Annotated in this window: 57 protein-coding genes and 1 pseudogene (2 of these 58 only partly in view); 36 read left to right on the forward strand and 22 right to left on the reverse strand. The window is 63.4% G+C overall.

The window, feature by feature from the left end; all coding sequences use genetic code 11:
- A protein-coding gene (locus tag X742_RS163510) for an ABC transporter substrate-binding protein (protein WP_023770660.1) crosses the window boundary here: on the reverse strand, positions 1-550 show its 5' portion. The gene continues 689 nt to the left of window position 1, outside the view; only the first 550 of its 1239 coding nucleotides appear in the window; the start codon lies at positions 548-550; its stop codon lies beyond the left edge, outside the window.
- Between the two features lie 400 nt (positions 551-950).
- On the opposite strand from X742_RS163510, the gene X742_RS163505 reads away from it, so the two are divergent.
- Complete coding sequence (locus X742_RS163505) at positions 951-2000, forward strand: LacI family transcriptional regulator (RefSeq protein ID WP_023770661.1); 1050 nt, start codon at positions 951-953, stop codon at positions 1998-2000.
- Here the strand turns inward: X742_RS163505 and X742_RS163500 are convergent.
- Entirely contained in the window at positions 1982-2854 is an 873-nt protein-coding gene (locus X742_RS163500) for an NAD(P)H-dependent oxidoreductase (protein WP_023770662.1), read from the reverse strand. The two genes, X742_RS163505 and X742_RS163500, sit on opposite strands and share 19 nt — an antisense overlap.
- Before the next feature lie 95 nt (positions 2855-2949).
- Between X742_RS163500 and X742_RS163495 the strand changes: the two genes are divergently transcribed.
- Positions 2950-3882 (forward strand): LysR family transcriptional regulator, encoded by a 933-nt coding sequence (locus X742_RS163495; RefSeq protein ID WP_023770663.1) that lies wholly within the window; start codon positions 2950-2952, stop codon positions 3880-3882.
- A gap of 50 nt (positions 3883-3932) precedes the next feature.
- Here the strand turns inward: X742_RS163495 and X742_RS163490 are convergent, their stop codons facing one another.
- The 6 genes from X742_RS163490 to X742_RS163465 all read right to left on the reverse strand — a co-directional run bounded on the left by X742_RS163490 (position 3933) and on the right by X742_RS163465 (position 9586).
- Positions 3933-5213, reverse strand: a complete 1281-nt coding sequence (locus tag X742_RS163490) for an NAD(P)-binding domain-containing protein (RefSeq protein ID WP_023770664.1) — start codon at positions 5211-5213, stop codon at positions 3933-3935.
- Positions 5214-5329: 116 nt separating this feature from the next.
- Positions 5330-6964 (reverse strand): copper resistance CopC/CopD family protein, encoded by a 1635-nt coding sequence (locus X742_RS163485; RefSeq protein WP_023770665.1) that lies wholly within the window; start codon positions 6962-6964, stop codon positions 5330-5332.
- Positions 6965-7016: 52 nt separating this feature from the next.
- Complete coding sequence (locus tag X742_RS163480) at positions 7017-7520, reverse strand: YcnI family protein (RefSeq protein WP_023770666.1); 504 nt, start codon at positions 7518-7520, stop codon at positions 7017-7019.
- 50 nt (positions 7521-7570) lie between these two features.
- Positions 7571-8113, reverse strand: a complete 543-nt coding sequence (locus X742_RS163475) for a copper chaperone PCu(A)C (RefSeq protein ID WP_023770667.1) — start codon at positions 8111-8113, stop codon at positions 7571-7573.
- Between the two features lie 95 nt (positions 8114-8208).
- Positions 8209-8565: a hypothetical protein gene (locus tag X742_RS163470; RefSeq protein WP_023770668.1), complete on the reverse strand. Its 357-nt coding sequence runs from the start codon at positions 8563-8565 to the stop codon at positions 8209-8211.
- A gap of 118 nt (positions 8566-8683) precedes the next feature.
- Positions 8684-9586 (reverse strand): GntR family transcriptional regulator, encoded by a 903-nt coding sequence (locus X742_RS163465; protein WP_023770669.1) that lies wholly within the window; start codon positions 9584-9586, stop codon positions 8684-8686.
- Between the two features lie 206 nt (positions 9587-9792).
- Between X742_RS163465 and X742_RS163460 the strand changes: the two genes are divergently transcribed.
- The 6 genes from X742_RS163460 (at position 9793) to X742_RS163435 (ending at position 17427) form a co-directional block, all read left to right on the forward strand.
- Positions 9793-11298 carry an altronate dehydratase family protein gene (locus X742_RS163460; protein ID WP_015315665.1) on the forward strand — a complete coding sequence of 502 codons (1506 nt, stop codon included), beginning with the start codon at positions 9793-9795 and terminating at the stop codon, positions 11296-11298.
- A gap of 61 nt (positions 11299-11359) precedes the next feature.
- Positions 11360-12358: an aldo/keto reductase gene (locus X742_RS163455; protein ID WP_023770670.1), complete on the forward strand. Its 999-nt coding sequence runs from the start codon at positions 11360-11362 to the stop codon at positions 12356-12358.
- A gap of 330 nt (positions 12359-12688) precedes the next feature.
- On the forward strand, positions 12689-13681 hold the full coding sequence (locus tag X742_RS163450; protein WP_023770671.1) for an ABC transporter substrate-binding protein: 993 nt from the start codon (positions 12689-12691) through the stop codon (positions 13679-13681).
- A 149-nt stretch (positions 13682-13830) separates the two neighbouring features.
- Positions 13831-15384: a sugar ABC transporter ATP-binding protein gene (locus tag X742_RS163445; RefSeq protein WP_023770672.1), complete on the forward strand. Its 1554-nt coding sequence runs from the start codon at positions 13831-13833 to the stop codon at positions 15382-15384.
- Positions 15381-16346: an ABC transporter permease gene (locus X742_RS163440; protein ID WP_023770673.1), complete on the forward strand. Its 966-nt coding sequence runs from the start codon at positions 15381-15383 to the stop codon at positions 16344-16346. Before X742_RS163445 ends, X742_RS163440 begins: the two co-directional genes overlap by 4 nt.
- A 64-nt stretch (positions 16347-16410) precedes the next feature.
- The gene (locus X742_RS163435) at positions 16411-17427 is read left to right on the forward strand and encodes a zinc-binding alcohol dehydrogenase family protein (protein ID WP_023770674.1); all 1017 of its coding nucleotides are present in this window, start codon (positions 16411-16413) and stop codon (positions 17425-17427) included.
- A gap of 7 nt (positions 17428-17434) precedes the next feature.
- Here X742_RS163435 and phnF read toward each other — a convergent pair whose 3' ends face one another.
- Positions 17435-18184, reverse strand: a complete 750-nt coding sequence (phnF, locus tag X742_RS163430) for a phosphonate metabolism transcriptional regulator PhnF (protein WP_023770675.1) — start codon at positions 18182-18184, stop codon at positions 17435-17437.
- Positions 18185-18303: 119 nt separating this feature from the next.
- Between phnF and phnG the strand changes: the two genes are divergently transcribed.
- From phnG to phnE (X742_RS163370), 12 genes are all read left to right on the forward strand, one after another.
- Positions 18304-18765: a phosphonate C-P lyase system protein PhnG gene (gene phnG / locus X742_RS163425; protein WP_023770676.1), complete on the forward strand. Its 462-nt coding sequence runs from the start codon at positions 18304-18306 to the stop codon at positions 18763-18765.
- Positions 18765-19376 (forward strand): phosphonate C-P lyase system protein PhnH, encoded by a 612-nt coding sequence (gene phnH, locus X742_RS163420; RefSeq protein WP_023770677.1) that lies wholly within the window; start codon positions 18765-18767, stop codon positions 19374-19376. Before phnG ends, phnH begins: the two co-directional genes overlap by 1 nt.
- Position 19377: 1 nt before the next feature.
- Complete coding sequence (locus X742_RS163415) at positions 19378-20490, forward strand: carbon-phosphorus lyase complex subunit PhnI (protein ID WP_023770678.1); 1113 nt, start codon at positions 19378-19380, stop codon at positions 20488-20490.
- Positions 20487-21398: an alpha-D-ribose 1-methylphosphonate 5-phosphate C-P-lyase PhnJ gene (locus tag X742_RS163410; RefSeq protein WP_023770679.1), complete on the forward strand. Its 912-nt coding sequence runs from the start codon at positions 20487-20489 to the stop codon at positions 21396-21398. The genes X742_RS163415 and X742_RS163410 overlap by 4 nt, the downstream gene beginning before the upstream one ends.
- A complete protein-coding gene (gene phnK, locus X742_RS163405) occupies positions 21395-22171 on the forward strand; it encodes a phosphonate C-P lyase system protein PhnK (protein ID WP_015315654.1) in 777 nt (258 codons plus the stop codon). Before X742_RS163410 ends, phnK begins: the two co-directional genes overlap by 4 nt.
- Positions 22172-22217: 46 nt before the next feature.
- Complete coding sequence (phnL, locus tag X742_RS163400; RefSeq protein WP_023770680.1) at positions 22218-22925, forward strand: phosphonate C-P lyase system protein PhnL; 708 nt, start codon at positions 22218-22220, stop codon at positions 22923-22925.
- Positions 22922-23560: a DapH/DapD/GlmU-related protein gene (locus tag X742_RS163395; protein WP_023770681.1), complete on the forward strand. Its 639-nt coding sequence runs from the start codon at positions 22922-22924 to the stop codon at positions 23558-23560. The genes phnL and X742_RS163395 overlap by 4 nt, the downstream gene beginning before the upstream one ends.
- Before the next feature lie 86 nt (positions 23561-23646).
- Positions 23647-24357, forward strand: a complete 711-nt coding sequence (locus tag X742_RS163390) for a DUF1868 domain-containing protein (RefSeq protein ID WP_023770682.1) — start codon at positions 23647-23649, stop codon at positions 24355-24357.
- Positions 24358-24567: 210 nt separating this feature from the next.
- The gene (gene phnC / locus X742_RS163385) at positions 24568-25425 is read left to right on the forward strand and encodes a phosphonate ABC transporter ATP-binding protein (RefSeq protein WP_023770683.1); all 858 of its coding nucleotides are present in this window, start codon (positions 24568-24570) and stop codon (positions 25423-25425) included.
- A gap of 112 nt (positions 25426-25537) precedes the next feature.
- Positions 25538-26446 (forward strand): phosphonate ABC transporter substrate-binding protein, encoded by a 909-nt coding sequence (phnD, locus tag X742_RS163380; protein WP_023770684.1) that lies wholly within the window; start codon positions 25538-25540, stop codon positions 26444-26446.
- A 56-nt stretch (positions 26447-26502) separates the two neighbouring features.
- Complete coding sequence (gene phnE / locus X742_RS163375; protein WP_023770685.1) at positions 26503-27459, forward strand: phosphonate ABC transporter, permease protein PhnE; 957 nt, start codon at positions 26503-26505, stop codon at positions 27457-27459.
- Between the two features lie 68 nt (positions 27460-27527).
- Positions 27528-28886: a phosphonate ABC transporter, permease protein PhnE gene (gene phnE / locus X742_RS163370; RefSeq protein ID WP_245273795.1), complete on the forward strand. Its 1359-nt coding sequence runs from the start codon at positions 27528-27530 to the stop codon at positions 28884-28886.
- 77 nt (positions 28887-28963) lie between these two features.
- Here the strand turns inward: phnE (X742_RS163370) and X742_RS163365 are convergent, their stop codons facing one another.
- From X742_RS163365 to X742_RS163355, 3 genes are all read right to left on the reverse strand, one after another.
- A complete protein-coding gene (locus X742_RS163365; RefSeq protein ID WP_023770687.1) occupies positions 28964-29815 on the reverse strand; it encodes a sugar phosphate isomerase/epimerase in 852 nt (283 codons plus the stop codon).
- Between the two features lie 64 nt (positions 29816-29879).
- The gene (locus tag X742_RS163360; protein WP_023770688.1) at positions 29880-31067 is read right to left on the reverse strand and encodes a Gfo/Idh/MocA family oxidoreductase; all 1188 of its coding nucleotides are present in this window, start codon (positions 31065-31067) and stop codon (positions 29880-29882) included.
- Between the two features lie 54 nt (positions 31068-31121).
- A complete protein-coding gene (locus tag X742_RS163355; protein WP_023770689.1) occupies positions 31122-32177 on the reverse strand; it encodes a sugar phosphate isomerase/epimerase in 1056 nt (351 codons plus the stop codon).
- Between the two features lie 398 nt (positions 32178-32575).
- Between X742_RS163355 and X742_RS163350 the strand changes: the two genes are divergently transcribed.
- The 5 genes from X742_RS163350 to X742_RS163330 are packed head-to-tail and all read left to right on the forward strand — an operon-like array spanning position 32576 to position 36837.
- Complete coding sequence (locus X742_RS163350; protein ID WP_015315643.1) at positions 32576-33463, forward strand: sugar phosphate isomerase/epimerase; 888 nt, start codon at positions 32576-32578, stop codon at positions 33461-33463.
- 60 nt (positions 33464-33523) lie between these two features.
- On the forward strand, positions 33524-34693 hold the full coding sequence (locus X742_RS163345) for a mandelate racemase/muconate lactonizing enzyme family protein (protein ID WP_023770690.1): 1170 nt from the start codon (positions 33524-33526) through the stop codon (positions 34691-34693).
- Positions 34694-34695: 2 nt separating this feature from the next.
- The gene (locus tag X742_RS163340) at positions 34696-35415 is read left to right on the forward strand and encodes a FadR/GntR family transcriptional regulator (protein ID WP_023770691.1); all 720 of its coding nucleotides are present in this window, start codon (positions 34696-34698) and stop codon (positions 35413-35415) included.
- Positions 35416-35429: 14 nt separating this feature from the next.
- A complete protein-coding gene (locus X742_RS163335; protein WP_023770692.1) occupies positions 35430-36410 on the forward strand; it encodes a hydroxyacid dehydrogenase in 981 nt (326 codons plus the stop codon).
- 40 nt (positions 36411-36450) lie between these two features.
- Positions 36451-36837, forward strand: a complete 387-nt coding sequence (locus X742_RS163330) for a hypothetical protein (RefSeq protein WP_023770693.1) — start codon at positions 36451-36453, stop codon at positions 36835-36837.
- 15 nt (positions 36838-36852) lie between these two features.
- Here X742_RS163330 and X742_RS163325 read toward each other — a convergent pair whose 3' ends face one another.
- Positions 36853-38157, reverse strand: a complete 1305-nt coding sequence (locus tag X742_RS163325) for an amidase (RefSeq protein ID WP_023770694.1) — start codon at positions 38155-38157, stop codon at positions 36853-36855.
- 113 nt (positions 38158-38270) lie between these two features.
- Between X742_RS163325 and X742_RS163320 the strand changes: the two genes are divergently transcribed.
- A complete protein-coding gene (locus X742_RS163320) occupies positions 38271-38615 on the forward strand; it encodes a GFA family protein (RefSeq protein ID WP_023770695.1) in 345 nt (114 codons plus the stop codon).
- A gap of 11 nt (positions 38616-38626) precedes the next feature.
- On the opposite strand, the gene X742_RS163315 is transcribed toward X742_RS163320, so the two are convergent.
- A complete protein-coding gene (locus X742_RS163315) occupies positions 38627-39535 on the reverse strand; it encodes an SDR family oxidoreductase (protein ID WP_023770696.1) in 909 nt (302 codons plus the stop codon).
- A gap of 96 nt (positions 39536-39631) precedes the next feature.
- On the opposite strand from X742_RS163315, the gene X742_RS163310 reads away from it, so the two are divergent.
- From X742_RS163310 to X742_RS163300, 3 genes are all read left to right on the forward strand, one after another.
- Positions 39632-40210: a TetR/AcrR family transcriptional regulator gene (locus X742_RS163310; RefSeq protein ID WP_023770697.1), complete on the forward strand. Its 579-nt coding sequence runs from the start codon at positions 39632-39634 to the stop codon at positions 40208-40210.
- 214 nt (positions 40211-40424) lie between these two features.
- Positions 40425-41396, forward strand: coding sequence for an AraC family transcriptional regulator (locus X742_RS163305; RefSeq protein ID WP_023770698.1), 972 nt, complete (start codon positions 40425-40427; stop codon positions 41394-41396).
- Between the two features lie 117 nt (positions 41397-41513).
- Positions 41514-41945, forward strand: a complete 432-nt coding sequence (locus tag X742_RS163300; RefSeq protein WP_023770699.1) for a DUF4437 domain-containing protein — start codon at positions 41514-41516, stop codon at positions 41943-41945.
- Positions 41946-41952: 7 nt separating this feature from the next.
- Here the strand turns inward: X742_RS163300 and X742_RS01000000169710 are convergent.
- The 7 genes and pseudogenes from X742_RS01000000169710 to X742_RS163270 all read right to left on the reverse strand — a co-directional run bounded on the left by X742_RS01000000169710 (position 41953) and on the right by X742_RS163270 (position 48713).
- Positions 41953-43132, reverse strand: a pseudogene (locus X742_RS01000000169710) (ABC transporter ATP-binding protein).
- Positions 43132-44235, reverse strand: a complete 1104-nt coding sequence (locus tag X742_RS163295; RefSeq protein WP_023770700.1) for an ABC transporter ATP-binding protein — start codon at positions 44233-44235, stop codon at positions 43132-43134. Before X742_RS163295 ends, X742_RS01000000169710 begins: the two are co-directional and overlap by 1 nt.
- A complete protein-coding gene (locus tag X742_RS163290; RefSeq protein ID WP_023770701.1) occupies positions 44232-44423 on the reverse strand; it encodes a hypothetical protein in 192 nt (63 codons plus the stop codon). The genes X742_RS163295 and X742_RS163290 overlap by 4 nt, the downstream gene beginning before the upstream one ends.
- The gene (locus tag X742_RS163285; RefSeq protein ID WP_015315633.1) at positions 44420-45379 is read right to left on the reverse strand and encodes a carbohydrate ABC transporter permease; all 960 of its coding nucleotides are present in this window, start codon (positions 45377-45379) and stop codon (positions 44420-44422) included. The genes X742_RS163290 and X742_RS163285 overlap by 4 nt, the downstream gene beginning before the upstream one ends.
- 1 nt (position 45380) lies before the next feature.
- Positions 45381-46286, reverse strand: a complete 906-nt coding sequence (locus X742_RS163280) for a sugar ABC transporter permease (protein WP_023770702.1) — start codon at positions 46284-46286, stop codon at positions 45381-45383.
- A gap of 69 nt (positions 46287-46355) precedes the next feature.
- On the reverse strand, positions 46356-47672 hold the full coding sequence (locus tag X742_RS163275) for an ABC transporter substrate-binding protein (RefSeq protein ID WP_015315631.1): 1317 nt from the start codon (positions 47670-47672) through the stop codon (positions 46356-46358).
- A 360-nt stretch (positions 47673-48032) separates the two neighbouring features.
- Positions 48033-48713, reverse strand: coding sequence for a TetR/AcrR family transcriptional regulator (locus X742_RS163270; protein ID WP_023770703.1), 681 nt, complete (start codon positions 48711-48713; stop codon positions 48033-48035).
- A 136-nt stretch (positions 48714-48849) separates the two neighbouring features.
- Between X742_RS163270 and X742_RS163265 the strand changes: the two genes are divergently transcribed.
- Genes X742_RS163265 through X742_RS163255 form a run of 3 tightly spaced genes read left to right on the forward strand, consistent with a single transcriptional unit; the run spans position 48850 to position 51342 of the window.
- Positions 48850-50046, forward strand: a complete 1197-nt coding sequence (locus X742_RS163265; protein ID WP_023770704.1) for a Tm-1-like ATP-binding domain-containing protein — start codon at positions 48850-48852, stop codon at positions 50044-50046.
- 9 nt (positions 50047-50055) lie between these two features.
- On the forward strand, positions 50056-50922 hold the full coding sequence (locus X742_RS163260) for a phosphoenolpyruvate hydrolase family protein (RefSeq protein WP_023770705.1): 867 nt from the start codon (positions 50056-50058) through the stop codon (positions 50920-50922).
- A 3-nt stretch (positions 50923-50925) separates the two neighbouring features.
- Positions 50926-51342, forward strand: coding sequence for a cupin domain-containing protein (locus X742_RS163255; protein ID WP_023770706.1), 417 nt, complete (start codon positions 50926-50928; stop codon positions 51340-51342).
- A 192-nt stretch (positions 51343-51534) separates the two neighbouring features.
- Here X742_RS163255 and X742_RS163250 read toward each other — a convergent pair whose 3' ends face one another.
- Positions 51535-52725: a Xaa-Pro peptidase family protein gene (locus X742_RS163250; RefSeq protein ID WP_023770707.1), complete on the reverse strand. Its 1191-nt coding sequence runs from the start codon at positions 52723-52725 to the stop codon at positions 51535-51537.
- A 365-nt stretch (positions 52726-53090) separates the two neighbouring features.
- On the opposite strand from X742_RS163250, the gene X742_RS163245 reads away from it, so the two are divergent.
- The 4 genes from X742_RS163245 to X742_RS163230 form a co-directional block, all read left to right on the forward strand.
- Positions 53091-54701: an ABC transporter substrate-binding protein gene (locus X742_RS163245; RefSeq protein WP_023770708.1), complete on the forward strand. Its 1611-nt coding sequence runs from the start codon at positions 53091-53093 to the stop codon at positions 54699-54701.
- Positions 54702-54845: 144 nt separating this feature from the next.
- Positions 54846-55832 carry an ABC transporter permease gene (locus X742_RS163240; RefSeq protein WP_023770709.1) on the forward strand — a complete coding sequence of 329 codons (987 nt, stop codon included), beginning with the start codon at positions 54846-54848 and terminating at the stop codon, positions 55830-55832.
- Positions 55829-56659, forward strand: coding sequence for an ABC transporter permease (locus X742_RS163235; RefSeq protein WP_023770710.1), 831 nt, complete (start codon positions 55829-55831; stop codon positions 56657-56659). The genes X742_RS163240 and X742_RS163235 overlap by 4 nt, the downstream gene beginning before the upstream one ends.
- Positions 56656-56740, forward strand: partial view of an ABC transporter ATP-binding protein gene (locus tag X742_RS163230; protein ID WP_023770711.1) — the beginning only. Its footprint extends 767 nt past the window's final position; the window shows 85 of its 852 coding nt (coding positions 1-85); the start codon lies at positions 56656-56658; its stop codon lies beyond the right edge, outside the window. The genes X742_RS163235 and X742_RS163230 overlap by 4 nt, the downstream gene beginning before the upstream one ends.

Here is a 56740-nt window from a genome sequence, read left to right on the forward strand (position 1 = left end):
CCGCGAGCGGCACGATGCCGGCTTTCTCCAGCGCCGGAGCGGCGGCCACATACTCATTCCAGTCCTTCGGCACAGGCACGCCGGCCTTCTCGAACGCCGCGTTCGACAGCCACAGCCACTGCCAGGAATGGATGTTGACCGGCACGCAATAAATCTTGCCGTCAATGGTACAAGAGTCGAGCAGGCTCTTGGGCCGTACCACATCCGTCCACTTGCCCTTAGTGGCGACATCGGTGAGGTCGCGCATGAGGCCAGCCTGAACCAGCTCTTCTGCTTGCCTGCCGTGATTGAACTGCGTGGCCCCCATCGGATCGCCGCCGGTGATGCGGCTGATCATGATCGGCCGCGCCGTGCCGCCGGATCCGGCGATGGCGCCGTCGACCCAGTGATTGCCGGTGGCATCGAACGCCTTGGCGAGTTCGGCGACGGCCGCCGCCTCTCCGCCGGATGTCCACCAATGGGTCACTTCCAGATCGGTCGCGGCCGCCGGCCCGGCAAAGTTGAGCGCAACCGTCGTGGCAAAGGCAGCGGTCAGGAATTTGTATCGCATTTCGGCTTCCTCCCAGAAATCTGAAACGTTACAGATTTTCGATACGGCAATTGAAGCCCGTACGCAACCCCTTCCGGCAAGTGTCACTCCGACATTTTTCGAGCTACGAACAGAATCACTCGCTGTCGCGACATTGTGCGACGCAATATGCAGAAATGCTCCGCGTCCTAGGCAAAAGCAGCAAGAAACTTGCTAGGATCACGCTTCCCTCTGAATCCCAACGGTTTTTCGCCACGCGGTTGACGGGGTCTTTTTGCCTCCGCCAGCACCAGTTTTACACTGATCGTGACAGCTGTAACGTTTCAGTATATTCCTTCCACCGTAGGTGACGCGCCATGGGGAGCGGCCGCAACATTGCCGGGCTGCTCGGCTGCTGCTATGCGCCTGATGGGCGGGACGGATGGACAAAGAGCGCAAGGCCAAGGATGACGAGGCGACGGCACAGGAGCGGCCGACGCTGAAGACGCTTGCCTTCATGACCGGACTTGGCGTCACCACCGTCTCACGGGCCTTGAAGGACGCGCCCGAGATCGGCGCCGAGACCAGGCGCCGCGTCCAGCTCGTGGCCAAGCAGATCGGCTATCGGCCGAACCGCGCCGGCGTGCGCCTCAGGACCGGCAAGACCAATGTCATCAGCCTCGTGCTCAACACCGAGCACGAACTCATGAGCTTCGTCTCCGACATCATCTATGGCGTCACGGAAGTCATCGCCGACACGCCCTACCACCTGATCGTGACACCATATTCGCGCTCGCAGGATCCGCTGGATCCGGTGCGCTATCTCGTGGAGACAGGCTCCGCCGACGGCGTCATCATTTCACGCACGCAGCCGAACGATCCCCGCGCCCGCTACATGTTGGAGCGCGGCATTCCCTTCGCGACCCACGGCCGAACCGATATGGGGCTCGTGCATCCCTATCATGATTTCAACAATTACGCCTTCGCGGCCGAGGCGGTGCGCCATCTCGCCGGCCTGGGCCGCCGCCGGCTCGCTTTGGTGACGCCGCCGGTGGGTTTGAGCTACTACCGCCACACGGTCAACGGCTTTGCCGACGCTCTGAGCGAAGTGGGCGCCAGCGAGGTGCCGTTCAACACCGTTTCGATCGACCACTCGATCGAACAGATCAGAACCAGGACCGCGCAGCTGATGCGGCGAGACATCAGGCCGGACGGCATCATCAGCAGTGCCGCCGCCGCGACCCTCGCCATCGTCGCCGGCATCGAGGACGCCGGCCTCAAGCTCGGCCGCGACGTCGACGTGGTGTCGAAGCAATCGTCGGAATTGCTGCATCTGTTCAGGCATGAATTACTGGTCGTCAACGAAGACTTCCGCCTTGCCGGGTCGGAACTCGCTCGCTCGGTGCTCGGCTGGATCGGCGGCGCCGCGCCCGGCTCGCTGCAAAGCCTGAGCGAGCCGAAGGGCGTCGTGGCCTATCGACGCTCTGACTGAGCGTCTGCCTGGATCCGAGCGCGCAAATCCACGTCCGTTCCATGAAAGCAGGAACCGTTCTGGTCGGTAGCCCCGCGGTTCACGTGAAGTCCGAAGCCGGCTGCTTCCGGATCGCCTAGTTCGGCACGAAGCCGCATGCTCGGGATCAGATAATCGCCACCATTCTGCCGCCGATAGGGAATGGGCGCCGTGGTCGCCAGTGTCCGCATCCGTTCGCGCAGGCGTTCGGCGACAAGCTCGAAGCCGGCTGCATCGAGACGGTCCGCGCTGTAGATCACGAACGGCGGAAGCACGTCGTAGCCCGGATAATAGAGAATTCCATGATTGATCGGGAACAGCAGGTCGTCGATCGGTCCGTTGACGCCACGCGGGGAATAATGATCCTCCCAGCCGCCGGCTGTCACAATCAGCATCGCTCGCTTGCCCGCGAGTGTGCCCTCGCCGTACCGGTCACCCCATCGCTTGTCGCTATGTTCGCCGACGCCATAGGCGAAGCCGTAGGCGAAGACCCGATCGACCCAGCCTTTCAAAATCGCCGGCATGGTGAACCACCACAGCGGAAACTGCAGGATCAGCGCATCGGCCCAAAGCAGCTTCTCGATCTCGGTCTTGACGTCCGCAGTCAGCGCATTGGACTCGTATGCTTGTTTGGAGGCCACCACCGGCACCAGCCGCGCGTCTGGCGAAAGCTCGGGGAAGTCAGCGCGGTCGACCTCCGATTTCCAACTGTCCACATAGAGGTCGGACACCCGAACCTCGTGGCCTTGAGACTTGAGTTCCTTGACGGCGACGTCACGCAGCGTGCCGTTGAGCGACCGTGGCTCGGGATGGGCAAAGACAAGTAGGACTTTCATGATTCGTCGATCCTCCGTTGGAAACGTTGACCCTGAGATAGCCAGCGGCCGTATCATCCGCTACATGTCGGGAATGAATAATATTCTGCCGATTAATGGATAAATCAGCTGTCACGCTCGAGCGCATGCGCACCTTCGTGCGCGTTGCTGAACGAGGCAGTCTGTCGGCGGTCGCGCGAGAACTCGGGATCGGCCAATCGACAGTCACGCGCCATTTGAGGGAACTGGAGGACGCCGTCGGGGTCGCCTTGCTCAGCAGGACCACCCGGCGTGTCACGATGACCGATGAGGGCAGCCGCTATTATGCGGACAGCGTGCAGATCCTGCGCCTTGTCGAACAGGCGGGCGATGAGGTTCGCGGCACGCGCGCAGCGCCCGCGGGCACGATCCGGCTCTCCTGCACCGCAGCCATTGGGGTGCTTCATGTCAGCCGGCTTATCTTCGCGTTTCAGGACCGCTATCGCGACATCGGCGTCGATCTCAGCCTCACCGACGAACGCATCGACCTCGTCACGGAAGGCGTCGACATCGCGCTTCGTCTCGGCCCGCTCACCGACAGTTCCATGAAATTGCGGGCGCTCGGCCAATCGCGGCGACTGCTCGTGGGGGCGCCCGGCTATTTCGCTGAACGCGGCAGGCCTGAAAGTCCCGGAGACCTGGCCGATCACGAAGGTATCCGGATGTCAAACGTTGCCGGCAGCGACACCCTTGTGCTGCAAGGACCAGACGGCAACCGCCGTACAGTGCCGTTTGCAGGGCGCCTCCGGGTCGACCACGGACTTGCCGCACGCGAAGCCCTGCTCGCCGGGCGCGGCATTGCGCCCGCCCACCAATGGCTTGTCGGCGATCTCCTGGCGTCCGGCCGGCTTGAAGCGATTCTGCCGGACTATGCGCTGCCGTCGGTTCCGCTCAGCATGCTGATCGTCCCCGAACGGGCGGGCATCGCCCGGGTCCGGCTGCTGGTCGATTCTCTTGCCCAACAGATCGGCGGCATCCCCGGGATCGAGAAGCCGCATGTGGAGCGATAAGTATTCCGGCACGGCATCCACGCTAAGCCGGATGTTTCCATGAGCGTGATCTAGCCAGCCGCGCCGCTGCCCCACGGTCCGTGGAACGCGCCCTGCTCGCCGATGCACTCGAAACCATGCGCCCCGAAGAAGTCGCGCTGCGCCTGGATCAGGTTCGAGGTGCCGCGGCCCTGGCGGTAGCTGTCGAAATAGGCAAGAGCCGAAGACAGTGCAGGCACCGGCGCGCCGGCTTCGGAAGCCCTCGCCACGACCCGCCGCAGCGAGGGATGCGCCTCCTGCATCAAGCTGATGAAGGCTGGCGCCATCAGCAGGTTGGTCGAAGCGCCGCCACTGAAGGCCTCGGCCATCGTGTCGAGCATCTGCGAGCGGATGATGCAGCCGGCGCGCCAGATCTTGGCGATGGTCGGCATCGGCAGGTTCCAGTTGAACTCCTTCGAAGCGCCGCTCATCACCGCGAAGCCCTGCGCGTAGGCGGCGATCTTGCCGGCGAACAGCGCCAGTTCGAGGTCTTTCAGCAGCGCGTCCTTGTCGCCGGAAATCCTGGTCACGCCGATATTGCCATAGGCCTTTTCAGCCGCCTGCCGTTCGTCCTTGATCGACGACAGCACGCGCGCCGCCACCGCCGCTTCGATCGCGGTCGCCGGAATGCCGAGCTGCTGCGCCTCGATGACGGACCATTTGCCAGATCGGAAGAGCACACGTCNGAGGCCGTCACGCAGGATGCCGTAGATTTCGGCGATCATCTGCATGTCGGCATATTCGATGCCGTTATGGATGGTCTTGACGAAATGGCCGGCGCCGTCAGTGCCGAGCCAGGCCGCGCAAGGTTCGTCCTTGAACTTGGCGGAGATGGCGGTCAGCACCTTCTCTACGCGCTTCCAGGAGTCTTCCGTGCCGCCGACCATGATCGAGGGTCCGTGGCGCGCGCCCTCCTCGCCGCCGGAGACACCCATGCCGATGAAGGTCAAACCCGAGCCAGAGAGCTCGGAGAAGCGCCGCATCGTATCGCGGAAATTGGCATTGCCGGCATCGATGACGATATCGTTGTCGGACAGCACGCCACGCAGCGCTTCGAGCTGCTCGTCGACCGGCTTGCCGGCCAGCACCATGATGATGATCGGGCGCGGCGGCCGTATCGCGGCGGCGAGTTCCTCAAGGCTGTAGCAGGGGACGACCATGTCCCTGAGCGCACCGGAATTCTCGACGAAAGCGTCGGTGCGGGCCCTTGTGCGGTTGAAGACGGCGATGCGGTGCCCGTGCTCGGCGATGTTCAGCGCCAGGTTGGAGCCCATAGTGCCAAGGCCGATCAGGCCGATTTCGGCTTTTTCCATCGTTTCTTCCCTGCTTTCGGATCTGGTGTTTTCGAGCTTGCGCACATTGTTGCTTGAATGATTGACGGCCCTACAGGCCCGCGTCAACCGCCTCGCCCAATTGTGTAACCGGGACGTTACGGTCTGATGTCGACCGGCGCCTCGATCTTCACCATCTCGAAGTCCGAGACCAGGACGTCTATGCGCACCATCCAGCGGCCGGGTACAGGGATGACGAGGTTGTCGACACGCCAGCTGCCGTCGCCGGGCCTGGTGGCCGCGCGCCTCAGCGGTTCGATGCCGGAATCGGGCTTCGACAGCACCAGCGTCACCTCCTTGGCGTCTAGCGGTCCGAAATCGCCGGTCATGATGATCATCGAGGCGACCACCGGCCCAGCATGGCCGGGCGTGATGCTGAGGTCGGCCATCGCCTGCAGCGCGTGGATGTGCAGCGAAACAGGCTGCGCCGCCGCGATCGCCAGTGCTCGTGGCGGCGGCGTGAAGCGCCAGCCCGCGGCGACTCCGAAGATCGCCAGCACGATCAGCACTTCGACGCCGACCGAGCGGGTAAGCCTGCGTTGCACCTCGGTCGCTCCCGCCTCGGCCGAAGCGGTGAGCTTCCAGCGATTGACCGCGGCAAGGGTGAACAGGAAGACCAGCAATGCGAGCTTGACCAGCAGCAGCCGGCCATAGGCTGTGTCGGCCATCGCCGAGAGTGTCTGCACCTGGATCACGGCCAGCACGATGCCTGCCGCGGCAAGCAAGGCCACCACGGGCAGGATTGCCCATGAGAAGTGGTGCAGGAATTCGACGGCGCCCGCCGCCTGACGCTTCAGCGCGAGGCCAAGCGGCACCAAGGCGCCGGCCCAGAACGCGATGCCGACGCCATGCACGAAGACCAGCGGCCGTGTCAGCCATTGCGGCTCGGCCGCACTGGCATGGCCACTGGCGGCGAGTGCGACGCCGACGCCAGCCAGCCCGGCAAGGGCAAGCGGCCTTGCGGCCGCGCGCGGTCCGGCCAGCGACAGCAGGCCAAGTCCCAAGGCGACCAGGGCGATCAGCACCGTCCAGCCGAAGCTGGTGCCGAGCCCGGTGTCCCAGATCACCAGCTGCGCCAGATGGGAGAGCGGCGCCCCGAGCGCATCGAGACCCTGAAAGCCCAGCGACAAGGGCGCCGCCACCAGCCCGCACAAGATCGCGGCCGTGACAAAGCGCTGGCCGGCACGGCCATCCCCGGCCAGCCAGGCAAAGGCGAACGCGCCGCCAATGCCGAGGAAAAGGCCTATGTAGAGAAAAACCTTGCCGATCCAGATCGCCGACCGCAGCGGCCAGTCAATCGCCTCGGCCACGGCCGGCGGCTCGCTTGGCGCGCCGATGGAAAACAGCAGCGAGCCGCCGACCGGATGGCCGTCGGCGGAAATGACACGCCAACTCAGCACATGCGTGCCGGGTTTGAGTGCCCGCGGATTGTCGATCTCGACCGTCTGATCGCCAAGACGGAAGTCGGTCAGCGGAACCGGGGTGCCGTCGGGCGTCGTCAACGTCAGCACCAGCGGCGAGACCGGCTCGCTGAAGGTCAGCGAGAACCGCGCCGGGGCCTGCGCCAGCACCGCACCGTCGGCCGGATCGGTCTTGATCAGCGCCGCATGAGCAAGGGCCTGGCTTGTCGAGGCTATGACGATGAGCGCCATGGCCGCGGCGAGCAGCCCGCCGGCAATCCAGCCGACGAGCTTGCTGTTCGTATCGAGCATCCAGGAAGGTGTTGCGATCATGCCATGCCGTGGGGATGCGGCGCTCCGACAAGCAGAGCGCCAGGGAGAAAAGCTATTTCTTCGGCGTGAGCTTGATGCTGGGCGCCGGGTTCTCCAGCGCGTCCTCATCCTGTCCGGCCGCCGGAATCTCGATCCAGCGGGCGGCGGCATCGCCGCATTCCTGCACTACCGGGAAGTACAGCTTCTGGCCCGCGGGCAGGTCGGCCGTCAGCGTCGCGCGGAAGACGAACTCATCGTAGAATTCATCTGGCAAATTGCCGCCGCTCCAGTCGACTTCCTTGACCCCGTCGGCAACCGCCTGACCATAGAGCTGGTAGGATTTTTCATATTTGCCCTTCTTGGCCTGCAGCGTCCAGCCGGGCTTCGGCATCGGCTTCACCGCGATCACCCCTTCCGGGATCTGCACGCGCACGGCCGTCGTCGCCTTGCCGTCGCAGCCATGCGGCACGCGCAGCACAGCCTTGTAGGTCGAGCCGACTGCCGCCTCCTGGGTCTCGAGCGTGATGTGCGCGAAGGCGGCATTTGTCCCCAGCACGAGAAACGCGCCGGCCGCCAAAAAAATTTGTTCATGATGGTCCCTCTGATTTCAAACTGTGATCGGCGCGATCAATTGGCGTGGTCGTCCATGCCGCCCATTTCGCCCATGCCTTCGACGGCGAACTCGACATTGACCGTGCCGGCCTTCTCGAAGGTCAGCGTGGCGGCGAATTTTTCACCCTGCTTGGGTTGGCGCTTCAGGCCGATGAACATCAGGTGGTAGCCACCCGGCGCCAGCGCCACCTTGCCGCCTGCCGGGACTTCCAGGCCACCATCCACTGGCCGCATGGTCATGACGCCGTCCTTGACGCCCATTTGATGCAGTTCGGCCTTTTCCGAGACATCGGATGAAATCGACAGCAGCCGGTCCGGTGTACTGCCCTTGTTGACGATGGTGAAATAGCCGCCGGCCACCTTGGCGCCCGCAGGCGTGGCGCGCGACCAGGGGTGTTCGATGTCGAGATCGCCGACCTTGAATTCATGCCCCAGGACCGCCTGGGCGCCCAGGAAGACAAGCGCGAAGGCCAACGCGGCAAGGCCGAGATTGGCTTTGAAGCGAGACAGGGTTCGGCCGAACACAGTGCCCGCCGACATACGGAAAGGATGGGACATGGTTTGCTCCATGACGTGATGATCGCGCCGTCGCCGGTCGCGAATGTTTGATCTTGGATGAGTACGCTCGCGAAAGGTTCCGCGAGCAAGCAGGCTCAAGCCGCCGGTGGCGGCGCGCGCGGGTTCGATGGGGAGCGTTCGCGGGCGAAGTCGAGATGCGTGGTCGCCGGGAAGACGAAGGCGACGGTCTCGAAGGAAAGGGAGGCAAGCGCAAGCCCGGCATCGGGCGGCGGCGTATAGGCCGGCGAAAACATGCTGCAGCCGAGTGTGCAGCAGGCCGGCAGATGCGACGGGTGCTGGTCGCCGGCGGGAAGCTGGGTAGCGCCGTCCCGGGTACAGATGACGTTGCCGAAGGCATCGAGCAGCGCGGTATCAGGGCCGATGCTGAAGGCGAACGCGCCAAGTGTCGACTGGAGCAACAGCAAACAGCCCGCGACAAGCGCGACCGGCATGCTCCAGCGTCTCTCGCGGCGGTTCACCATTTGCCTCCTCAAACGATCGATGACTATCCCTACCACGGCAGCCAGAGGTCGAAAATCGGCAATTCCATGCTGCGGCAACACGGCAGGATCAGTTCTTTTGGGATGGCCGGCTTTCCGGGATGGAGGTCAGCAATGTCTGGCGCGCCGACTTCAGGTGCTTGCGGCAGGCGGCATCGACCTTGCCGAGATCGCGCGACTTGAGCGCCTCGATATAGGCAAGGTGTTCGCCGATCGCGACTTCGTTGCGCTCGCGTTCCTGCGCCTTGTTCCACTGGTAGTGGTAATGGAAGATCATGGCGATGACGTCGTAGAAATCGACGATGAAGCGGTTGCGGGAGGCACGATGGATGAGCCGGTGCAAGCGCTCGTCCAGCTCCGAGAACTCATTGAAACGCGTCGCGATCTCGCGTGCCAGAACGCGGTGTTCCCCTTCCAGCCGATCGAGATCGCTCCATACCGGACTGTCCTGCGGCAGCGCGGTGAAGGCGGCGGCCGAGCGCAATTCGAACATTTCGCGGATCTCGGTCAGTTCCAGCGCGAAGGCCCGCGTGAAGCCTTTCAGCACCCAATGGCTGTTGCGGCGTTTTTCGATCAGGCCGAAGCGCGAGAAGCGGATCAGGAACTCGCGTACGCTGGTGGTGCCGACGCCGATCTCGCGCGCCAGTTCGAGCTCGTTGATCTGCATGCCGGCCTCGGCGCCGCCGGCCAGCAGCCTGCGCATGAACGACCGTTCGATGATCTCGGCCAGCGTGTCGGTCTCTTCCTCGGGAAAGAAATCATCCGAACGTGGGTCGCGCAGCACCGTCTTGGCGCGCTTGTTCCAGGCGATCAGCCCGGTCTCTTCCATGCGCGCCAGGATGCTGCGCACGGTCGTGCGGCTGACGCCGAGCAGCGCACCCAGCTCCGGTTCCGAAGGCAGGCTGCGCGCTTCATCGAGCAGCCTCAGACAACGGTTAAAGGCGTCCTTGTAGACGTTGTTGCTCTTCGACATCCCCTGACCCGTTGCACGCCAGCGCTTGCGGCGGCCGGCTTGAAGCGCAATATGACGTTCCATCGTCTACAGTGCCACCACTTACCCAGGGCGGAACCGCCGTGAAAAAACGATTGACGCAAAACTGTTTTTTCACGATAAAAGACATTAACTCTTAACAGGCGCGTGTCAATCCGCGCATCCCAGGATCACCCAGGAAACCGCCCGTGAACGTCTCGAATACCATTCTTCTGTCCCCCGCCGACAATGTCGCCGTTGCCAATGGCCGCATCGAAATCGGCACCGCGCTGCCGGGCGGCGCGCTCGCGGCCACCGTCATCGAGCCCGGCCACAAGGTGGCGATCAAGCCGATTGCCGCGGGTGAAGCCGTGGTCAAATACGCTCAGGCGATCGGTCGCGCCACACAGGACATCGCGCCGGGCGAGCATGTCCATTCGCACAATCTGGTTTTCGAGGCCGGCCGCCTCCCCGTGGTGCCGCCAAGCGAGGCCGAGCATGCGACGGAGGCCGACCGCGCCCGGACATTCATGGGCTATCGCCGCGCCGATGGCCGCGCCGGCACCCGTAACTTCATCGGCATCATCGCCAGCGTCAATTGCTCGGCCACCGTCTGCCATTCGATCGCCGATACCGCTAACCGGACCCTTTTGCCGAAATATCCCGGGATCGATGGCTTCGTGCCCATCGTCCACGGCCAGGGCTGCGGAATGAGCGGCACCGGCGACGGCATGATGGTGCTGCACCGCACGCTTGCCGGCTATGCCCGCCACCCGAATTTCGGCGGCGTGCTGATGGTCGGGCTCGGCTGCGAGGTCAACCAGCTCACGCTTTACGGCCAGAAGGGTGCCGCCGCCGGCAAGCGCCACTTCAACATCCAGGATGCCGGCGGGTCGCGCAAATCGGTCGAAAAGGCGATGGGCGTGCTGGCCGAGATCGCCGAGGAAGTCGGCCAGTTGAAGCGCGAGCCGATCCCCGTCAGCGAGATCGTCGTCGGCCTGCAATGCGGCGGCTCCGATGGCATGTCGGGTATCACGGCCAATCCGGCGCTGGGTGCGGCCGTCGACATCCTCGCTGGCGTCGGCGGCATCGGCATCCTCTCCGAGACGACGGAAATCTATGGCGCCGAGCACCTGCTCGCCTATCGCGCCGCAAGCCCCGAGGTCGCCAAGAAGCTCGATGGTTACGTGAAATGGTGGGAGGATCACGTCGCCAAGCATGGCGCCTCGATCGACAACAATCCGTCGCCCGGCAACAAGCGCGGCGGCCTCACCACCATCCTGGAAAAGTCGCTGGGCGCGGTCGCCAAGGGCGGCCAGACGCCGCTCAACGGCGTCTTCGGCTACGCCGAGAAGGTCACCGGCAATGGGCTGGTGTTCATGGACACGCCCGGCTACGACCCGGTCTCTGCCACCGGTCAGGTCGCGGGCGGCGCCAATGTCATCGTCTTCACCACCGGCCGCGGCTCCTGCTTCGGCTGCCGGCCGACCCCCTCGATCAAGGTCGCCACCAACTCGACCATGTATCACCAGATGGAGGAGGACATGGACGTCAATTGCGGCGTCATCGCCTCCGGCGAAAAGACCATTGCCGGCATGGGCCGCGAGATCTTCGAACTGATCGTCGAGACGGCTTCGGGTCGCAAGACCAAGAGCGAGGATTTTGGCTACGGGGACAACGAATTCGTGCCCTGGCATCTCGGCGCGACGCTCTGATTTCGATTGATATCCGATAGACTGCCCGGCCGGACAGGTGGCCGGGATAGGGAGGTTGCGCATGGAAAAACGCCGCATCGGCCAGACCGCGTTGGAGGTCACCGAAGTCAGTTTCGGCGGCGCCGCGATCGGCGGCCTCTACCGGGCGTGTTCGCGCGAAGCGGCGATGGAAACGCTGCAGGGCGCCTGGGAGGCGGGCCTGCGCTATTTCGACACCGCGCCCTTCTACGGTTTCGGCCTGTCGGAACGGCGCTTCGGCGATTTCCTGCGCTACAAGCCGCGTGACTCCTATGTGCTGTCGACCAAGGTCGGCCGCCTGCTCCACCCGGTGCCCGAAGATCAGGTGCCAGACCACTCCTACGTCGATCCGCTGCCCTTCGCGCTGGACTACGACTATTCCTATGACGGCATCATGCGCTCGGTCGAGTTCAGCTATGCGCGCCTTGGGCTAAACAGGATAGACATCCTGTTTGTCCACGATATCGGCGTTTACACGCATGGGGTCGAGAAAACCAAATTGCATTTTCGCCAGTTTATGGACGGCGGCCTCAAGGCGCTCGAGGAACTGAAGCGGGCCGGCACGATTTCCGCCTACGGGCTCGGCGTCAATGAAGTCGAGATCTGCCTCGACGTGATGCGCCGCGCGCCGCTCGACTGCATCCTGCTCGCCAGCCGCTATTCCTTGCTCGACCGCAGCGCGGAAGCCGAATTGCTGCCGCTATGCCGGGCGCAACGGACCTCGCTTGTCATTGGCGGGGTTTTCAACTCGGGCATATTGGCGACCGGGCCGGTGCAGGGCGCGCATTTCGACTACCAGCCCGCCAGCCGCGATGTTCTCGACCGTGTCGATGCCATGGAAAAGATTGCCGGTGAAGGGGGCTACCCGCTGCCCGCCGCCGCGTTCCAGTTTCCTTTGCACGAACCCGCGGTTGCCACCGTGCTGACCGGTACCGCAAAATTGGCAAACCTGACGCGCAACCTCGAGCTGCTCGATATCGACGTGCCGGAGACGGAATATGCCAGGTATCGTTCCTATACGGTGGTGCAGGAACTGCATTGAAGCGCATCTTGGCGATGTGCACGGGGGCGCGACCAGCCTTCACGATGTCGCGATCCGGAGAAGAATGAACATTCCATATTGACTGATTTATGGAATTAATATTCCATAGCTTCACAGAACGGAGACGGGAGCGCCTGACCGCGACAAAGGAGAAGCCGCCGCCAGGGGAGTCATTGTCGGGAAGAACCGGCTCAAACACCGCTTGCATCGGCTGGATCGATGCACTATCAAAACGGTGCAACTGTTTTTTATTGATAAAGTTCTGTTTGGGCCACGCCTATCCGGACGGAGCTTCCGTTAACGTTCACCGGGCGACTTAGGGAGGATCCTATGAAATTCGTGACCAGCATTCTCAACCGCCGCGCCGTCATGGCCCTGGCGGCAGCATCGATGCTCACCGGCGTCATGCATACCGCACCCGTTTCGGCGGCGGATGTGACCATCCCGATCATCGTCAAGGACACCACGTCCTTCTACTGGCAGATCGTTCTGGCCGGCGCCCGCAAGGCTGGCAAGGATCTCGGCATCAACGTGCCGGAACTCGGCGCCCAGGCCGAGACCGACGTCAACGGCCAGGTCTCGATCCTCGAGAACGCCGTCGCCAGCAACCCCGCCGCGATCGTGATCGCGCCCACCGAATTCAAGGCGTTGGGCAAGCCGATCGATGAAGCGGCCGCCAAGGTCAAGGTCATCGGCATCGACTCCGGCGCCGACTCCAAGGCCTTCACCTCGTTCCTGACCACCGACAACGTGCAGGGCGGACGCGTCGCCGCGGACGGCCTTGCCGCCGCTATCGGCGCCGCCAATGGCGGCAAGGTCGAGGGTGACGTCGCCCTGATCACCAACGCTCCCGGCGCCGGCTCGCTCGAACAGCGCAAGCAGGGCTTCACCGAGCAGCTCAAGGCAAAATATCCCGGCCTGAAGCTGGTCGCCGACAAATACGCCGACGGCCAGGCCACCACCGGGCTCAACATCGCCACCGACCTGATCACCGCCAATCCGAACCTCAAGGGCATCTTCGCCTCCAACCTGATCATGGCGCAGGGCGTCGGCCAGGCCGTCGCCGAAAACAACCTTGGCGGCAAGCTGGCGCTGGTCGGCTTCGACAGCGACGAGAAGCTGATCAAGTTCCTCAACGACGGCGTCATTTCCGCCCTCGTCGTCCAGGATCCCTACCGGATGGGCTATGACGGCATCAAGACCGCGCTTGCCGCCTCGAAGGGCGAGAAGGTCGAGGCCAATGTGGACACCGGCGCCAATCTGGTGACCAAGGCCAATATGAAGGACCCCAAGATCGACGCGTTGCTCAATCCAAAGCTCTAAGCAGCCGGCGTTAAAACCGCTTCCGGGGCCAGGGCCCCGGAAGCATCCGCCGCCAAAGCGGCTTGGCGATCAGCCCGTTTGGCCTTTGCCTGAAAGACGACCGCAGCCTCGCCGAATGCCAACCGCGAGGCCAATCTGGGAGGATTGCCATGACGCCGACGGCGCAGGAACTGCATCCGGCCCCCGTGCTGGAACCCGGCAGGACCATCCTCGAACTACGCGGGCTGGAAAAACGCTACCCCGGCACCCATGCGCTGAAGCCGGTCAATCTCGCCTTCAAGTCAGGCGAAATCCACGCCATCGTCGGCGAGAACGGCGCCGGCAAATCGACCCTCATCAAACTCCTGACCGGCGTCATGCCGCGGACCTCTGGCGAGGTCCTCTGGGAAGGGCAGCCGGCAGCCCTGGCGACGCCGCATGAAGCTATGGCGCTCGGCATCAATGCCGTGCACCAGGAAGTCGTGCTGTGCCGTCACCTGACGGTTGCCGCCAACATGTTCCTCGGCGAGGAAAATTCCCGTTTCGGCATCCTGCAGCAGCGCGCCATGGTCAGGGAAGCGCAGACGATTATCGACGATCTCGGCTTCGACCTGCCGGCGCATGTCGTGCTGGGTGATCTCACCATCGGCCAGCAACAGCTGATCGCCGCTGCCCGCGCCACGGTGCGCGGCACCAAATTCCTGATCTTCGACGAACCCACGGCCTACCTCACCCGCAAGGAGGCCGACCAGCTCTTCACGCTGATCCGCCGCTTGAAGGGTGAAGGGGTGACGATCATCTACATCAGCCATCGCATGGAGGAGGTCTTCGAACTGGCCGACCGGGTTTCCGTGCTGCGCGACGGCACGCTGGTCGGCACACGCAACATCGCAGAGACCAATGATGCCGAGCTGGTCAAGATGATGATCAACCGCTCGATCGAACAGGTCTACCACAAGGAGCATTTCACGCCTGGCGCTCCGATCGTCGAAACAAGGAACCTGTCCGGCAAAGGCTTCGAGAACATCTCGATGACGGTGCGTGCCGGTGAGATCGTCGGCCTCTATGGACTGATCGGCGCCGGCCGCAGCGAGTTCGTCACCTCTCTCTATGGACGTCACAAGAAGTCGGCCGGCCAGATCCTGTGGGAAGGCAAGGACGTCCAGATCAACTCCGAGCACGACGCCATCAAGCTCGGCATGGCGCTGGCGCCGGAAAGCCGTCGCGACCAGGGCCTCTGCCTCAATTTGCCGGTCGGCCTCAACCTCAATTTGCCGATCTACAAGCGCATCTCCAGCAATCTGTTGATCTCGAACGCGAAAGAAAAGGCCGAGGCCGACCGTCAGATCGCCGGCCTCAGGATCAAGACGCCGACGCGCGGGGCGCTGGCGTCAAGCCTTTCGGGCGGCAACCAGCAGAAGATCGTCATCGGCAAATGGCTGGCGCATGGCGCCAAGCTGTTCATCTTCGACGAGCCGACGGTCGGCGTCGATGTCGGCACCAAGGCGGAGATCTATCGCCTGTTCGGGGAACTGTTGTCGAAGGGCGCCGGCATCGTCCTGATATCGTCCTATTTGCCGGAGGTCTACGAACTGGCCGACACGCTGCACGTGTTCCGGCGCGGCAAGCTGGTGGCCACGCACGGGTTCCACACCGCCAGTCACGAGGACATTCTCACGCAGGCGCTCGCCGAGAAACAAGAAAAACTGGGAGGACAGACATGAGCATCGAGGCGATCCCCGCCGAAAAACCGAAGCGCAACTACAACGTCCTGTTCGGGCTGACGCTGCTGGCGCTGCTGGTGCTGCTCTGGATCGTCCTGTCCCTGGCGACGCCAAGCTTCGCCTCGGGCAACAACATCGCCAATCTTCTGCGGCAGGGTTCGATGATCGCCATCATGGCGGTCGGCCAGACCTTCGTCATCATCACCGGCGGCATCGATCTGTCGGTCGGCGCGGTGGTCGGCTTCGCCACCGTCGTCGTCGCCCTGCTGATCAATGCCGGCGTTCCGATCGCGGTCGCCATCCTGATCACCTTGCTCGTCGGTGTCGCCATCGGCCTTTTCCATGGCTTCGGCATCGTCAAGATGGGCTTGCCGCCCTTCATCATCACGCTGGCGACGCTGACCTCGCTGCGCGGGATCGGCCTTTTGATGACCAACGGCAACTCGATCAACATCAACAGCGACAGCTTTACCGCCTTCTCGCGCAATTCCTTTGTCGGCATCCCCAATTTGTTCTGGATGGTGATCCTGGTGGGTGTGCCCGCCTATGTCTTCCTGCATCACAGCCGTTGGGGCCGCTATCTCTTTTCGGTCGGATCCAACGCCGAGGCCTCGCGCCTGTCCGGCGTCAATGTCCAGCGCACCATCTACATGGCTTATACGCTTTCCGGCCTGTGCGCGGCCTTCGTCGGCGTGCTGCTCGCCGCCCGCATCGGCATCGGCAACCCGACCCAGGCCGAGGGCTGGGAGTTGCAGGCGATCGCCTCTTCGGTCATCGGCGGCACCTCGCTGTTCGGCGCGGTCGGCTCCGTGCACGGGCCGCTGCTTGGCGCCTTCATCCTGGCCACCATCAACAACGGCGCCAACCTGCTCAACGTCAACTCGTTCTGGCAGCGCATCATCACCGGCGCGCTGATCATCATCATCGTCTACTTCGACGGACTGCGCCGCCGCGGCAAATGACGCATTCCAATCGATCGCCGGCCTGGCGCGGGCCGGCGATTTCTTGAACAGACTGGATCAAAGCATGAAAGCCGTCGTCTGCCGCTCGCCCGGCGACCTTGTTGTCGAAGACCACCCGGCTCCCGGCGCCCCGCCTCCCGGCTGGGCTCTGGTGGCGGTCAGTCATGTCGGCATCTGCGGCACCGACTACCATATCTTCGAGGGTAAGCACCCTTTCCTCGCCTATCCCCGCGTCATGGGCCATGAAGTCTCCGGCACCGTGATCGAGCGGGGCGAAGGCGTCGACCTCGCCCTTGGCGAACCGGTGATCGTCAACCCCTATCTTTCCTGCGGCAAATGCATCGCCTGCCGGCATGGCAAGCCCAATTGCTGTGTCAGGATCGAAGTGCTCGGCGTGCACCGCGACGGCGCCATGTGCGAACAGATCCTGGTGCCGGCTGAGAATCTCTATCCCACCAACGGCCTGTCGCTCGCCGACGCCGCCGCCGTCGAATTCCTGGCCATCGGGGCGCATGCCGTCCGGCGCGCCCGGGCCGAGCCTGGCGCCCGCACTCTGGTCATCGGAGCCGGGCCGATCGGGCTCGGCACCGCCATCTTCGCCCGCATTGCCGGGTTGGATGTGACACTTCTCGATATGAGCACCGAAAGACTGGTCTTCGCGGTGAGTGAACTCGGCTTTTCGATTCTCGACGGCTCGCAAGCACCCGTGTCCGATCTGGTGCGTGATGCGACCGGCAGCGAAGGCTTCGACGTGGTCTTCGACGCCACCGGCAACACGCGATCGGTGCAATCGGCCTTCGCCCACGTCGCGCATGGCGGAGCGCTGGTACTGGTCAGCGTCGTCAAGGACGACATTGCCTTTTCCGATCCCGAGTTCCACAAGCGAGAAATGACATTGATCGGCAGCCGCAATGCGTTGCGCGCCGACTTCGACCATGTCGCGGCCTCGATCCGCAATGGTGCCGTGCCGTTGTCCAAGCTTGTCACCCACCGCACCACGCTGGCCGATACGCCAGGCGATCTCGCACGCTGGGCCCACGAAAAGTCGGGCCTGATCAAGGCCGTGATCGAGATCGGATAGCCAGGCGTCACAGCGCCGACAGCTTCAACTCCACTCGCTCGGCCGGAAAACGCGACTCCGAAAACTGGATTGGCTGGCCGTCGGGCGTGACGTTGACCGCCACCGTGACCAGGACGATGGCGCCCGGCTGCAGGTCGAGATCGGCGAGATCGGCGGCGTCGGCATGGCGCGCCGAGAGCACGGTCGATTGCCTGAGATAATCGTCGATACCGAAACGTGCGAGCGAGGCGGTGATAGAACCGGTTTGCGCCATCGCCTTGTCGATCCCGACAAAGCGTCTGGCATCGAACCATCCGGCGGCGCGCGACACCGGCCGTCCGTCAGCCTCGCCGCGTGTCTCCAACCGGATCACCTCGGCGCCCCTGGCAAGGCCAAGGCCTTCGGCCACGCGCTGGCTGGCGGGCTCGACCGACGAAGCGAGCAGCACGATGTGCCGTTCCGACGTCTGCCCCTGCAGGCCAGTTGAAAAGCGTGTCCGCGCGCCAATCGGATATGACAGCCGCTTGCGCGACAGGACGAAGGTGCCGCGTCCCTGCTCGGCCCGCAGCACCGCTTCCTGCACAAGCGCCGATATGGCGCTGCGCACCGTGTGACGGTTGACGCCATAGTGTTCGGCCAGTGCCACCTCCGGCGGCAGCGCGGCATTTTCGGCGAAATCGCCGGCAGCGATCGATTGCAGGATCCTGTCGGCGATCTGGCGCCACAGTGAGACGCCGCTGCGTCGCTCGATGCTGTCGGCTTGCTGTCGTTCGCTCATGGATTGCCCCCGCTTTCCGTCAGATGTCATCCACCCGTCATGGACTCGCGCTAGGTATTAGGTATAATTTGTATAGTTGTCTATATCAATAGACAAATATAATGAAGAGGAAATTGGCGATGCGAGGACAGGAAGCCCGCGACCAGGCCGAGCGCAAGGCCGCCATGGCGACGTTGGCGCAATCGAGCGGCGAAGACATCGTCCGGCTCTGGAACGAGTCCGGCCTGCCTTCGCAAGCCGAACTTCTGCGCGGTCCCGAGACGGGCCTGGTCACGCTGCGTGGCCGCATCGGCGGCGGCGGCGCGCCCTTCAATTTCGGCGAGGCGACCGTCACGCGTGCCACTGTCCGGCTGCCATCCGGGCAGGTCGGCCATTGCTACGCGCTTGGCCGCGACAAGCAGAAGGCGAAGCTGGGAGCAATAGCCGACGCGCTCTGGCAGGACCCTGCCCGCCGCACCGAGGTCGAGACCAGGCTCATTACGCCTTTACGCTCGGCTCTCACCGCTGCCCACGAAAAACGCCGCGCCGAGACGGCGGCAACGAAGGTGGATTTCTTCACCATGGTTCGCGGAGAAGATTGATGGATATCGCTGCGCAATCGATCGAGGGCGGTTTCGCCGATCCGGTCTTCAACGCTCAGACCGTGTTTCGGGCCGTCATGGATGCCATGGCGCGGCCGGGCAGCTTCCAGCCCTTGCCGGCCCTGGCCCGCCCACCGGCTCCGCTCTCGGCGACATCGGGCGCCGTGGCACTGGCGCTATGCGACAACGACACGCCGCTCTGGCTCGACCCTGCCCTCCATGCCTCCGCCGCGATCGGGTCCTGGCTTGGTTTCCATACGGGCGCGCCGCTGGCCAACACGCCGCCCGACGCGCATTTCGCGTTTGTTGCCACGCCGGCCGAGATGATGGCGCTCGACGGTTTTTCGCAGGGCACGCAGGATTATCCCGACCGATCGACGACGCTGATCCTGCAGGTCGGCGATCTCACTTCAGGGACCCCGCTGTTGCTGGAAGGCCCGGGTATCGAAACCAGCGCCACGATCGCGCCGGCACGGATGCCGCGCCATTTCGTCGAGCAGTGGAAGCAGAATATCAGGCGCTTTCCGCGCGGCGTCGACATCGTCCTCGCCACATCTGACGGCATAGCCTGCCTGCCGCGCACGACGCGTATCAAGACGATGGAGGCGTAAGATGTATGTCGCCGTAAAAGGTGGCGAAGCCGCCATTGCCAACGCCCACAGCCTGCTTGCCGACCGCCGGCGCGGCGACCGCTCGGTGCCCGCACTTCGCCTCGACCAGATCGTCGAACAGCTGGCGCTCGGCGTCGACAGGGTGATGAGCGAAGGCTCACTCTATGACAGGGAATTGGCCGCGCTGGCCATCGTTCAGGCGCGCGGCGACATGATCGAGGCGATTTTCCTGGTGCGCGCCTACCGCACCACGCTGCCGCGCTTCGGCTATTCCAGACCGATCGACACCGGCACCATGCTGGTCGAGCGGCGTGTGTCGGCGACCTACAAGGACCTGCCCGGTGGCCAGTTGCTTGGTCCGACCTTCGACTACACGCACCGCCTGCTCGACCCCGAGCTCGCCGCCGGTGCCGATGTCGCCGAGCCCTTGCGGCGCGAGACGGAAGCGCAGGCGATGCCGCGCGTCTCGGCGATCCTCGCCCGTGAAGGCCTGATCGAACCGGATGGCCAGATGCCTGGCGATCATGTGCCCGGCGACATCACGCGCGAGCCGCTGGAATTCCCGATGGCGCGTGACATCCGCCTGCAGGCGCTGTCGCGCGGCGACGAGGGTTTTCTGCTGGCGCTCGGCTATTCCACCCAGCGCGGCTATGCCCGCAATCATCCCTTTGTCGGCGAAATCCGCATCGGCGAGGTCGAGCTGGAACTCGACGTTCCCGAACTGCCCTTCGCCGTGCCGCTCGGCACGGTGCGCGTCACCGAATGCCAGATGGTCAACCAGTTCAAGGGCTCGGCCAAGGCGCCGCCGCAATTCACCCGCGGCTACGGCCTCGTCTTCGGCCAGAGCGAGCGCAAGGCGATGGCCATGGCGCTCTGCGACCGGGCGCTGCGTGCCTCAGAACTCGGCGAGGACATCGTCGCCGCCGCCCAGGACGAGGAATTCGTCATCTCGCATTCCGACAATGTCCAGGCGACCGGCTTCGTCGAGCATCTGAAGCTGCCGCACTATGTCGACTTCCAGGCCGAACTCGACCTCGTGCGCCGCATCCGCGCCGAGTACGAAGCTCGCGAAAATCCAGCGAAGGCGGAAGAAAAAAAGGAGGCAGCGGAATGACTGCGCAACCGACAGACATCGCCACCTACAACTTCGCCTATCTCGACGAGCAGACCAAAAGGATGATCCGCCGGGCGATCCTCAAGGGCATCGCCATCCCCGGCTATCAGGTGCCGTTCGCCTCGCGCGAAATGCCGATGCCTTATGGCTGGGGCACTGGCGGCGTGCAGGTCACCGCGTCGATCATCGGCCCCGACGATGTGCTGAAGGTCATCGACCAGGGCGCCGACGACACCACCAACGCCGTGTCTATCCGTGCGTTCTTCAAGAAGGTCGCCAATGTCGCGGTCACCACCGATACCGCCAGCGCCACCATCATCCAGACACGCCACCGCATTCCCGAGCATCCGCTGACCGCGGGCCAGGTGCTGGTCTACCAGGTACCGATCCCCGAACCGCTGCGCTTCCTCGAGCCGCGCGAGACCGAAACGCGGAAAATGCATGCGTTGGAGGAATACGGCCTCATGCATGTGAAGCTCTATGAGGATATCGCCAAGCACGGCCGCATCGCCACCACTTATGCCTATCCGGTCAAGGTCGAGGGCCGTTATGTCATGGACCCGTCGCCGACGCCGAAATTCGACAATCCCAAGATGCACCGCTCGCCGGCCCTGCAGCTGTTCGGCGCCGGCCGCGAAAAGCGCATCTATGCGGTGCCGCCCTTCACCGATGTCGTCAGCCTCGACTTCGAGGACCATCCGTTCGAGGTGCAGACTTTCGATCAGCCCTGCGCGCTGTGCGCGGCCGAGAATGTCTATCTCGACGAGGTCATCCTCGACGACCATGGCGGCCACATGTTCGTCTGCTCCGACACCGATTATTGCGAGAAGCGGCGCGCCGACGGCCATCGCGGCCACCTTGCCCCCGAAACCGATCTTGCCGCGGGAAAAATGGAGCCGGCCCAATGACCGACGAACCGCTGCTGCGCGTCTCGGCGCTCTCCAAATTCTATGGCTCGCGCGTTGGCTGCGACAATGTCTCCTTCGACCTGTGGCCCGGCGAAGTCCTGGCTGTCGTCGGTGAATCCGGTTCCGGCAAGACGACACTGCTCAACTGCCTGTCGACACGGCTTTTGCCTTCGTCGGGCACCGCCAGCTACCGCATGCGCGATGGCCAGTTCCGCGAGCTCTACCGCATGAGCGAGGCCGAGCGCCGCTTCCTGATGCGCACCGACTGGGGCTTTGTCCACCAGAACCCGGCCGATGGCCTGCGCATGACGGTGTCGGCCGGCGCCAATGTCGGTGAACGGCTGATGGCGGTCGGCGACCGCCACTACGGCAAGATCCGCGCCACGGCGGTCGACTGGCTATCACGCGTCGAGATCGAGGAAGACCGCATCGACGACGAACCGCGCGCCTTTTCCGGCGGCATGCGTCAGCGGCTGCAGATCGCCCGCAATCTCGTCACCGGGCCAAGGCTGGTGTTCATGGATGAGCCTACCGGTGGCCTTGATGTCTCGGTGCAGGCACGCCTGCTCGACCTGTTGCGCGGGCTGGTCACCGACCTTGGCCTGGCCGCGATCGTCGTCACCCACGACCTCGCCGTGGCGCGGCTTCTGTCACAGCGCATGATGGTGATGAAGGACGGCCGCGTCGTCGAAAGCGGCCTCACCGACCGCGTCCTCGACGACCCGCGCGCGCCCTACACGCAATTGCTCGTTTCCTCGATTTTGCAGGTGTGATGATGGCGCGTGTCCGGCCGACCATCGACGATTGGAGAACCTTCTGATGCCGACCCCACTCGTTGTCTCCGACGTTGCCAAAAGCTTTACCATGCATCTGCGCGACGGCATCAAACTGCCCGTCGTCACCGGCGTTTCGTTCTCGATCAAGGCCGGTGAATGCACCGTGCTCGGCGGCCCGTCCGGCGCCGGCAAGAGCTCGATCCTGAAGATGCTCTACGGCAACTACGCCGTCGACGAAGGCCAGATCATCGTCAGGCACGAGGACGGACTGATCGACCTCGCCCATGCCAGCCCGCGCACCGTGCTTTCCGTACGCCGGCAGACGATCGGCTATGTCAGCCAGTTCCTGCGCACCGTGCCGCGCGTCTCGGCTCTCGACGTCGTCGCCGAGCCACTGGTTGAACGCGGCGAGGAGCGCGAGGCGGCCCGAGCCAAGGCACGCGCGTTGCTGGCCCAGCTCAACCTCCCGGAAAAACTCTGGATGCTGCCGCCGGCAACCTTCTCGGGCGGCGAGCAGCAGCGTGTCAACATCGCGCGCGGCTTCATCACCGAGCACCCCATCCTGCTGCTCGACGAGCCGACCGCATCGCTCGACGCGACGAACCGCGACGTGGTGATCGAACTCATCGCCGCCAAGAAGGCGGCTGACGTTGCCCTGCTCGGCATCTTCCACGATCACGATGTGCGCGAGGCGGTGGCCGACCGCATCATCGACGTCACCGCCTTCGCTCCGGGAAAACTCGCCGCATGACCAGGAAGCTATCGGAGACGCCGCTGGTTCACCCGACGGCGGAGGTGCACAACTCGACACTCGGCCGCTGGACCGAGATCGCCGACCGCAGCCGGGTTTCGGAAAGCGAGCTCGGCGACTATTCCTACATGATGCAGGACTGCGCGGTCTGGTGCGCGACGATCGGCAAGTTTGCCAACATCGCCGCCAGCGTGCGCCTCAACGCCACCAACCACCCGACCTGGCGGCCGACGCTCCACCACTTCACCTATCGCGCCTCCGACTATTGGGACGACGCCGAGCATGAGAGTGAATTCTTCGCTGAGCGCCGCGCCAAGCGCGTCACCATCGGCCACGACACCTGGCTCGGCCACGGCTCGACCGTCCTGCCCGGCGTCACCATCGGTGACGGCGCCGCCGTTGGCGCCGGAGCGGTCGTCTCGAAAGACGTCGCGCCCTACACCATCGTCGCCGGGGTACCGGCAAAACCGATCCGCGAGCGCTTCGACCGCCGCACCGCCGCGCGCTACCAGGCGCTTGCCTGGTGGGACTGGGATCACGCAAGGCTGCGCGCCGCGCTCGACGATTTTCGGGAGCTGACGGCCGAAGCATTTTTGGAGAAATACGAGGAAAGTGCATCGGGCAAAGGGGCATAGCCCTCACATCTTCGCCAGATCGCCGGCTTGTTCATATCCTTGACACAGGACTCGGACAGGACGCGATCTCCTTCAAGGAGATCGCCATGCTCGACACCATCAAACCCTCGCTCGCCGGATTCTTCGCCGGCTCCAACCCGGCGTCGCCGGCGCATCTTGGCACGCGCTACGATTCCTCAGGCAACTTCCTCCTCGAGCCGGGCAACACCGTCGTCAGCCATCTAGTCGGCGGCTCGCATTCGGAAGCGGTGGTGTTGGCCGTCCGCGAGAAGATGCTGGCGATGCCTGATGCCGACCGCCTCGCCTTCACGCCGGTCTCCAGCCTGCACATGACGCTGTTCCAGGGCATCATCGAATATCGCCGCCGCTTGCCTTACTGGCCGCAGGACGTGCCGCTCGACACCAGCATCGACGCCATGACCCGCCTCTATCTGGGGCGCTTGAAAGGGTTCGAGGGCTTCGGCCCATTCAACATCAAGGTGGTCGAGATCGTGCCGACCGGCCTCACCGTCGCCGGCGCGACGGACGAGGATGTGCGCATCATGCGTCAATGGCGCGATGCGCTCGCGGTGCCGTTCGGCTACCGCCATCCCGATCACGACACCTACGTCTTCCACATCACCTTCGCCTATCAGATCCAGCGCCTTGATGACGATGGAGCCGCCGCGTGGCAGGCGCGGGTTGACGATTGCCTGGCGCTTTTCGCGCGCCAGGCGCCGGTGATCGAGATCAAGGCTCCCGCCTTCTGCGCATTCCGCGACATGAAGCATTTCGAGGAATTGCTGGTGCTCGGCTGATCGCCCGCCAGGCGCCAATGCATGTCGCCGAAAGTGACCTCGGTGTCGGGAGAACGACATGCATAAAAACAAAAGACCTGAAGCGCGACGCGCTTCAGCCGTCGCCCCTGTGGAGCGTAACAAAACTGACATCATCGCGACACGGCAGGTTCATGTGGCTGCGTTAGGCGAGTGCCTGACGATCAATATGGACCGGACTGGAACCAGCCCATGTCAGCAAGCTCTGCCACACTCGAAATCCGCGGCGTCAGCCGACGATTTGGCAAGAACACTGCCGTCAGCGACGTCAGCATCTCGATCCCGCAGGGGCAGATGGTCGGCGTCATCGGTCGTTCGGGCGCCGGCAAGTCAACTCTTCTTCGCATGATCAACCGTCTTGTCGACCCCAGCCAGGGGTCGATTTTTTTTGACGGCGCCGAGGTCTCCCAGCTGCGCGGCTCGCCGCTGCGGCGCTGGCAGCGCGACTGCGCCATGATCTTCCAGCAGTTCAACCTGGTGCCGCGCCTCGACGTGCTGACCAACGTGCTGCTCGGCAAACTGAACCACCGTTCGACCCTGTCCAATCTTCTAGGCATGTTTTCGCGCGCCGAGTGCGCCGAGGCGGTCGCCGCGCTCGAGCGGCTCGACATCGCCCGCACCGCACTTCAGCCCGCCGGTACGCTGTCGGGCGGCCAGCAGCAGCGCGTCGCAATCGCCCGCGCCATGATGCAGCAGCCCAGGGTGATCCTCGCCGACGAGCCGATCGCCTCGCTCGACCCGCTCAACGCCAAGGTGGTGATGGATTCGCTGCAGGACATCAACCTGCGCGAAGGCATCACCGTTGTCACCAATCTGCATACGCTCGATACCGCCCGCACCTATTGCAACCGCATCATTGGCATGGCCGCCGGCAAGGTCGTCTTCGACGGCCCGCCCGAAGAGCTCGACCGCCAAGCCGTGCGTCTTGTCTATGGCGCCGACAGCAATGGCGGCGAGATATCGGAGGTCATCACCTCCACCAGTGTTGCCTTCAAGCAGAAGATCGCCGCATCCGCCGGACCGCTCGAACCCGCATTCCCGGGATACTGAGCCCATTACGGGCCAAAAGTGAGCAGCCTGGATCGTCCGCCCGCGTCAAGGGCACTTGTCAAGATCAAGAACGCTGCCGGCGCGGGGCCGGAACCTACAGGAGAGATAACAGATGTTCAGGAAGATGGTTTTCAGCGCCGTTTCGGTGCTCGCCATGGCCACCAGCATGGCCCATGCCGCCGACATGAAAGAATTTCGCGTCGGCATTCTCGGCGGTGAAAACGAAACCGACCGGCTGCGCAACTACCAGTGCCTGGCCGATCACCTGAAGGCAGAGTTTGGCTTCGAGAAGGTCTCGCTGTTCCCCGCCGCCGACTATGACGGCGTCATCCAGGGCCTGCTCGGCGGGACGCTCGACTTCGCCGAACTCGGCGCTTCCGGCTACGCCAGCGTCTATCTCAAGGATCCGAAGGCGGTTACCCCGATCCTCACCACCAAGCAGACCGACGGCTCCACCGGCTACTATTCGATCGGGCTGGCGCTGAAGACGTCGGGGATCACCGACATCAAGTCGGCCAAGGGCAAGAGGCTCGGCTATGCCGATCCGGATTCGACCTCCGGCTATCTGATCCCGCTGACCCAGATTCCGAAGGACACCGGTGCCTCGAATGAAACCTTCTTCGCTTCGACCCAGTTCAATGGCGGCCACGAAAACAACGTCCTGGCCGTGCGTGACGGCAAGGTCGACGTCGCGGTCGACGATTCCTCGGGCATCGGCGACTTCAAGAACGGCTACACCTCCGGCACATTCCACAAGGAAGTCGCCAAGGGCGCCGTCGACCCCAACGACTTCGTCGAAGTCTGGCGCTCGGGCCTGATCCCGAACGGCCCGCTTGTCGTGCGCACCGCGATCGGCGACGACATGACCGCCAAGCTGACCACCTTCTTCACCGATCTGCCCAAGAAGGACAAGGCTTGCTTCGAAGGCGTCGAGGGTGGCGATTTTACCGGCTATGTTCCGGTGAAGCCGGACTTCTACAGCGTCATCGTCGAAGCCCGTAAGGCAGCTATCGGCGGCTAACGGCGAAATTGCAAAAGGGCGGTACCTGAAGTACCGCCCTTTTTGCATCTCCCATCATGACCCTTTCCGTGACAGCCCCCTCCGGCGACACCCACCAGATGGCCGCTGCCTGGCGACGCCAGACGTCGCTGCGCCGGTTCTATACCGTGCTCGGCGTCGGCCTGCTGCTCGCCGCCATGTTCGCCAGCATGTGGTTCGCCGACGAAGCCAACGCCGGGCACTTCTTCGACCGGCTGCCGCATATTCTGGATTTCCTGAGCTGGCTGGTCCCCAAGGACTGGAACGACGTCTGGCGGGCTCTGTTCGATATCGCCTCGCCGCACGACACCGGCACCCAGGAATTCAACTTCCCGCTTGGCCGCGTCCACGTCTGGGGCGATTTCTACATCCCCGAATATTTCGAACTGATGCTGACCACCGTCAACGTCGCGCTGGTCTCGACCTTCATCGGCTTTGTCTTCGCGGTGCCATTTTCCTTCACCGCGGCGCGCAACCTGACACCCCATCCGGCACTGAGGCTGGTGGTCAAGCGCTTCATGGAATTGCTGCGCGCCTTTCCCGAAATCGTCATCGCCGGCCTGTTCGCGGCCATCGTCTCGACCGGTCCGATCGCCGCCGTCATCGCCATCGGCCTGCATTCCATCGGCGCGCTCGGCAAGCTGTTCTACGAGATCAACGAGAACATCGACATGCGAGCCGAGGAAGGCCTGCGCGCGGTCGGCGCCAACTGGTTCGAGCGGGTTCGCTTTGCCGGCCTGCCGCAGGTGTTGCCCAACTTCATGTCGTACACGCTGCTGCGCGTGGAGATCAACGTCCGCGTCTCGACCATCATCGGCGCCGTGGGCGGCGGTGGCATCGGCGAGGAGCTGAAGCTTTCCATCTCACGCGGCTTCGGCGCCAAGACGCTGGCTTTGGTGCTGCTCCTGTTCACCACCATCTTCATCATCGACCAGTTTTCCGCCTGGCTTCGGCGCAAGCTGGTCGGCGAACAAGCCTTTATGATGGGGGCTTAGGCCATGACCCCGAAAAGTGGCATTCGGTCTTCGGAAGAGGTCATGGCCAAATGGAAGGACAAACGACCATGACCGCCGAGGAGATGCTGTCGATCGAGGCCCGACACCCGCAGGTGTTCCGGCGCCCGGCATACAAGCGCTTCGGTCCGCTCCTTCTGTTCGTCGGTACGCTCCTCTATCTGATCTATGCCTTGTGGTTCTTCAGCCTGCCGCAGGTCCTGCGGGAATCGCACTGGGAGCGCCTGCCGCTCTTCCTGACGCAATGGATCAGCTACGATCTGCAGCCGGAATTCCGTCTCGACCAGCCGGAGATCACGCCCAAATACCCGCGCTTTTCCGCGCTGGGCGACAACCCGAATCCCGACTGGGTGGTCAGGAATCCAGACGGCACCTTCACCGTGCTGATCGACGGTCCGGCAAAATCCGTCACCTTCGACAAGACGCAGGCGACAATCGTCGCCAACGGCCAGACCGTGTCTGTTTCGCTGACCAGCGGCAAGCCGGTGGTCACGGACGCGGTACCGGACTGGATCACCGCCCATGACGACGAGGTGGTGGCCAAGATGGGCTTCGTCGGCGAGGTGCGCGTCACTGTCGACCGCGTCAAGGTGCGCAAGCGCTTCCTCGGCTGGGCGAACTTCGTCTTCGACACGCGCTCGCCCTTCTTTGGCAAATCAGCGCGGGAAGTGATCTCGCTGATCATCTCGGGACCGGAGCTGAAACCAGGTACCACCAACCTTGCTCTTGCCGGCGACAACATCTGGAACAACGCCCAGTGGCAGCACGGCGACGTCTGGACGAAGCTCCTGCAGACCATTGTCATGGCCTTCCTCGGCACGCTGCTCGGCGGCATCGTCGCCTTCCCCCTTGCCTTCTTCGCGGCGCGCAACATTACGCCGAGTGGCATGCTCAGCCAGGTGCTCAAGCGCTTCTTCGACTTCATGCGCTCGGTCGACATGCTGATCTGGGCGCTGTTCTTCACCCGCGCCTTTGGCCCCGGCCCCCTGGCGGGAAGTGCAGCGATTTTCTTCACCGAGATCGGCACCCTCGGCAAAGTCTATTCGGAAGGCCTGGAGAACATCGACGACAAGCCGCGCGAAGGCGTGCTCTCGACCGGCGCCAACGGCATCTTGGTGCAGCGCTACGGCGTGATGCCCGAAGTGATCCCGGTCTTCATCAGCCAGACGCTCTACCAGTGGGAATCCAACACCCGCGGCGCCACCATCATCGGCGCCGTCGGCGCCGGCGGCATCGGCCTGAAACTGTGGGAAGCGATGCGTACCAATTCCAACTGGGCCAACGTCTTCTACATGGTGCTGCTGATCCTGCTCGTCGTCTTCATTTTCGACAACATATCCAACTTCCTGCGCCGCCGGCTGAGCCGGACGATCCACGACTACAATAGAATCCAGGCCCAGCAGGGATAGCTTGTGATGTAAAACTTACTAGAGGCCGGCGGGATAGCGGGGGCGCGAAGGATCGCTGACGCAGCGAGATCGGCTTCTTATCCCGCGTTCCTCCAGCCGTTCTTGATATGCCTGTACCCGTCACGATAGACGGCTTCCGGCGTCTCGGAAAAATCCCGCCACACCTTGGTCGCCGCCGCCAGATCCTTCAGCGAGCGGCCGAACGCTTCGATCGTCAGCCAGTTGTCATAACCGCTCTTGCGGATGGCGGAAAAGGTCTCCTTCCACGGAATGTTGCCACGCCCGGGCACGCCGCGATCGTTCTCCGATATGTGGATATGCACGACATTGCCGCGATGCTTCGTATAGGCGCCGATCGGGTCCGCTTCCTCGATATTGGCGTGGAACGTGTCGTACATTGCCTTGATGTGCGGCCGGTCGATGGCATCGATATGCTCCGATAGGTCTGCCATGGTGTTGAGAAGATAGCATTCGAAGCGGTTCAGCGCCTCCAGCCCGATGGTGACGTTGCGCTTGCCGGCATGGTCGCCGATGGCACGCTGCGAGGCGATCGAGCGCTTCTTTTCGGCGGCGGTCGGTCCGGACCCGGAAAAAGCGCCGAGCGTCGAATGCAGCGGTCCGCTCAGCGTGCGGGCGCCAAGCGCATCGGCGCAATCGATGGCCCATTTCATGTAGTCGATACCGGCCTTGCGCGTTGCAGCATCGGCAGAAATCAGGTTCATCCCCGGATCGCCCATGGCTGATACGGCGGTCCGCTCCAGCCCGATACGGTCGAGCAATTCGCCCAGTTTCCTGTAGTCGTCCGACGTGCCGGCGAAGATTGGGATTTCGACACCGTCGAAGCCGGTTGCCTTGATGTCGCGAAGCAGCGGCTCGTGCTTCTTCGATACCGCCGTCGTCCACAAGAACATGCACATGCCGATCTTCATCGACGCCCTCCCCCAATGTTGACAACCGGCTGGTTGTTCCCGCCCCTTCGTTGCTCGGCGCCTCTTACAGCTTGGTCCAGGCCCCATTCTTCTTCGACGACTTCACGCAGGCCTCGATGAAGGCCATGCCCTCGACGCCGTCCTGGATGGTCGGGAAGACGACATCCTTTGCCGGCTTGCCACCCTTCTTGCGTGCCGCGCGGATCGCGCGTGCGGCCTCCTGGTAGATGTTGGCGAAGCCTTCGAGGTAGCCCTCGGGATGGCCTGACGGTACGCGGCTGACGCGGCCCGCCACCGGCAGCGCGCCGGCGCCGTTGCGGGTGATCAACTGCTTCGGCTGGCCGAACGGCGTGTACCAGAGATAGTTGGGATCGGCTTGCACCCATTCCAGCCCGCCCTTCGAACCATAGATGCGCAGCTTCAGGCCGTTCTCATGACCGGGCGCCACCTGGCTCGCCCAGATCATGCCCTTGGCCGGATGCGTTTTTCCCGTCGGTTTGAAACGCAGCATGACGTTGACATTGTCGTCGAGCAGCCTGCCCGGTACGAAGGCGTCGAGATCGGCCGACAGGGAGTCGAGTTCGAGCCCGGAGACGAAGCGGGCGAGATTGTAGGCATGGGTGCCGATATCCCCGAGCGCACCGCCGGCGCCCGCCTGCTTGGGGTCTGAACGCCACGCCGCCTGCTTTTGGCCGGTGGCGGCGAGGTCCTCGGTCAGCCAGTCTTGCGGATATTCCGACTGCACGATGCGGATGTCGCCGAGCACGCCCTTGGCGACCATTTCACGCGCCTGCCGCACCATCGGATAGGCGGTGTAGTTGTGGGTGAGCACGAACACCTTGCCGGTCTTTTCGACGATCGCCGCAAGCTTTTTCGCCTCGGCCAGGGTCGTTGCCAGCGGCTTGTCGCAGATCACGTGGATGCCTGCTTCCAGGAAGGCCTTGGCCGCCGGCACATGCACGTTGTTGGGAGTGACGATGGCCACCGCCTCGATGCCATCCGAGCGCTTCGCCTCGGCCTTGGCCATTTCGGCGTAGGACGCATAGCTGCGTGAGGGATCGAGCCCGAGTTCGGCGGCCGAGGCTTTCGCGCGTGCCGGATCAGCAGACAGGGCGCCGGCGACCAGCACGAAATCATTGTCCATGCGCGCCGCGATCCGGTGCACCGCGCCGATGAATGCGCCCTGCCCGCCGCCGACCATGCCGTAGCGGATCGGGCCGCCTCCCGTTTCCGACTTCGATGCACCAACCATGTTCTTCTCCCTCGTGTGAGATACCCCTCCCCCGAGGGAGGAGGGAAAGCCGTGTCAAATTCCCATCATGGCGCGCAGCAGCTTCTTGTCCGTGGTGCCGGCGGCGAAATCGTCGAATGCCTTCTCCGTCACCCGGATGATGTGGTGCTGGATGAAGGGCGCCCCTTCGGCGGCACCATCCTCCGGATGCTTCAAGCAGCATTCCCACTCCAGCACCGCCCAGGAATCGTAGTTGTACTGGGTAAGCTTGGAGAAGATGCCGCCGAAATCCACTTGCCCATCGCCGAGCGAACGGAACCGGCCGGCGCGGTTCGTCCAGCTCTGGTAACCGGAGTACACGCCCTGCCGTCCAGTCGGATTGAACTCGGCGTCCTTGACGTGGAACGCCTTGATCCGCTCGTGATAGATGTCGATGAATTCGAGATAATCGAGTTGCTGCAGCAGGAAATGCGAAGGGTCGTAATTGATGTTGCAGCGCTTGTGGCCGCCGACCGCGTCGAGGAACATCTCGAAGGTCGCCCCGTCGAACACGTCCTCCGAAGGATGGATTTCGTAGCCGACATCGACACCATTGTCTTCATAGGCGTCGAGGATCGGCTTCCAGCGTTTGCCGAGTTCGCCGAAGGCTTCCTCGATCAGTCCGGCGGGCCGCTGCGGAAAGGGATAGAGGTAGGGGAAAGCCAGCGAGCCGGTGAACGACACCGAGACATTCAGCCCGAGATTGCGCGATGCCTTGGCACCGAACTTCATCTGTTCGACAGCCCATTCCTGTCTCGCCTTCGGGTTGTTGTGCACCGACGGCGGCGCGAACCCATCCATCTGGGCGTCATAGGCCGGATGCACCGCCACCAATTGCCCCTGCAGATGCGTCGACAATTCGGTGATCTCGACCCCGGCGTCAGTGCAGATGCCCTTCACCTCATCGCAATAGCCCTTGGAAGACGCCGCCTTCTTGAGGTCGAACAGGCGCGCGTCCCAGGTCGGGATCTGCACGCCCTTGTAGCCGAGACCGGCGGCCCATTTGGTGATCGACGCCAGCGAATTGAACGGTGCGGCATCGCCCGCGAACTGCGCCAGAAACAGCCCAGGGCCCTTCATTGTCGTCGGCATCGGCATCCTCCTTGTTTGTCATGACCAAGCATAGCGCCTGATAAAAGCCGGGCCAGTCACTTTGGTCTTATCGCGTCGGACGCTCTGCCGACACCGTCATTCTGGTATGACCAAATAAGGCAATCTGGTCAAGCCTTGGAATGCGCCGAAAAGGCACTCCCAAAGCGCGAAATAACGGCACATATCGCAATGTAATCAACAAACTAATTCACCATGAAAGTCGCGCTTCCACAGTTGTTGCCGTCTTGAGGAATTTGCTGTAGACCTCATTTCAGGCCCAATTGGTCTAACCAGTTGCAGGAAAAGGCTGGGGATGCCTTGGGGAGGAACCCTTGCGTCGTCTTGCGGCGATGCATGTCGCAGGCAAACCATACGGACGAATCTGGGAAGGACAGACCATGCATCTTTCGACGCACAACTGGATGCGCGCGGAACCGCTTGAGACGACGCTGAAGCGCATCAAGAAATTCGGCTATGAGTCGATCGAGATTTCCGGCGAGCCAGCGCAGTACAAGACCAAGGAGACGCGGGCGTTGCTGAAGGAGCATGGCATTCGCTGCTGGGGCGCGGTGACCTTGATGCTGGGTGAACGCAACCTCGCCGCCAGGGACCAGGGCCAGCGCGAACGCTCCGTGCAGTACGTCAAGGATGTGCTGACGATGGTCGGCGAGCTCGATGGCGAGATCATCACGCTGGTTCCGGCGACAGTCGGCAAGGTGGTCCCGGACGGCACCGAGGAAGAGGAATGGAAGTGGGTGGTCGACGCGACCCGCGAATGCTTCACTCATGCCAAGAAGGTCGGCGTCAAGATCGCCGTCGAACCGCTCAACCGCTTCGAAACCTATCTGTTCAATCGCGGCGCCCAGGCCCTGGCGCTGGCTGACGCGGTCAGCCCAGAATGCGGCGTCTGCCTCGACGCCTACCACATCCACATGGAGGAATTTAACGTGCATGACGCTATCCGCCAGGTCGGAAAGCGTCTGTTCGACTTCCATGTCGCCGACAACAACCGCTTTGCCGCCGGCCTGGGCCAGATCGACTGGCCAAGGATCGTCGCCACGTTGAAAGAAGTCGGCTACGACGGCGCACTGACCAATGAGTTCGTCGCCCCGGTCGATCGTACGCCGGCAGCACCCTATCCCGACATGGTCGAGCGTCACCCGGTCGATATCTCGCCCGAGCAGCTGAAGTTCATCCAGGACCATGGCTCCAGCGTGCTCACCGAGAAATTCTACACCGACCAGATGCGCATCACCGCCGAAACGCTGCTGCCGCTGATCAAGTAGTCGACCGCCGCTGGGAAATTTGCCCTTCCGCCCCGACCGGCGGCAGGGCTGGGGAAAAACATGCGCATCAAGACAGTCCAGGCCTGGTGGGTCCGCGTGCCGATCGAAGCCGCGAAGCAGCATCGCAGCGACTTCGGCCAGGTGACGACCTTCGACGCCGCCATCCTGCGCGTCGAAACCGATGACGGGCTGGTCGGCTGGGGCGAAGGCAAGAACGCAGCCGGCAGCGCCGGCAGCTACGGCGCACTCGTCCACATGCTGAACCACGAGGTCGGGCCGCAGCTGATCGGCCGCGACCCGGCCGACATCGGCATCATCTGGGAGATGCTCTACAACGGTGTGCGCCACCAAAGTGCCGCCCATGCCGGCCACGCCATGCCGCAACTGGCGCGGCGTGGGATGAGCGTCGCCGCCATAAGCGCGGTCGACATCGCGCTCTGGGACATCCTGGGCAAGTCGCTGGGCCAACCGGTCTGGCGGCTTCTCGGCGGCCGCAAGGTCGATCGCATGCAGGCCTATGCCTCGGGCGGCTGGGCCTCCGCCGATGCCATCGGCGAGCAATTGCAATCCTACATCGCCAAAGGCGGCTTCAAGGCGTTGAAGATGCGGGTGGGCGCCATGGATGGGGCGGCACACGTTTCCGCTGCCCGCGTGCGCGCCGCACGCCAGGCCCTCGGCCCCGACGTCGAGCTGATGGTCGACGCCCATGGCACCTACACGGTAGCGGAAGCCAAACGCTTCATCCATCTCGTCAAAGACCTCGATCTCGCCTGGTTCGAGGAGCCTGTTATCGCCGACGACAAGGCAGGCATGGCCGAAGTGCGCGCCTCCGGCGCCGTTCCGATCGCCACCGGCGAAAGCGAGGCGACACGCTATGCCTTCCGCGATCTCGCCGTGCTCAAGGCCGCCGACATCTTCCAGCCGGACCCGGCCTTCTGCGGCGGCATCAGCGAAGCGATGAAGATCGGCACCATCGCCAGCGCCTTCAATTTGCGCTTTGCACCGCATCTGTGGGCCGGCGCGCCCTGCTTCTTCGCCGGGCTGCATGTCTGCGCCGCGTCGCCTTCGAGTTTCACCGTCGAGTATTCGCTCGGCGCCAACCCGATGATCCACGATCTGGTCGAAGAGACTGTCGAAGCCAAGGACGGTATGATAGCGATCCCGGAAAAGCCCGGATTGGGATTCACCGTTTCGGAGCGATTCCTGGAGGCGCACGCGCAACGCAATTGACGATGAAAGAAAAGAACCTTCTCGCGGAACTCGCCGCCTATCTGTTCTCCCATTCGGACAAGGAGAGCGGCCGCACGCCGTCGGAACGCGAATTGGCCGAGCATTTCGGCGTCAGCCGCGGCCAGATCCGCGAAGCGCTCGCCATTCTCGAGGCAATGCGCATCGTCGAGCGCCGCGCCAAGTCAGGCATCTACATCGACACCAAGCAGGCCAGCGTCGAGGCGCTGGCGCTGTTCGCACGGGCCGGCCTGCCGCTTGATCCCTTGCAGATCTATGAGACGGTCGAGTTGCGCAAGATCCATGAGATCAAGGCCGCCGAGCTTGCCTGCTCGCGCGCCACCGAGGAGAATTTCGAGCGCCTGCGCGAAATCCTCAAAGCGTCGGAAGACCGCATCGCCGCTGGCGAAGGTCTGGCCAAGGAGGACCGCGAGTTTCACCTCGAGATCGTGCGCGCCACCAAGAACAGCGTCTTCCACAATATCTGCAGCGTCTACTATCTGATGGGCGAGCAGCGCCTGCCGATCTACTTCAACGATCCCGAACGCAGCGTGCGCTCGCACGCCGAGCACGTGCAGATCTACGAGGCGCTGCTGCGCCGCGACGGCAATCTCGCCCAGGCGCTGATGAGCGCCCATCTGCAAGGCGCGGAAAGCTATTGGAAGGGATTGATCGAGGGCGGCATGGCGGCTTCGCCCGCGGGCGCGGCACTCGAAAGGGCCTGACCGTGACCCAGACCGTGCCAAAGATCCTGTCAACGCATCCGCTGCACCCGCGCGCCACGGCCAAGCTGGCCGGCGCCGGCCAGTTGATCATCGCTTCGGCGCTTGACCCCGGCACATTGGCGAGGGAAGCCAAGGATGCCGACATCGTCATCGTGCGGGCGCCGCTGCCGCCGGCGCTGTTCGAGGTTGCATGGAAGCTGAGGGCCGCGATCCGCCATGGCGCCGGGCTCGACATGATCCCGATGGAAGCGGCCGCGGCGGCCGGCGTGCTCGTGGCCAACGTGCCGGCGGTCAATGCCCGCTCGGTGGCCGAACATGTCATGTTCACCGCGCTTGCACTGCTGCGGCAGTTCCGCAGGGTCGACCGCGACCTGCGCGCCAAGGGCTGGCTGGCCGGACGCGAGCATGCCAATGCCAACGTCGAACTCGCCGGCAAGACCATCGGCATCGTTGGTCTCGGCGCCGTCGGGCAGGCGGTCGGCCACATCGCCGCACACGGCTTCGACCTCAAAGTGGTGGCAACGACACGCAGCATGCAGCCGGCGCCGGAAAAGGTCGGCTTCCTGTCGATCGACGCGCTGGTCGAGCAGAGCGATATCATCGTGCTCTGCTGTCCGCTGACGCAGGAGACACGCGGCCTGATCAGCCGCGAGCGCATCGCCCGCATGAAACCCAACGCACTGCTGATCAACGTATCGCGCGGACCGGTCGTCGATGACGACGCGCTGGTTGAGGCCTTGCAGGAGCGCCGCGTCGGCGGCGCCGCGCTCGACGTTTTCTCTACGCAGCCGCTGCCGCCAAATCATCCCTATTTCGGCTTCGACAACGTCATCGTCACCCCGCATATGGCAGGCATTACCGAGGAATCGATGATGCGCATGGGCGTCGGCGCGGCCGGCGAAGCCCTTCTGGTGCTGGCCAACAAACTGCCTGTCAATCTGCGCAATCCAGAAGTGGTCGATCACTACCGGCGTCGATTTCCGGCGCGGATATAGCATCGCGGTTTCGCCCCAATTCTCCGCGACGTTGCGGGCCATGTCCGGTCTTCGCGTTGCAGTTCTGATTGTCGCAACTTCGTCCATCTGCACCTCGCCGTCATTCGCAGCGGCCGAGAGCAGCTATGTCTACTGCGACAACGGACTACGCTGCTTCAAGGCGCCCTGCCCGTCGAGCAGCGCACTCGACCTTGGCACCGGCACCATCAAGGGCGTGTCGATCGACACCAGCGGATTGCCGCGGGCCGACAAGGCGATAACGGCTCAGTCCGACGTGCTTTATAGCGGAAAGATCGTCGTCAGAGGCTCGATCGAGCACCGCATCCAGACCTTCGCCGGCAAGGAATACAGCCTGCCCCGGCTGGTCGCGACCCGCATCGTGCGCACCGCCAAGGACAGCGAACGCAAGCACTGTTCATCGCATTGATCCGTCATCTACGAGTCACTGCCGATCAACCCCCAGCAGCCTCTCCACCGACACCGCGATCCGCAGCAGATGCCGGTCATGGCCGTTGCGCGCCACGAGCATCAACCCCATCGGCAGCGATGGTCCCGGCATCGGCAACGAGATTGCGCAAAGGTCGAACTGGTTGGCGATCTGGGTGTTGCGCAGCAGCAGGGCTTCGGTGCGGTCACGCAACTCGGCATCCTCGGCCATGGAAGCGATGGCCGGCGCCGTCACCGGCGTGGCTGGCAACGCCAGCACGTCAACCGATGCCAGCCGCTCATCCATGGCGGCGGCCAGCACGGCACGGCGGCCGAGCGCCCTGATATAGACCGGCGTCGGCAGCAGCGCCGCCCGCGACAATGGCCCGCTGACATGCGGGTCGACCGGCACCGATGCGCCTGTCGCCAGCCAGTCAGCATGCACTTCCGCGCCCTCCATCGCCGCGATCGAACCGCGCTTGGTGGCCGCGCGCAGATCCGCGATCATGTCGTCGATCGACAGATCCGTAATGCGTGCGCCAGCCTGTTCGATCTTGCCGAGACAATACTCGAAGGCGGCGGCAAGCTCGCCTTCCGTCTCGCCGAAAAGAACGCCGCGCGGAATGCCGATGCGAAGCCCGGCAAGTGGAATGGCCACCAACTCCGTCGGCACTTCGCCGGCCATAACCGAGTCGGCGGCGGCGCATTGCGAGACGGTTCGCGCAAGCGGGCCGACCGAGTCCAAAGTGCCCGAAAGCGGGAAGGCGCCGGAGAGCGGCACGCGCCCCGCCGTCGGCTTGAAGCCGACGACGCCATTGAGCGCCGCCGGAATGCGGATCGAGCCGCCGGTGTCGGAGCCGATCGAGATGTCGCTCGTCCCCTCACCGACGGACACACCGGCCCCGGATGACGAACCGCCGGGGATGCGGCTCGCGTCCGTCGCATTGCCAGGCGTGCCGTAATGCATGTTGTCGCCGATCGCGGTGAAGGCGAACTCGGTCATGTTGGTCTTGCCGATGACGACCGCACCGGCTTGCCTAAGCCGGCTGACGATGGCGGCGTCGCGCTGTGCCGGCGCGGCGGTCCTGCGCATCAGCGACCCGGCCGTGGTCGGCTCGCCGGCGACATCGAACAGGTCCTTGATCGAGACAATGGTGCCGTCGAGCGGGCCGAGTGTCACGCCCACTCTCTTGCGGGCATCGCTGGCGTCAGCCGCGACCCGCGCCGCTTCGGCATAGAGCTTCGTGAAGACCTTCTCGTCGGCCACACGATTGGTAAGACGTGACATGATAGTTTCGAGGCGGTCGCGGATTGGTTGCATGTTGGTGTCGGACTCCGCCAGAATGGAACGTCTTTAAGGCAAGCAGCCGTTGGGACTGCCGAAGGGATAACCCGGCCAGCGTGCCTTTGCACCTGCCAGACAGGAAGATACTGATGCTGTACAAAGGCAGCTGCCATTGCGGCAAGGTTGCGTTCGAGGTGGAGGGCGAACTTGAGGGCGTCGTGCGCTGCAATTGCTCGATCTGCGCCCGCAAGGGTGCGCTGCTATGGGCCGTGCCACACGACAAGCTTACGCTCGTCGCCTGGGGCGATGACCTTGGCCGCTACACATTCGGCGAGGCGAGAATAGCACACCGCTTCTGCCGAACCTGCGGCATCCATCCATTTGCCGAGGACACCAGCCAAGGCGAACGCAGCGCTTACGTCAACATCAATTGCGTCACCGGTCTCGACCCGTCCACCTTGTCGATCTTCGACTTCGACGGGCGTTCGGCCTGAGCAATTCTGCTTTATCGGTAGCCTGTCGCGTCAGCCGGTTTGCCGGCATCCTGAACTTCCGGAACATAGCGCCAGGCATCGGGTTGCGAACCGTCCAAATCGGTGAAACCGTAGACTTGCGCCAGCCCGCCACTGGACAGTGACTGCCCGTTCCAGCGCTCGCGATCCGGATCCGCCGCCAAAGCGGCAACGGCGCGGCCAACGAAGCGCGGCGTTTCGGAAATGACGAAATGCGGCACTTTTGCCGTGGCGTCGCGCCAGTTTTCCTCGGCAACGCCGTAAAGCTCCAGCATCATTTCCGAACGCATCCAGCCCGGCGTCAGCGAGACCGATGTGGAGCCGTGTTTCGCAAGATCCTTGGCGTGGGCCCAAGCCATGCGGTTCACCGCTACCTTGGCAAGGTCGTAGAAGGGCGACAGGCGATAATGCCCGGCATTGTATTCGGCGGTACCGTCGGTGATTTCGACAAGCAACCCGCCCGGCCGCTCGATCATCAACGGCAAGGCATGGTGCGCGGTGATCAGATGCGTGTCGATGGCCAGGCGCATCATCCGCAAGCCGTTCTCCAGATTGTGCTCCCAGACCGGCTTGTTCCATTCCAACAGTTGTTCACCGCCCCAGATATCGTTGACCAGTATGTCGAGCCGACCCTGTTCGGCCCGGATGCGCCCGACCAGGCCGCGTACGTCATCGGCGATGAGATGATCGACCCGCACTGCAATGCCCCTGCCGCCATTCGCGGTAACCAATTCCGCCGTCTCCTCGATCGTCTCAGGCCGGGCATACTCCGATGGCTGCCCGCGCGTGCTCCGCCCCGTGACATAGACCGTGGCGCCGGCGGCGCCGAGTTCGATCGCTATGCCACGCCCGGCACCCCGTGTGCCGCCGGCAACCAGGGCAACTTTCCCCTGCAGCGTCATTGAACTCTCCAAAACAGCATCATCGATCAAATCCGAGCTGGCTCACGCCGCCCGCATCATATATAAATGATCATTCGGTTATATCAGGATGTCAAGATGACCCGTCCCAAAACCCGGTCCGACGAGCAGGTGCTGGAAGCCGCATTGCGATTGATCCACGAGCACGGCCCGGAGGCCCTCACCTTCGAGCGTCTGGCAAAAGCCTGCGGCCTTTCAGGCGCAACCCTGGTGCAGCGCTTCAAGAACAAAGCGCGGTTGAAGCAGCGCACCTTGCTGCATGCCTGGGACGGTCTTGACGACAAGACCAGAACGCTGGCCACAGACATTGTAAGAACCCCGGCTGGCGCCATCGAATTGCTGGTTGCGCTATCGCAAGGCTATGGCGGCATCGAAACCTATGCCGAAGGCCTGCTCGTCTTGCGCGAGGATCTGCGCGACCCCGTTCTGAGGGCGCGTGGCGCTGCCTGGAAGGCATTCCTATGCGCCGCTCTTGCGGCCTGCTTCGCCGAAATCGACGACCCGCCGCAAGACGTTGGCCTGCTCATGGCATCGCATTGGCAAGGTTCGTTGCTATGGTGGAGCTTCGATCCGACGATCGAAGTGGCCGTCTATGTCGAGGACAGTCTCAACCGCTTCGTTGCCGCCATCACGACGCAAGCGGCCCGAAAACCGTAAGGGTTCTCGAGCCGTTGCCAGCGGTGGCTGTTGCGAGAGACTATTCGGACTGCTTTGGGCCGCGCAGGAACTACGACGGCAGCAGCGTCGCGGCTCCATGGCCTTGCCGCCGGGGCTGCTATGCGGTCGGTCTTCTGTTTGTCTGCAGCGCAGCATCCGGCCGCACTGCAACATGGGAGTGACGGCTTGGAGTTCCCATGCTAGAAACACCGCAATGAACTACAATTCGTCCAAAGTGGCACTGTCGACTTCTGGCGATCCTCTGACCGACATGCTGCGCGGATTGCGGCTCGACGGCGTCGACTATGGCCGCTGCGTGTTGGGCGAGCCCTGGGCCGTTTCCTTCCCCGCACAGAGGGCGGCGCGGTTTCATTTCATCGGCCAGCAGGGCTGCTGGTTGTTCTCACCCGCCAGGGAGTGGATCGAACTCTCGGTGGGTGACGCGCTTCTGATCCCGCGCGGCGACGAGCATGTCCTGGCCAGCGCGCCCGGCGTGCCTCCGGTGCCGATCGGCAGCTATACGATCGAACCGGTGTGCGAGAACATCTACGACGTCTCCAACGAGTGCAGTGGGCCCAAGACCTTGCTGTTTTGCGGCAGCATGCATTTCAATCTCGACGGCTCGCATCCGCTGCTCGACATGATGCCCACCCTCATGCAGGCACATAAGTTGATGGCGAACGCCCCGGGTATTCAGCATCTGCTCGACGCGATGGCCTCCGAGGTGACGATGGATCGGGTCGGCTCCGGGGGGATTCTGGCCCGCCTTGCCGATGTGCTCGCCGCCACGATCATCCGCTCCTGGGTCGAGAACGGCTGTGGCGATGCCACCGGCTGGATCGCCGCCGTCCGCAATCCCGACGTCGGCAAGGTGCTGGCGACCATCCACCTGCAGCCGGATCGCGATTGGAGCGTCGAGGCGCTGGCGCGGATGATGGGAGCCTCGCGCTCGGCCTTTGCCAAGCGCTTCGCCACAGTGGTCGGAGAGACGCCGGCCAAATATGTGCTGCGCGTGCGCATGCACCAGGCCAGGCAATGGTTGGCTCGCGATGGCATGAGAGTATCGGTGGCGGCGGCGAAGCTAGGCTATGATTCGGAAGCATCCTTCAGCCGCGCCTTCAAGCGGGTGATGGGCATGGCGCCAAGCCATCTGCGCCACGTTGGTGCCGGCGACAAGCCGTCCTGACGTCGGGACGACAAATCGCTGCGATCCTTCCGGCTGGAGGAATTGCCTGGTCTTTTGGACGCAGCGTCATTGCAGGCCAGCTTCCGGCGGATAATCTGGCCCGTGGAGGAAAATCCCATGGCCAATCATTTCGTACTGCTCGCGCTTGGTGTCCTGTCGGTCATTCCCGGACACGCCTTTGCCCTCGAGGACAGCTATCTCCCTGCAGGCAAGATCCCTTACGTCGCCGAGGCGCCGGACCAGCCGCAGCGCCTGGGACCACTGTGGGGCGAAAGGGCCAAAGGCCCTGCCGGAACCTTGCTGAAAGTCCCGGGCAACTGGCGCGCGCCTGTCCACGCGCACACCGCAGACTATCGCGCCGTGGTCATTCAGGGTCTGTGGGCGCACTGGCAGATTGAAGGCGGTGAAGCGACCAAGGTCGAACTGCCAGCTGGATCCTACTGGACCCAGAAGGCCAATGAGATGCATGACGACGCGTGCCTCTCGGAGACGGAATGCGTGATCCTGCTGATCAACGACACGCCTTACGAGACCTACCTGCCGAAATAGCCGCGCCCTATGACGCGTGCCGCAGGCTGACACCACTGCCCTTGTCGAACAGCACCACCTTGTCAGGATTCCAGGCAAAGCGCACCGGTTGCTCGATCGCGACATCGGTCCTGGCCGGCACCGTGGCGCGAAGAGTTGTATCGCCGACCCGCAGCGTCAGGATCTTTTCCACGCCATGGTTCTCGACGTCGTGGACACGCGCCTCGACCGGCGCGCCGCTTTCCAGATAAACATCCTCCGGACGGATGCCGAAGACGAGCGGGCGACCGTCGGTCGCCGCACTCGCCCCAGCCCCCGTAAAAATCTTGGCTCCCCCCGCAAAGGGCAGTTCGAAATTCAATGGCGCCATCACCGCGCGGCCGTTCACCAGCCTGCCGTCGATGAGGTTCATCGGCGGCGAGCCGACGAAGCTCGCCACATAGGTGTCGCGCGGGTTGTTGTAGATCTCGTGCGGCGTGCCGGTCTGGATGATCCGGCCATGGTTGAGCACGCCGACCTTGTCGCCCATCGACATCGCCTCGATCTGGTCGTGGGTCACAAACAGGAAGGTGGCGCCAAGCTGTATCTGCAGGTTCTTCAACTCGGTACGGAGCGCCTCGCGCAATTTGGCGTCGAGCGCCGACAGCGGCTCGTCCATCAGGAACACGCGCGGCTTGCGCACGATGGCGCGGCCGATGGAGACGCGCTGCATCTCGCCGCCGGACAGGCGGTCGGTCTTGCGGTCGAGCAGATGCTCGATCCGCAGCGTGCGGGCGGCGCGGTCGACGCGGTCCTTGATNCAGGCGGTCGGTCTTGCGGTCGAGCAGATGCTCGATCCGCAGCGTGCGGGCGGCGCGGTCGACGCGGTCCTTGATCTCGGCATCCGGCAGCCGGCGGATCTTCGGTTTCAGCGGAAATTCGAGGTTTTCGCGCACCGTGTAGCGCGGGTAGAGCGAATACTGTTGCAGCACCAGCGCCACGTCGCGCTCGGCCGCGCCCCAGTCGGCGACGTCGACGCCGTCGATGAAGACCTGCCCCTCGCTCGGCTTCTCCAGGCCGGCAATCAGCCGCAGCGTCGTCGTCTTGCCGGCGCCCGTCTCGCCGAGCAGGACAAAGAATTCGCCATCGGCGATGTCGAGGTCGAGCCCGGTCAAGGCCGTGTGGTTGCCGAAGCTCTTGGAGATGTTCTTGAGCTGGATATGGGCCATCAGAGCCTCACCTCAAGCGACTTGCCGCTTGCCTTGTCGAAGAAATGCGCCTGGGTCGGATCGATTCGGGCAAACACCTTCTCGCCCGGTCCGGCAACGAAGCCGCTCTTCGTGCGGGCCCGCAGCATTTTAGAGCCAACCTTGAGGTCGACGATGTCGAAGGAGCCGAGCGGTTCCACGATCTGCGTCTCGACGGCCATGAAGCCATCGGCCGCGTCACGGCGAATGAGGACGCCTTCCGGCCGGATGCCGAGTGCGAGTTGGCCGCTGGCGTGGCCGTTGAGTTTCGACAGCAGCGCCCGCGGAAACTCAAAGCCGGAAGCCGCTCCACCAACCGTAACTGAAGCCGATGACGGTGTTTCGGCAACCGCCGCGTCGGCGACATTCATCACCGGACTGCCGACGAATTGGGCCACGAACAGATTGGCCGGCCGCGAATAGACCTCGTCGGGCGTTCCCACTTGCTGCAGCACGCCCTCATGCATGATGACGATACGATCGGCGAGGCTCATCGCCTCGATCTGGTCGTGCGTGACATAGATGGTGGTCGAGCCCTGCTTGATATGCAGCCGCTTGATCTCGGCCCGCATCTCCTCGCGCAATTTGGCGTCGAGCGCGCCGATCGGCTCATCCATGAGCATCGCCTTCGGCCGCCGCACCAGCGCCCGTCCGATCGCGACGCGCTGCATGTCGCCGCCCGAAAGCGCCGACGGCTTCTTCGCCAGCAAATCCATTATCTGCAGCGTCTTGGCGACCGAGCGCACTTCCTGGTCGATCTCGCTTTTGCTCTTGCGCGTGGCGCGCAAGGGAAAGGCGATGTTCTCGTATACGCTCATATGCGGGTAGAGCGAGAATGACTGGAACACCATGGCGATGTCGCGGTCGGCGGCCTTCAGATGCTGGACCGGCTTGCCGTCGATGAGGATGTCGCCCTCGTCGATGGTTTCCAGTCCGGCGATGGCGCGCAACGTCGTCGTCTTGCCGCAACCGGACTGGCCGAGCAGCACGATGAACTCATTGTCCGCGATCTTGAGGTTGACGTCCTTGATGACCTGGACGGCACCGAAGAATTTCTGGACGCCGCGAAGCTCGATCTGGGTCAATGCTGTGCTCCCGGATTTCGCGCGTCCGCGGCATGACCGGTGCCGGCCTGTTCCTCGGGCGCGATCTTCGAGGTGATGTTGAAGCCGATCAGTCCGATCAGGATGATGGTCAGGCCGTAGGTGTGCAGGGTCATGTTCCAGGGCTGGCAGAGNTCCAGATATTTCTGATTGATGGCGCGAAAGCTCATTTGCGGATCGCTCCGAAGGACATGCCGCGCAGCAGATGGTTGCGGAGCAGGAAGGTGAAGATGGCGACCGGCAGCAGGAACAGGAAGGTGCCGGCGGCTATCACCGTCCAGTCCGGCAGGCCCGAGCCGACCTGGCTCGGGATGAACGGCGGCGCCGTCTGGGCGCGGCGGTTGGTCATGATCAGCGCGAAGGCGTATTCGTTCCACGCCGTGATGAAGCAGAAGACGGCGGTGGCGGCGATACCGGTGGCGGCCTCCGGCAGCACGATCTTGAAGAAGGCTTCCATGCGTGTGTAGCCGTCGACCAGTGCCGCCTCCTCATATTCCTTCGGGATTTCATCCATGAAACCCTTCATCAGCCACACCGAAAAGGACAGGTTGAAGGCGGTGTAGAGAATGATCAGCCCGATGTGGGTATCGTTGAGGCCGACCGCGCGGTACATCAGGAACATCGGGATCGCGACCACCACCGGTGGCAGCATGCGTGTCGACAGGATGAAGAAGAGCAGGTCCGCCTCCCCCTTCACCCTGAAGCGCGAGAAGCCATAGGCGGTGAACGTGCCCATGCCGACGGCCAGCACTGTCGAGGTGATGGCGATGATCAGCGAGTTCAGGAAGCGGCTCGGATAGCCCGACCACTGCACCTGGCCCTTGCCGTCGCGCACGATCTTTTCGCCACCGTCGAAGACGACCCGCTCCCACCATGGGGCCGCCGCGTACTCTTCCGGCGACGGCGGACTGCGCAATTGAGAGCGCTTGGTGAACAGCTTCACGAACGGCGATATCTCCGGCTGGAAGACGACGGTCGGCGGAATAGTGGTGGCAAGATTGCGCGGCTTGAACGCCGTCGAGGCGATCCAGTAGATCGGCGCCAGGAAGATGATCGTCACCAGCAGCACGGCGACTATAGCGACGCGGTTGAAGGTGATTTCGGAAGAAGTGCGGACGGCTGCCATCTCAGCGCTCCTTCACCTTGTTGAGATATTTGACGTAGATGTTGGTGATCGCCAGCACCATGATCAGAACGATGTAGGCCATCGCGCAGGAGCGCCCGGTCTGCCATTCCTGGAACGCCATCTTGTAGAGCCGGATCGAGATCAGCTCGGCCGTCGGCTGGCTGGTCAGGATGTAGGCGAGATCGAAGGTCTTGAAGGCTTCCATGGTGCGGAAGATGACGGCGATCATCAGGATCGGCGCGACCAGCGGCAGGGTGATGCGGAAAAACGTGTAGAACGGCCCGGCGCGGTCGATCGCGGCGGCCTCATAGAGATGCTTCGGCACCGCCGACAGTCCGGCCAGCGACAGCAGCATGACGAAGGGCGACCACATCCAGATATCCGTCAACGCAACAGCGTAGAGTGCCATCTTGGGATCGGCCAGCCACTCGAAATTGCCGAGCCCGAGCGCATAGTTGATAACTCCCCATGACGGGTCGTAAAGCAGTTTCCAGAATAGCCCGACCACCGCCATCGACAGCATCATCGGCAGCAGCAGCAGCGTGGTGATAAGACCCTTGAGCGGAATGTCCCGGTTGAGCAGCATCGCCACGCCGAAGCCGACAAGCAGCTGTCCGACGACCGAGACAATCACGTATTTCGCCGTGATGGCGAAGTTCGACCAGACATAGGGGTCGTTGAGCAGGTCGCGATAATTCTGCAGCCCGACGAAATTCGCCGGCGCATTGGTCGACGCGCGGAAGTCGGTGAAGGAATAGCCGAGCGAGTAGATCAGCGGAAAAATGTTGAAGACGATCAGGAACAGAACCGTCGGGATGATGAAGAGATTGCGGATGGAGATATCGCTTAGGCCGCGTGCCGCGGCGCGCGTGGATCTGTCGAGGGTGGTGATCATCGTGGTCGCCAAGACCCTGCTCCCGGTTCAAGAAAAAGAAACGGAGGAGGCGACACCGCCCCCTCCGCGGGACATGAAGGATTATTGGACGCGGCCGTATTTCTTGAAGGTCGCGTTCCAGTCTCCAGCCAATGCGTCCAGCGTTTCCTTGGCGGTGCCACTGCCGCCGATCATGTAGGGATAAACGCGCTGGTTGAGCTGCTGCAGCAGTTCGGCATATTCCGGCACCGCCCAGAAGTCCTTCACCTTGAACATGGTCTCGTAGAAGGCCTTGTTGTAGGGCGTGGCGTTCTGGAACTCAGGCGACTTGAGCACCGCCTGGCTGCAGGTATAGCCGCCAAGGGCAGCCCACTTCTTCTGGGTCTCGTCCTTGATGAACCATTCGAGGAACTTCATCGCCTCGTCTTGCTTCTTCGAGTACGAGATGACGGAGATGCCTTGCCCGCCGAGTGCGGCGAACTGATCGCCATTTGGACCGGGAGGGTTGGCGAAGAAGCCGGTGTTCTTGGCATTCGGGTTCGACGCCTCGTTGATCAGCGAGGGGAAGAACGCGAAGAAGTTCATGCTCATCGCGGCCAGGTTTTCAGTGATTGCCTGGTTGTCCTCGACGAAGAACGATTTGGCCCAGCCCGGAGGCGTGAACTTGTAGAGCTCCTTGTAGGCATCGAGCGCGGCCACCGCCTTGTCGGAGTTGATGTGACCGTCGACCTTGTAGGTCGTGTAGTCGCCCAGCTCACCACCATAGGAGAACAGCGCGTTCTCGAAGCCCATCGCCATCGCGTCGTAGGAATTGTCGGTGTAGATGGCGATGCCGTATCTCTTCTGATCCGGCCGGTGGAAGAACTCGGCGATGTCGCGCAGCGCCTTGAAATCCTTCGGCACGTCGAGGTCGTAGCCGTATTTGGCCTTGAAGGCTTCCTTTTCCTTGGGATCCTCGAACCAATCCTTGCGATAGGACCAGCCGACGGCGTCGCCCTCAAGCGGGATCGCCCAGTATTTGCCGCTGTTGCCGGGATACTCGGCATAATATTTCACCGTCGCCGGTGCCATGACGTTGCCGAGATCATGCTTCTTGAAGAAGTCGGTCAGGTCGACGTAGTGGCCGCCGGTGGAGCCGGCGCCGAGCCACTGCGAGTCGCCGACGACCAGGTCATAGGCGTCGCCATGGGCGTTGAACTCGGTAAAGGCCTTGGTCTGGAAGTCGGACCAGGGCGTGGTCTCCACCGTGATCTTGACGCCGGTTTCCTTCTCGTACTCGTTGCCGAGTTCCTGCAGGTAATTGGCCGGATCCCATTCCGCCCAGAAGATGGTGAGCGACTTTTCCTGCGCGTAGACGGACGTTCCGCAGGCAAGCGTTAAGCCGATACCAGCAAGCATGCTGGTCACTAACTTGCGCATAATGATTTCCTCCCTTGTGCGCATTCTACCTTGTCGTGCGAGCCGGCGACGGAGCCGGCCCTGGTAGTTCCTCCCGTGGTCGCGCTTTTCCGAATTCGGAGCCTCCTCGCTCTGTCCGGAAATGGATCGCAGCCCTCACTTTCGAACCGCTTATCTTCCTTGATCTGGTATTACCAATCCTGCAGCGACGTCAAGTCCTTTCTTGAACGGAGGGCTGGGCCGTTACCGTCCAAGTGGAGCTTTATCTGCCTGTTTTCCCATGATTTTCCTACTCAGTGATACACATTGGCCTTGCCCCATGACCTTATTTTGGGCTAGGATCAGCGGTATGCAGGGAAATCTGGTCGAACCAGATCGAGACTATTCTGCCGCTCCTGAAGCAGACCCATCACCACCATAAGCCGACTCCGCGATTGCCGTGCGCACCAGCGCACTCGCCGCCCATTGCGCCACCGACATCGTCCGGCGGCTGTCCAGCCCCCATATATCCTTGAGCACGATCAGCACCTCCACGCCGAAGATCAGCGACAGCGCCTGCGCCAGCCGCTTGACGTCGCGCGGCGGCAAGCGGCCCTTGAGCGGCGTGAGCGCCTCCTTCAGCAATTCGACGCGATGGCCGCGCGTAAAGGCCGGTTCTCCGCCCAGCGTGCCCGCTTGGCGCCGCGCCCATTGATCGAGCGACAGCTTCAACGCAGCCTTGAATGTCGCCTCGAAGGCCTCGATGCGCGGCATGGCCGTATCGAACAGTTCGGCGACGCGGCGCTCGGCATCGGCGGCGGTGGACTTCCAGGTCAAGATTGGCCCCAGCCCCTCGTCGACGACGGCCTGGACCAGGGCTGCCTGGCTGGGGAAATAGCGGTAGGCCGTGGCCCGGGAGACCTCGGCTGCCTCCGCGACCTCGCTGACGGAAGGCGTGGCACCCGCCTGCATCAGTCGCGTGGCCGTCTCCAGCATCAGCCGCTTTGTCCGCGCCCGCGGTCCGCGCTCGGCCCTCTCCCCGGCGTTGTCGTCCGTTGCGGGTTGTTGACGTGAGACATCCATGCCAATACGATACGCGCGTCTCAAAAATTTGCAATGGCAGCCCTTTTCCTGGAGTGGCCACGTTGACGCTCTACGGCGCACAAAGCTTTCTGATGAGCATCACCACCTTCGAACCAACCAGCCGAGGGAGGCGCGGATGAAGCGTATCCATGTGGTGGGCACCGCCGACACCAAGGGCGAGGAACTCGCCTTCCTGGCCGATGCGATCGCCGCGACGGGGGCCGTCGTCTGCCGTGTCGATGTCGGCACGCGAGGCGCGACCGTGCCGGTCGACGTCTCGGCTGAGGAGGTAGCCGCCCATCACCCCGATGGCCGCGGTGCGGTGCTCGGCATCGACGACCGCGGCAGATCGGTTGCGGCAATGGCTGAGGCCTTCACGCGCTTTGTCCGGTCCCGCGACGACATATCGGGCATCATTGGCATTGGCGGCGGCGGAGGCACCTCGATCATCACAGCGGGCTTACGCGCGCTGCCTCTCGGTCTGCCCAAGCTGATGGTCTCGACGTTGGCCTCGGGCGACACGGCCCCCTATGTGGACGTGTCCGACATCATCATGATGCCATCGGTGACCGACATGGCAGGCCTCAACCGGCTGTCTCGTGTCGTGCTGCACAACGCCGCCCAGGCGATAGCGGGCATGGCGGTCAATCCGGCGCCTGCAGCGGACGGCAAGGCCTCGATCGGCCTCACCATGTTCGGCGTCACCACGCCTTGCGTGACGGCAATCGCCGAACACCTCCGCTCGACTTATGATTGCATGGTCTTCCATGCCACTGGCACGGGCGGCCGCAGCATGGAGAAGCTGGCCGACAGCGGTCTGCTGTCGGGTGTCGTCGACATCACCACGACGGAGATCTGCGACCTGCTGTTCGGCGGCGTGTTGCCGGCGACGGAGGATCGTTTCGGTGCCATCGCCCGCACCAAGCTGCCCTATGTCGGCTCGGTCGGCGCGCTCGACATGGTCAATTTCTGGGCGCCATCGACCATTCCGGAGCATCATCGTGGTCGGCTGTTCTACGAGCACAATCCGAACGTCACGCTGATGCGCACGACCGCGCGGGAATGCCGCGCGATCGGCGAATGGATCGGCACAAGGCTCGCCCACTGCGAAGGCCCGGTGCATTTCCTGATCCCGGAAAATGGCGTTTCCGCGCTCGACATCGAAGGCGCCCCCTTCTTCGATCCGGAAGCCGACGCAGCTCTGTTCGAAGCCATTGAGCGCACCATCAGGCCGGGTGCGACGCGCCGCGTCACCCGCCTAGCGCTGCACATCAACGATCCGGACTTTGCCAAGGCGGCGGTCGCGGCCTTTCTCGACATCGCCAGACAGTGAGACCCAGACATGCCAGCCATACCACGCAAGGACATACTGAAGAAGTTCCGGGGAATGATCGACAAAGGCGTGCCGATCGTCGGTGGCGGCGCCGGCACCGGTCTGTCTGCCAAGGCCGAGGAGGCCGGCGGCATCGACCTCATCATCATCTACAATTCCGGCCGCTACCGCATGGCTGGCCGCGGCTCGGCCGCCGGCCTGCTCGCCTATGGCAACGCCAACGAGATCGTCAAGGAGATGGCCTATGAGGTGCTGCCGGTGGTCAGACACACGCCGGTGCTGGCCGGCGTCAACGGCACCGATCCCTTCGTCATCATGCCGCTGCTGCTGGCGGAACTGAAGACGATGGGGTTTTCCGGCGTTCAGAACTTTCCCACCATCGGCTTGTTCGACGGCCAGATGCGACAGAGTTTCGAAGAGACCGGCATGGGCTTCGGCCTAGAGGTGGACATGATCGCCGAGGCACACAAGCTCGACCTCCTGACCACGCCCTATGTCTTCAACCCCGAAGAAGCGCGCGCCATGACCAAGGCGGGCGCCGACATCGTTGTCGCCCATATGGGCGTGACCACCGGCGGCTCGATCGGCGCCACCTCGGCCAAGTCGCTCGACGACTGCGTCGTGGCCATCGACGCCATTGCCGAGGCGGCGCGCTCAGTGCGCAAGGATGTCATCCTGCTTTGCCATGGCGGCCCGATCTCGATGCCCGACGATGCCCGCTACATCCTCTCCCACGCCAAGGGCCTGCACGGCTTTTATGGCGCAAGCTCGATGGAACGGCTGCCGGCGGAAGCCGCGATCGCCAGGCAGACGGCGGACTTCAAGGCGGTGACGCTCGGCGGTGAGAAGACCGCCAAGAAAAAGATGGGACAATGAGAGATGGCCGACAAGAGCAAGGTGTTTGTCTACCCGAAGGACGTCAGCGCCTTCGGCTTCGATTGGGGAAAACTCTCTTTGACGGTGGCACCTGAAGTGAACGGCGCGACCCGCTTTTCCGGCGGCGTCGTCGACCTGCCCTCGGGCAAGGGCCATACCCGCCACAACCATCCGGGTGCGGAAGAGATCATCTTCGTCATCTCGGGCCATGGCGAGCAGATGGTCGAGGACGAGAAGGGCAATCCGGTGGTCGAGAAAGTCGGCCCCGGCTGCACCATCTATGTGCCGGAAAGCCGCTTCCATTCGACGCTCAACACCGGCGACGGGCCGATGCAGTTGTTCGTCGTCTATTCGCCGGCCGGGCCGGAACTGGGTCTGCGCGAACTGCCGGATTTCAGGCTGATCCCGCCGCGCAGTTGATCAACCTATTCTGCTGGAGGCAGCGCCGCCTCTCATTGTCCTGCCGGACATTTCTCCCCGTATACTGACGGGGAGAAAGGTGCTGTCATCGACGCTTTCGCCAATTGCCAGTGCTGAGGCTGCTCCCTTCTCCCCGTTCTACGAAGAGAAGGTGCCCGAAGGGCGGATGAGGGGCAGCGCCGCCCTCCAAAATCAGGCCGTCCCACCCCTATTCCATCCCCGGCCCCGATCGCCAAACATCACGTACCCGCTCTCGGTCACCGCCAGCGTATCCTCCAGCTTGATGAAGCCGCGCGTCGGGTGAAGCATTGTGGTCTCCACGGACAGCACCATGTTTTTCTCCAGCGGCTTGGCCGCATAGGTGCCTTCATAGGTCACCGGGTGGTTGGTCATCAGGAACGGCGCCTCGTGCGTGATCAGCCCCATGCCGTGGGCGAAGAAATCCGTATAGGGCGCGACCTTGGATGTCTTCAGCACACCCTCGGCGTAAGCAATCATGTCGCCGCCAAGCGTGCCGGCTTTCACCTTGGAGAACGCCGCCTGCTGCACGGTTTCGACCTCGGCCAGCAGATCCTCGAGCTCGGCATCGGGTTCGCCCAGAATGCCCATCCTGCAGAGATCGCCAATATAGCCGTGATAGTTGCCGCCGGAATCGATCGACAGCACTTCGCCCTTCCTCCACGCTTGCGGGGAGGTGGCGCGGTTATGGCTGGAGCCCAGCGTCAGCAGGCAATATTCGAAATGCGCACCACGATTGGTCTCTTCGCGCCTGATCTGCTCGATCATCTCGGCCTTGGTCGTGCCCTCGCGCGCCCAAGCGATGGTCGCCAGCATGGAATCGGTGATCAGCTCGGAGGCCATGCGAAGCTTCTCCAACTCCGCGTCGGTCTTGATGGCACGCATACGTTCCAGCATGTCGGTCGCATCGATCAGCTTCGCATCGGGCAATGCCTTGCGGATCAGCGCATAAGCGTCCGAAGGCAGGAAACCGGGCTCGATACCGATGCGGGCATCGCCCTTGCCGATCTTCCTGACATGCTCGACGGCAAGATTGGCGGCGTCGAGAGTGCCCCAGCAGGCGGCATGCAGCGTCGGCGTCCAGAACGAGTGGTTCTGGTGCTCGCCGCCTTCCATGCGGTTGGCGATATAGGCAGCATGATCCGGCCCGCCCTTCTCGTAGACCACGATCGGCAAATAGCGGCTGTGGCCGATCGCATCCATGGCGGCGAAGAAGATGAACTTGTAGCCGCCCAGCAGATATTGCGTGTTGTGCTTGGAGGTCGCGAGCAGCACGTCGATGCTGGCCTCATCCATCAGCCGGTCGACCCTGGCCTGCTCGAACGGGATATTGCTGACGGCACTCTTGCCTGGTGCAATGTTCATCACTCTCTCCCTGAATTGCCGGGATTGGCGCTGTTTCGCATCCGATCCCCGGCTCGCGATCAAACCTGCACTATTTTTCTCGCTCTGGTCTAGCCAGAATGTTCACGAACACAACGTTCGGTGGTCACCCAAAGCGTCATTTGCGCGCATATCCGCTAATCTGGTCCTACCAGCCAGTCGAATTGACTGGACTTGTGCTAAACTGGTCCAGCGGACGGAAATTTCAAAGCCAAGCAAGGATGCGCCAATTCCGTCTCTGGCGAAACCCTCGGCAAGGCCCATAATCCCCGCCGCAAGGATGCCGATGCGCGCGCCGACGTTCGAGGTCGCGCCCGGTCGGGTGGAGGAGAGGACGGAGTTCGATCATGTCAGGTTTCACCATTTCCAGACGCACCATGCTTACCGGGTCGGCAATGCTGCTGGCCACCACCGCCATGCCGGCCCTGGGCTGGACGCAGACGCCAAAGAAGGGCGGACGGCTCGTGCTTGCCGCCGATTCCGAGCCGCGCAATCTCAACCCGGCGATCGTCGCCTCCAACGGCGTGTTCTTCATCTCGAGCAAGATCGTCGAGACGCTGGCCGAAGCCTCCTTCGAGGCCAAGGACGGGCTCGCGCCTCGGCTGGCGGTGAGCTGGGAAGGTGCCGCCGACGGGCTCTCGGCGACCTTCAAGCTGCGCGAAGGAGTCAAATGGCATGACGGCAAGCCGTTCACCTCGGCCGACGTCGCCTTCTCGGCGTTGCAGATATGGAAGCCGCTGCAGAATCTCGGCCGGACCGTGTTCAAGGACCTCAGCACGGTCGAGACACCAGACGATCTGACCGCCGTGTTCAAATTCGCCAAGCCGACGCCGTTCCAGCTGATCCGCAACGCCTTGCCGGCGCTGTCGAGTGTGGTGCCGAAGCACATCTACGAAGTCGGCAAGATCGAGGACAACCCTGCCAACAACGCACCGATCGGTACGGGTCCGTTCAAGTTCGGCGAGTACAAGGCCGGCCAGTATTACCGGCTGACGAAGAACGCCGACTACTGGGGCAAGGACGAGCCCTATCTTGACGAGATCATCTATCAGGTCCTGCCCGACCGTACCTCGGCCGCCGCCGCGCTGGAGGCCGAGGAAATCCAACTCGCGGCTTTCTCGGCCGTGCCGCTGGCCGATCTCGACCGCATCTCCAAGGTTCCCGGCCTGAAGGTCGTCACCAAGGGCTATGAGGGCCTCACCTACCAGCTCGTGGTCGAGATCAACCATCGCCGCAAGGAATTGGCCGACCTCAAGGTGCGTCAGGCCATCGCGCACGCCATCGACAAGGACTTCGTCGTCAAGACAGTGTTCCTCGGCTACGCCGCCACGGCGACCGGCCCGGTGCCGAAGAACGATCCGCAATTCTACACCGCCGACGTGCCGATCTATGCCTTCGATGTCGACAAGGCCAATGCGCTGCTCGACGAAGCCGGTTATAAGAAAGGCGCCGACGGCAACCGCTTCTCGCTCAGGCTCTTGCCTGCCCCCTATTTCAACGAGACGAAACAGTTCGGCGACTATCTGCGTCAGGCGCTCGCGGCAATAGGGATCGACGCGCAGCTGGTCAACAACGACTCGGCCGCCCACATCAAGGCGGTCTATACCGACCACGCCTTCGACCTCGCGGTCGGCCCGCCGGTTTTCCGCGGCGACCCGGCGATCTCGACCACCATCCTGGTGCAGAGCGGCATTCCCGATGGCGTGCCGTTCTCCAACCAGGGCGGCTACACGAATGACGCGCTCGACGCCCTGATCACCAAGGCCTCCGAGACGCTCGACACCACGGCGCGCACCGACCTCTACAAGGAGTTTCAGAAGCAGGTCGCGGCCGACCTGCCGCTGATCAACGTCGCCGAATGGAGCTTTATCAGCGTCGCCAGTGACAAGGTCGGCAACATCGCCAACAACCCGCGCTGGGCGGTGTCGAACTGGGCGGACACGTATCTGGAATCGTGACAGACTTGCGCGGATGAGAGTTCGCGAGGAAAAACATCGGCAGCAGCCAATCTACCCCCTTGAGGGGGAGATGTCCGGCAGGACAGAAGGGGGCCCCTGGGCTCGACATTTCCTTATGTCCTTTATCGCGCATTCGAGGTCCGCATGAATCGCGCCCTCGTCCTCCTGCGCCGTCGCCTCGTCGGCAGCATCTTCGTACTTTTGATCGTCGTCATCGGCACCTTCGTGCTGCTCGAAGCAGCGCCCGGCGATGCGGTCGACGCCTACATCGTCTCGACCGGCGGCGACGCCGGCATGATCGAGCTGTTGCGCCACCGCTGGGGTCTCGATCAGTCGGAGCTGACGCGGCTCGCCAACTACCTCTGGGCACTGCTGCATCTCGATCTCGGCCGGTCCGTCACTTTTTCCCGACCGATCCGCGATGTCATCCTCGAGCGACTGCCGACCACGCTCTTCCTGATGGTCAGCGCCACCGCGCTCTCCTTTGGCCTCGGCTCGGCGCTCGGCATCTATGCCGGCGCCAGGCCAGGCAGCTTCCGCGACCGTTTTCTCTCCGTCGCCTCGCTGGCGCTCTACGCAGTGCCCGGCTTCTGGCTCGGCCTGGTGCTGATCGTGATCTTCGCCGTCGACCTGCGCTGGCTGCCGATCGGTGGCGTCGAAACCCTGGCCTCGGACAAGACCGGCCTCGACCGCGCCGCCGACATCGCCGTCCATCTGGTGCTGCCGGTTTGCGCACTCGGTTTCATCTATCTGGCGCTCTATCTGCGCATGATGCGCGCCGGCATGGCCGAGGCCTGGCGCCAGGATTTTGTGCTGGCCGCCCGCGCCAGGGGGTTATCGCGCCGCCGCATCGTGCTCGCTCATGTCGCCCGCAATGCGCTGCTGCCGCTGGTCACCATGCTCGGCCTGCAGTCGGCGCAGATGCTCGGCGGCAGCGTCGTCATCGAGAGCGTCTTTGCGGTGCCGGGCCTCGGCCGGCTGGCGCAGGAAGCGGTGGCCGCGCGCGACACGCCGCTGCTGCTCGGCATCATTCTTACCAGCGCCGTCCTGGTCATCGTCATCAATCTTGTCGTCGACATTGCCTATGCCTTCCTTGACCCGCGCGTCGGCGCCAGCGGGGCCGGTGCATGAGCCGTCTGCGCCGCTTTCTGCGCACGCCCGAGGCGGTCGCCGGTGCCATCATCCTGGCGGCGCTTTTCGCCATGGCGCTGTCGGCCTCGCTGCTGTTTCCCGGGGACCCGGAAGCCATTGCCGGCGCGGCGCTGCTGCCGCCCTTCCGGGATTGGTCGCTGCCGCTCGGCACCGACCGGCTCGGCCGCGACGTGTTGGCCGAGCTGTTCCACGGCGCCCGTACGTCGCTGGCGGTCGGTCTGGCCGCGGCGGCCGCTGCACTCGCCGTCGGCGCGGTGATCGGCACGCTGGCCGGTTTCGCCGGCGGCCTGATCGACGAGGTGCTGATGCGCATCACTGACGCTTTCCAAACCGTGCCGGGCTTCCTGCTGGCGCTGGCCTTCGTCAGCGTGGTTGGGCCCTCGCTCGGCGTCGTCGTCGTGGCAATAGCGCTCGGCACCTGGACGGGACCGGCTCGGGTCGCCCGCGCGGAAGTCCTCTCCATACGCGAACGCGACTATGTCGCCAGTGCCCGTGTCATTGGCATGCATCCCCTGGAAATCGCCTTTCGCGAGGTGCTGCCCAATGCCTTGCCGCCGATCTTGGGGATGTCATCGGTGATCGTCGCCGCCGCGATCCTCACCGAAGCAGCCCTGTCTTTTCTTGGTCTTGGCGACCCCAACCGGGTTACCTGGGGTGGCATGATCGCGGAAGGTCGCGCTGTCTTGCGCAGCGCCCCGTTCCTCTCGATCGTCCCGGGCATTGCGCTGGTGCTGACTGTGCTCGGCGTCTATCTCGCCGGCGAAGGCATCGTTGAGACGACGGCGGTACGCAGGGGCCTGTCGTGACGGTATTGGCGTCGATCCGAGATCTGACGGTGACCTACCGCCGTGATGGCAGCGAGGTCGCCGCGCTGAAGAACATTATTC

The sequence above is a fragment of the Mesorhizobium sp. LNHC229A00 genome (genome assembly GCF_000502415.1).
In the GTDB taxonomy this organism is placed as follows: domain Bacteria; phylum Pseudomonadota; class Alphaproteobacteria; order Rhizobiales; family Rhizobiaceae; genus Mesorhizobium.

Coding starts and splice junctions, on each gene's coding strand:
- X742_RS163505 (WP_023770661.1), top strand. CDS start 951: ATGGACAAAGAGCGCAAGGCCAAGGATGACGAGGCGACGGCACAGGAG.
- X742_RS163500 (WP_023770662.1), bottom strand. CDS start 2,854: ATGAAAGTCCTACTTGTCTTTGCCCATCCCGAGCCACGGTCGCTCAAC.
- X742_RS163495 (WP_023770663.1), top strand. CDS start 2,950: ATGGATAAATCAGCTGTCACGCTCGAGCGCATGCGCACCTTCGTGCGC.
- X742_RS163485 (WP_023770665.1), bottom strand. CDS start 6,964: ATGATCGCAACACCTTCCTGGATGCTCGATACGAACAGCAAGCTCGTC.
- X742_RS163475 (WP_023770667.1), bottom strand. CDS start 8,113: ATGTCCCATCCTTTCCGTATGTCGGCGGGCACTGTGTTCGGCCGAACC.
- X742_RS163470 (WP_023770668.1), bottom strand. CDS start 8,565: ATGCCGGTCGCGCTTGTCGCGGGCTGTTTGCTGTTGCTCCAGTCGACA.
- X742_RS163465 (WP_023770669.1), bottom strand. CDS start 9,586: ATGTCGAAGAGCAACAACGTCTACAAGGACGCCTTTAACCGTTGTCTG.
- X742_RS163455 (WP_023770670.1), top strand. CDS start 11,360: ATGGAAAAACGCCGCATCGGCCAGACCGCGTTGGAGGTCACCGAAGTC.
- X742_RS163450 (WP_023770671.1), top strand. CDS start 12,689: ATGAAATTCGTGACCAGCATTCTCAACCGCCGCGCCGTCATGGCCCTG.
- X742_RS163445 (WP_023770672.1), top strand. CDS start 13,831: ATGACGCCGACGGCGCAGGAACTGCATCCGGCCCCCGTGCTGGAACCC.
- X742_RS163440 (WP_023770673.1), top strand. CDS start 15,381: ATGAGCATCGAGGCGATCCCCGCCGAAAAACCGAAGCGCAACTACAAC.
- X742_RS163435 (WP_023770674.1), top strand. CDS start 16,411: ATGAAAGCCGTCGTCTGCCGCTCGCCCGGCGACCTTGTTGTCGAAGAC.
- phnF (WP_023770675.1), bottom strand. CDS start 18,184: ATGAGCGAACGACAGCAAGCCGACAGCATCGAGCGACGCAGCGGCGTC.
- phnG (WP_023770676.1), top strand. CDS start 18,304: ATGCGAGGACAGGAAGCCCGCGACCAGGCCGAGCGCAAGGCCGCCATG.
- phnH (WP_023770677.1), top strand. CDS start 18,765: ATGGATATCGCTGCGCAATCGATCGAGGGCGGTTTCGCCGATCCGGTC.
- X742_RS163415 (WP_023770678.1), top strand. CDS start 19,378: ATGTATGTCGCCGTAAAAGGTGGCGAAGCCGCCATTGCCAACGCCCAC.
- X742_RS163410 (WP_023770679.1), top strand. CDS start 20,487: ATGACTGCGCAACCGACAGACATCGCCACCTACAACTTCGCCTATCTC.
- phnK (WP_015315654.1), top strand. CDS start 21,395: ATGACCGACGAACCGCTGCTGCGCGTCTCGGCGCTCTCCAAATTCTAT.
- phnL (WP_023770680.1), top strand. CDS start 22,218: ATGCCGACCCCACTCGTTGTCTCCGACGTTGCCAAAAGCTTTACCATG.
- X742_RS163395 (WP_023770681.1), top strand. CDS start 22,922: ATGACCAGGAAGCTATCGGAGACGCCGCTGGTTCACCCGACGGCGGAG.
- X742_RS163390 (WP_023770682.1), top strand. CDS start 23,647: ATGCTCGACACCATCAAACCCTCGCTCGCCGGATTCTTCGCCGGCTCC.
- phnC (WP_023770683.1), top strand. CDS start 24,568: ATGTCAGCAAGCTCTGCCACACTCGAAATCCGCGGCGTCAGCCGACGA.
- phnD (WP_023770684.1), top strand. CDS start 25,538: ATGTTCAGGAAGATGGTTTTCAGCGCCGTTTCGGTGCTCGCCATGGCC.
- phnE (WP_023770685.1), top strand. CDS start 26,503: ATGACCCTTTCCGTGACAGCCCCCTCCGGCGACACCCACCAGATGGCC.
- phnE (WP_245273795.1), top strand. CDS start 27,528: ATGACCGCCGAGGAGATGCTGTCGATCGAGGCCCGACACCCGCAGGTG.
- X742_RS163365 (WP_023770687.1), bottom strand. CDS start 29,815: ATGAAGATCGGCATGTGCATGTTCTTGTGGACGACGGCGGTATCGAAG.
- X742_RS163360 (WP_023770688.1), bottom strand. CDS start 31,067: ATGGTTGGTGCATCGAAGTCGGAAACGGGAGGCGGCCCGATCCGCTAC.
- X742_RS163355 (WP_023770689.1), bottom strand. CDS start 32,177: ATGCCGACGACAATGAAGGGCCCTGGGCTGTTTCTGGCGCAGTTCGCG.
- X742_RS163350 (WP_015315643.1), top strand. CDS start 32,576: ATGCATCTTTCGACGCACAACTGGATGCGCGCGGAACCGCTTGAGACG.
- X742_RS163345 (WP_023770690.1), top strand. CDS start 33,524: ATGCGCATCAAGACAGTCCAGGCCTGGTGGGTCCGCGTGCCGATCGAA.
- X742_RS163340 (WP_023770691.1), top strand. CDS start 34,696: ATGAAAGAAAAGAACCTTCTCGCGGAACTCGCCGCCTATCTGTTCTCC.
- X742_RS163330 (WP_023770693.1), top strand. CDS start 36,451: ATGTCCGGTCTTCGCGTTGCAGTTCTGATTGTCGCAACTTCGTCCATC.
- X742_RS163325 (WP_023770694.1), bottom strand. CDS start 38,157: ATGCAACCAATCCGCGACCGCCTCGAAACTATCATGTCACGTCTTACC.
- X742_RS163320 (WP_023770695.1), top strand. CDS start 38,271: ATGCTGTACAAAGGCAGCTGCCATTGCGGCAAGGTTGCGTTCGAGGTG.
- X742_RS163315 (WP_023770696.1), bottom strand. CDS start 39,535: ATGACGCTGCAGGGGAAAGTTGCCCTGGTTGCCGGCGGCACACGGGGT.
- X742_RS163310 (WP_023770697.1), top strand. CDS start 39,632: ATGACCCGTCCCAAAACCCGGTCCGACGAGCAGGTGCTGGAAGCCGCA.
- X742_RS163305 (WP_023770698.1), top strand. CDS start 40,425: ATGAACTACAATTCGTCCAAAGTGGCACTGTCGACTTCTGGCGATCCT.
- X742_RS163300 (WP_023770699.1), top strand. CDS start 41,514: ATGGCCAATCATTTCGTACTGCTCGCGCTTGGTGTCCTGTCGGTCATT.
- X742_RS163285 (WP_015315633.1), bottom strand. CDS start 45,379: ATGGCAGCCGTCCGCACTTCTTCCGAAATCACCTTCAACCGCGTCGCT.
- X742_RS163275 (WP_015315631.1), bottom strand. CDS start 47,672: ATGCGCAAGTTAGTGACCAGCATGCTTGCTGGTATCGGCTTAACGCTT.
- X742_RS163270 (WP_023770703.1), bottom strand. CDS start 48,713: ATGGATGTCTCACGTCAACAACCCGCAACGGACGACAACGCCGGGGAG.
- X742_RS163265 (WP_023770704.1), top strand. CDS start 48,850: ATGAAGCGTATCCATGTGGTGGGCACCGCCGACACCAAGGGCGAGGAA.
- X742_RS163260 (WP_023770705.1), top strand. CDS start 50,056: ATGCCAGCCATACCACGCAAGGACATACTGAAGAAGTTCCGGGGAATG.
- X742_RS163255 (WP_023770706.1), top strand. CDS start 50,926: ATGGCCGACAAGAGCAAGGTGTTTGTCTACCCGAAGGACGTCAGCGCC.
- X742_RS163250 (WP_023770707.1), bottom strand. CDS start 52,725: ATGAACATTGCACCAGGCAAGAGTGCCGTCAGCAATATCCCGTTCGAG.
- X742_RS163245 (WP_023770708.1), top strand. CDS start 53,091: ATGTCAGGTTTCACCATTTCCAGACGCACCATGCTTACCGGGTCGGCA.
- X742_RS163240 (WP_023770709.1), top strand. CDS start 54,846: ATGAATCGCGCCCTCGTCCTCCTGCGCCGTCGCCTCGTCGGCAGCATC.
- X742_RS163235 (WP_023770710.1), top strand. CDS start 55,829: ATGAGCCGTCTGCGCCGCTTTCTGCGCACGCCCGAGGCGGTCGCCGGT.